We start from the raw sequence: 57671 nt of genomic DNA, 5'->3' as shown, positions 1-57671 counted from the left end.
CAGCCCTGGCGTAACGTTCGCGCGGCCATGGCCAGCGGCCTTCTTCGCGAATGCTTTCCGGATCGATTTCCACAAGGACGAGCGTCCCGGTCGGCTCGCGTTTGATCAACTGAAAGCGCGCGTCCATGAGCGCGTTGTTCATAGGTTCGATCAGGCCGAACCCGGCGAGCGCCAGCAAAACCAGGAAAAGCCCGACGGGCGCAACAAAAGATCCGGCGGCGCGCCGCGGGCGCCGCCAGATCGATTTATCGGTTTTTCCGCCTGTTTTCGGCATTCCGGTCTTGCTGGTTTGCGGTCAGCGGACCGTACCGCAGGAAGCGTTAAGATTTAGAAGGGCAGAAGGCCGCGATCGTTACCCGGGTCTTGTCCCTGGCCGGGATTGGCGTCGAGATCTAGTCCGTCGCCGCCAAGGCCGACGCCCAAGCCGCCGACATTCGCCCCTACATTGACGCCGCCCGCGCCGGCGCCGGCTGTGACGTTCACATCTGCTGCGCCGCCTGCGCCTGCGGTGACGTTGACATCGACGCCGCCATTGCCGCCGCCGGCATTGACCCCCACATCAACACCGCCCGCGCCAGCGTTGACGTCGACATCGGCCCCGCCATTGCCGCCGCCGGCGTTGACGCCGACATTGGCGCCGCCGCCAGCATTGACGTTCACATTCGCGCCACCGCCTGTGTTGCTATTGCCGCCGGTATTGCCGTTGCCATTGCCGACGCCGAGAGCGAGGCCATTGCCATTGCCGTTGCCGTTGCCGTTGCCGACGCCGAGGGCGATGCCATTGCCGTTGCCGCCGGCATTGCCGTTGCCGTTGCCGACGCCGAGGGCGATGCCATTGCCATTGCCGCCGGCATTGCCGTTGCTGTTTCCAAGACCGATGGCGAGGCCATTGCCGGCGCCCGCATTTGCGTTGACGCCGGTATTGGCGCCGGGGCCGCGGGGCCGGTCGCCCGTAATCGCGGCAAGCGCTCTCGGATTGGCGTTGCTGGCCTGGCGGAAATTGCCTGCGTCAAACACCGGCGAATTGCTTTCGCGGGCCATCGCGCCGGGATTTTCCGCTTTGACAAGACCGTCGGTAACGCCGGCGAAGTCGATCGGATCGACGCCAATATTGGTCGGGATCATCAGACCGGCGCGCTTGCCGCCTTCGGCCGGCTCAATTTCGGTCGGCTCAGGTTTGGCGTTGTCGCCGCCGCCGCGCGCCGGCTGCATGAAGGCGTGATCCGCCGTCGAGACACGCACGGTTTCGCCGGCCGGCACCAGAACGCTGTTATTGCTGTCAATCGGCGTCACTTCAACGAGGCCTTCGGCGACATGAACCGCATGGCTGTTCGTGCCGGCGGTGACGGTGAATGTCGTTCCCTTCACGACGGCCGCGATGACCGGCGTTTCCACCCGGAAGTGCTGTTTTTCTCTTTTATCGACCTTGAACATCAGCGTGCCGAGATCCTGAAAGATCCGGGTCATGCCTTTTTCCTCTATGGCGGGCAGGGACATGCGGCTGTTGGGGCCGACGACAATCGTTTGTTCGCCGCGGGCGAGCACGGCGCGTCCGTCAAGTCCGGTCGAAAGGATAGAGCCGCCGCGAAGGGTTTCGCCTGTGGAGACGAGCTGAACGCCAGCCATGGTTTGGGAAATGCGAACAGCGCCGGAGGTTTCCACGACGCGCCAGCCGCCATTGTCGGCGTAAGCCGCCGCAATGAGCATGAAGAGGCTGCCGACAAGGCTTGCAATATATTTGGTCAGTTTCATGACCTACCTCCAAACGGGGGCTTACAGAGACGCCGCCGGGATTAAACTCAAGCGTTTTATAGAAAGCGGGTAATTTAAAACTTATTAAAATTGATTGAGCCTCGGTTAACGGTGCATTCACCATAAATAAAACATTATCTTTATTACGCTATAAAATGACTATAACCGGAGCGACGTTGCCAAGCGGACTGATGATCCGGTCTGCAAGCGTGTTCCTGGAATGGTCGAAGAATGCGTTATTCGTCTCTCTGGCCCGTGGTCGTTGTTTTTTGCGCGTTCCTCGCCTTAGGCGCAGGCGCTGCAACGGCGCAGGCGCCTGAAAATGTCGAAGAGCGTTTGCCGGCGCCCGAACCGGCGGCGCGCGACAAAGAGCCGGCCTATCTCGACAGGCTGCGTCCGGGCCCGCCTGTGCCGGCGGTGGAAGACGACGAGCAGCTCGACCGGTTTGTGCTCACGGCCGTCGCCATCACCGGCGCAAACGCCATTCCGCCTGAAAGATTCGCGCCGCTTTATGACGATCTTCTCGCGCAATATGTGACAATCGACGATGTGGCGGCGCTCGCCGACGCCATCACGGGCCTGTACCGCGAAAAGGGGTATTTCCTCTCCCGCGCGATCGTTCCGGCGCAAAACCCAGCGAGCGGTGTTTTGAAGATTGAGATCGCCGAAGGCTATATCGCCGATGTCGAGTTCGAAGACGGCGCCCCGGCGGCTGTCAGGAAACGTCTCATTGACGTCATGAAGGAGCGTCCGCTTCGTTTGTCGACGTTGGAGCGCAAGCTTGCGCTCATCGGCGACCTTCCGGGCATGACTGTTGCGTCATCTAAAATCGAACCGCAGCTTGACGACTTCGCGCGCCACCGGCTGATCGTCAAAATCAAACAGGATCGTATTGAGGGCAGCATCTACGCCGACAATCGCGGCACGAAAGACGCAGGACCCCATCAGGCCTATGTCAGCCTCTCGGCGAATTCCGCGCTTACGACCGGCGACCAGCTTACGGCCGGTCTTTTTTTCATTCCCGCCTCTCCGGACGAGCTCGCGCTCGTCCGGATTGCTTACGCAACGCCGATTGGCGGCGGCGGCCTCGCCTTGAATACAGAGGCCATGACCTCTTCTTTCAAGGCCGGGGGGCCGCGCGCCGCGGAAGAGGTGGAAAGCCGCACAACGCGCTTGCGGGTTGGATTGAGCTATCCGCTGATCCGCCGCCGCAAGCTTGCCCTTCTGGCGTCGGCCGGCCTGCAAGGACGCAATTTCGAGGAAGAACGCATGGACGCCGTGCGCTTCGAGGACAGGATTCGCTCTGTCTACGCTTCCATGACCTTGCGCAAGGCGCATCTCGACGGCGTGACGTCCGTTTCGGCGGAAGCGACGCGGGGGCTTAACATATTGGGCGCATCCACTACCGGCCTGCTGTCGCGGCCGGACGCAACCGCCGAATTCACGAAATTCAACGCCGAGTTCGGCCGTCTCCAGACTGTCAGTCAGAAGATCAGCGTCTATGCGAGCGTCGCCGGGCAATATGCTCTCGATCCGCTTTTGGCTTCCGAAGAGTTCTCGCTCGGCGGCGCGCGTTACGGGCGCGCCTATGATTACAGCGAATTCAAGGGCGAGGACGGCGTCGCTGCGAATGTGGAGCTGCGTTATGGCGGACCGGCCGTCGCCGAGTTTTTGAAGTCCTATCAGTTTTACGGTTTTTACGATTACGGCGCGGTCTGGAACGACAATGTGCCGCCCCAGTTTGAAAAGCTGGATCTGTCCTCCGCAGGCGGCGGCTTGCGCCTCAATTTCAGCAACGATCTGCATTTCAACGCCGAGCTCGCCAAGCCGCTGGACGGCGCGCCTTTCACCCAAGGCGATCAGAGCTGGCGCGGATTTTTCAACCTGTCGAAATCGTTTTGACGGCGTGGGAGCGCTTAAAGGTCCATCATCAGGACGGCGGCGCCCTCGAACCGGCCGGCTCTTAAATCGTCGAGCGCTTCATTCGCCTTTTCGAGCGGGTAGGGATGCGTCGCGGTTTTCACCTTCGCATCGGGCGCGACTTTCAAAAATTCTACGCCGTCTTGGCGGGTGAGGTTCGCAACCGAGCGGATCTGACGTTCCTCCCATAAATCCGCATAAGGAAAAGACGGGATATCGCTCATGTGAATGCCGGCGCAGATTACCGCGCCGCCCTTGTCGACGGCTTTCAGCGCGGCCGGAACCAGCGCCCCGACCGGCGCGAAAATGATCGCCGCATCGAGACGCTGCGGCGGCGCCTCGTCGCTGCCGCCGGCCCAGACGGCGCCGAGGGCCCGGGCGAAGGCCTGTCCCTTTTCATCGCCCGGCTTGGTGAAGGCGTAAACGTCGCGTTTTTGATGAACCGCGACTTGCGCAATGATGTGCGCCGCCGCGCCGAAGCCGTAAAGGCCGAGGCGTTTGGCCTCGCCCGTCATGCGATAGGAACGATAGCCGATCAGGCCCGCGCACATCAGCGGCGCGGCTTCCTCGTCCGAATACACATCCGGAATGGGAAAGCAGTAGCGCGCGTCCGCTGCTGTATAGTCCGCAAAGCCGCCGTCGCGGGTGTAGCCGGTGAACTGCGCGGCCGCGCACAGATTTTCCTGGCCCTTCAGGCAGTATCTGCATTTTCCGCAGCTATAGCCGAGCCAGGGCACGCCGACGCGGTCTCCTTGCGCAAGGCCTTCCACGCCGGGTCCCAGCGCGTCGACGACGCCGATAATTTCATGACCGGGAACGAGCGGCAGTTTCGGCTTTGTGAGATCGCCGTCGACAATATGCAGATCCGTGCGGCAGACGGCGCAGGCGCGCACGCAGATGCGGATTTCGCCCTCGCCGGGATCCGGCGCAGGCATGTCCCGCAAGGCGAGCGGGGCGCCGGGCTTTTCGAACACCATTGCGCGCATGAGAAGGCTCCGTGAAGTCGCTGGCGCTATGGTTCGCCGGAGCATGCCTCGGCGTCAAGCGGGCCGGATTGCCGTAATGGATGATTCACACATAAGACAGCGGCGCCAATAAGGAATTCAAAAGGCGCGCCGCCATGTGCCCCACGCTGCGGCGGTGGGGAATGGGGCCGGCCTTTATGGACGAGACGAAGGAGGAAATGCGTGGTAATTATCCATAGTCGCCCATAGGAAACTGGCGTGAATTGGATGAAGCAACCGGATTATTATGAAGGCGATGCAGGCTCTGGCATTGTTCTTCTGCATTGGCGACGCCTTCCTGTTTTCCTCGCAGCCTTCTTGTTGCTGCTCTTCGGCGGCTGCAATGAAGCGGAGCTTGAGGCGTCAGCAACAGATCGACAATGCCTGGCGCCGACAGAGCCTGTTTTCATTCAGGGCGGCGACTTTATCATGGGAAGCAACGCAACCTATCCGGAAGAGGGACCGGCCCGGGAAGTGTCCGTCTCGAGCTTCTGGATAACGCCGACGGAAGTGACCGTCGGTCAGTTCGCTGAATTCGTGAGGGATGCCGGATATGTGACCGTCGCGGAACGTCCGGTCGATCCGTCCGCCTATGCCGGAATTGACGTGAAGGATGCGTCTGCCTTGCAGCCCGGCGGCGCTGTGTTCCGGCCGCAGTCTGTTGCGGCGGAGCTCAACTGGTGGCGATATGCGCCGGGGGCTGACTGGCGGCGCCCCCAAGGGCCGGACGCGCCGGCGGCCAAGGCGTCAGAGCCCGTGACGCAAGTCGCTTTCGAAGACGCGGCTGCGTATGCGCAATGGGCGGGAGGACGCCTGCCGACGGAAGCGGAATGGGAGTATGCGGCGCGGGCGGGAGGCGACGCCTCCGTCAACGAAATCAGCACGCCTCCCGGCGGCGCCAACACTTGGCAAGGCCTCTTCCCGGTTCAAAACACCAAAGAGGATGGGTATGAAGGCGTTGCGCCCGTTGGCTGTTTTCCGCCGAATGCATATGGACTTTACGACATGATCGGAAATGTCTGGGAGTGGACCGGCGATTGGTATGCGCCCCGACATGAGACTGCAAAACGAAATCCGTCCGGCCCGGAAAAACAAGAGAGTTACGATCCGGCGAATCCCGGCGTCCCCGCGCGCGTGATCAAGGGCGGAAGCTATTTGTGTGCGGAGAATTATTGCATGCGGTATCGGCCGGCCGCGCGGCATGCGCAGGAAACCGGCCTTGGGACAAATCATATCGGGTTTCGCGTCGTTTATGACGAGCGCTGAAGAGGCGCGGCGTTGAAACAAAGACCGATTCTTCGCCTTTCCCCTGAGGCTTGGTTTTTCCAAGCGGCAAGCCCGTCCCAGCGGCGAGCGGCATCCGGTTTTGAATTGTCTTGCTATTTCACTCCTTATTGCGAGAATGCGGGCCGGTAGGAGCATGCAGTCAAGCTGGAACGATGAACACGAACTGGATCATTGAGACCAAGCTTTGTCCGCCGCAATTGTGGCGCGATCTGATCGTCCGCAGGCGCCTTGACGGCGAATTTTTGCGGTGGAGGCAGTCAAAACTTGGCTTGATTATTGCGCCGGCCGGATATGGCAAGACGTCTCTCCTGGCGGAATGGTGCGAACGGTGGAGCCAGGAAGGGGCGCATGTCGCCTGGCTGTCGCTGGACGACAATGACAGCGAGCTTTTGCGCCTCATGTCTTACCTCATCGCGGCGATTTCGAATGCGGGCGTGCGGCTTGGGCGGCTTGAAATGGCTGCGCGCCAGGGCCTGGCGGATACGTTAACGGACGCCGCCTTCGCCTCACTGATCAATCAGCTTGCCGAATGCAAACAGGATGTCGTGGTGGTGCTTGACGATTATCACCGCGTTCAGTCGGCCGAAGCGGACAAACTGCTGGATGCTTTTATTGCAAGCGCGCCCGATCATGTGCATGTCTTCATCAGTGGAAGAGAGCGCCCGAAAATCATCCATGCAACATACAGGGCGCGCGACCAGCTGATCGAGGTCGGATCTGACGCGCTGAAATTCACCGATACCGAAGCGCGCGACCTTCTAGGACCGGCGATTTCCGCTGCGGTGCTGGACGGTCTGATACATCAAACGGAAGGATGGGCGGTCGCGCTTCAGCTCGCCAAGCTGTGGTGCGAAGATCGCCATGACGCCGCGGCGCCGAAAGCGGCCGACTTGTTATGGTCAGGAAATGTCGCGGACTATTTCGCCGAGCAGATTCTTTTTGAACTGGAGCCGTCGCTTCAGGAGTTTCTGTTGAAAACATCGATTCTCGAACGGTTTAACGCCGACCTGGCGAATTCGATTTGCGGGCGCGGAGATTGCGGCCAGATACTTTCGAGTTTGCATAAGCTGCATGCGCTTATCTTTCCGCTTGACCGCGATCAATGCTGGTTCAGGTGTCATCACCTGTTCAGCGATTTTCTGAAGCGAACGCTTGAGAAGGAGAGGCCGCAAAGCATTCCGACGCTGCATGGGGCGGCGTCTGAGTGGTTTGAAAAAGAAGGCTTTCTTGTCGAAGCGGTCGAACACGCAAAGGCGGCCGGCGACACCGTCCGGGCAGCGGGCGTCGTGCTTTCGGCCGGCGGCTGGCGGCTGATCATCGAATATGGCGTCGGAATTGCGAGCAGTCTGCTCCAGCAATTCACCGCCGAGGAGGTCAGGCGTTTTCCCCGCCTGCAAATCTGTCAGGCCTATCACTGCATGAAGACTGGCGATATTGCGCGCGCGCACCGGCTTCTGGAAGAGCTGGAGCCGCTTCGCGCCCATGGCGGCAGGGAGGCGGATGCGGCGACGCTCCGCGATTACGAGCATGTCAGCGGTCTCTTGCACCGTTACGAAGATCTGCCGATGAACTTCGCCGAACTGGCGCGGACGCGGGAGAAGCTCAAGAGCGCCGATGAAAACGATCCGGGCGATCTTGCAGTGCGGCTCACCGAAGCCTGTCTGCAACCGCTTGTGCTCGGCGATATCGAGCCGGCCCAAGCGGCGAGCAGCGAGGCCATCCGGCGCTTGCAGGCGAGCGGTCAGGTGCTTCCGTTGAATTACTGTTATTTTCATCTTGGTCTTGCGCAATATCATGCGCTCAATCTCAATGAAGCTGAGGCGACGATTAGCGAAGCCCGCGCGCTGGCCGAAGAAAATTATGGGTCTGACAGCGGGCTGAAAAACATCGCAGACGGTCTGCTCGGCGTCATGCGCGCCGAACGGGACGATATGGGCGCGGCTGAAAATTTTCTCTCCAGCTCTTTAAGCTATATTGAACGCCATGATTCCTGGCTTGAGATTTTTGCGCCGGTCTATCAGGCCTCTGCGAGCGTCGCCTATTGCGCCGAAGGTCACGAAGCGGTGCTGGCTGTTCTGGCGCGGGGCGAGATGACGGCGCAACGGCGCAATCTGGATCGCCTGCAAACCCTTATGCTCGCCGAGCGGGGGCGGTGGCTGGCGTATTTTGGCGCGCTTGCTGAGGCAGGCGCCGTGCTGAGCGACGACCGGCTTGCGTTCTCGGTCGGCGCCTGGCGCGAAGATCCGTTTCAGTGGCGGCGCCATCATGCTGTCGGCATGGCGCGTCTTTGCCTGCAGCTCGCCGAGCGCCGCCCGGACGGCGCGCGTGAAATTATCGACGATCTGGAGGCGGCGGCGGAGCGAGGCGGGCGCGCTTACGATGCGGCGCAGGCGAGAATCTTCCGTGCGCTATTCAGCTACGCCGCCAAAGACGAAATTAACGGCGCGGCGCAACTGCTCAAGGTGCTGTCCATCGCCGCGCCCCAGAACGCGCGCCGCCTTTTCCTCGAAATGCCGCTGGAAATCGAGGATTTGCTGCGCGTCTGCCGCCAGCAGAGCAAGCTGCGCGCATCGGGCAGTTTCCTGCGCAGCTTCATTGAAGATTTGCTGGAGGCCGGCCGCCTGCGCCGGATGCGTCTTAAGACCCATAAGCGTCTCGACCTTTTGAGCGCGCGGGAGCGAGAAGTGATGTCGGAACTCAGCAACGGGGCGCGGAACAAGGAAATCGCCCGCGTGCTCGATATGACCGAAAACACGGTGAAGTTTCATCTGAAGAATATTTTCGCCAAGCTTGGCGTCGAAAACCGCGCTGAAGCGGTGGCGGTCGCCCGCGAGCGGTCGCTGACCGCCTGACCCGTCCAGCCCTCTGACAGCCGCATAAACCGAAGTCTCGGTCCGGGCGCCTACCCGTCTGGGTAGGGCGCCCGGCATGCGTCTGACGTCGGCCCACACGGAAAATACCGGAACCTACACGGATCACGCTTTGACCGCGAGTGCAGCTTTCCCGATGCTGAGTCATGGCTGGCGGTCATAAGGGACAGCACCGGAGGCGGGATGCGGATCGGCGTTGATGTCGGGGGGACGAATACGGATGCGGCGCTGATGGACGGCGACAGGGTCGTCGCTACAGCCAAGACCGCGACGACAGGCGATGTCGGCTCCGGCGTTGTCAGCGCCATTTCATCGGTTCTTTCCGAGGCGCGCCAATCTCCAGCCTCTATCGACGTCGTGATGATCGGCACGACGCATTTCACCAACGCCATCGTTGAGCGCAAAGGGCTCGCCCGGGTGGCGGTCATCCGGCTCTGCCTGCCGGCGACGCGCAGCCTGCCGCCGATGATCGACTGGCCGGCGGATCTGGCAGAGATCATCGGCGACGATGTTTACCTCGCCAAAGGCGGTTACGAGTTCGACGGGCGGCTTATCAGCCCGCTCGACCCGGCCGAGATTGCGGACATTGCAGACGATATCGTCCGCAAGGGCGTTAGGAATATTGCGATCTCTTCCGTATTTGCGCCGCTCAACGCCGCCATGGAGCAGGGAGCCGCGGAAATCATCAAAGCGCGCGCGCCGGAAGCGACGATCACCCTGTCCTATGAAATCGGGCGGGTCGGCCTGCTTGAACGGGAAAACGCAACCATCTTCAACGCTGCGCTCACAGACCTCGCCGTCGATGTCGTTGCGGCGTTCCAGAACGCGCTCAAGGAACTCGATATCGCAGCGCCGCTTTATATCAGCCAGAATGACGGCACGCTGATGAGCGCGGAAACCGTGGCGCGGTATCCGGTGCATACATTCGCGTCGGGACCCACGAACTCCATGCGCGGCGCGGCGTTTTTGTGCGACGCGAAGGACGCCATCGTCGTCGATATCGGCGGCACCACGACCGATGTCGGCGTGCTGATCGGCGGTTTTCCGCGGCAGGCTTCCTCGCGCGTGGATATTGGCGGCGTGCGCACCAATTTCAGAATGCCGGACGTTTATTCCATCGGCATTGGCGGCGGCAGCATTGTCTCTACCGACGGCGGCGTAAAGGTCGGCCCAAAATCCGTGGGCTATCGTCTGCCCGAGGAGGCGCGCGTCTTCGGCGGCGATGTTCTGACGGCGACGGACATCGTTGTGGCTTCGGGATGCGCAGAGATCGGCGATGCAGCGCAGGTCAGCGATCTTGAGGGCGACCTAGTCGAGGCCGCCGGGCGGGAAATCAATTTCAAAGTGAATGAAGCGATCGATCGCGTCAAAACCTCGGCGGCCAAGGCGCCGGTCATTCTCGTCGGCGGCGGCGCCGTGCTCGTTACAGACGATTTGCCCGCCGCGTCCGAGGTCATTCGTCCCGATCATGCGGCGGTGGCGAACGCAATCGGGGCTTCCATTGCGCAAGTCGGCGGCGAGATCGACAAGGTCTACGATTTCGATGCGTTGGGGCGGGAGGCCGCGCTCGACAGCGCGCGCGCGGAAGCGCGCGAGCGAGCCATCGAAGCCGGCGCGGATCCGCAATCGATCGAGATTATGCAGGTCGAGGAAATTCCGCTCGCCTATTTGCCGGGGGCCGTGCGCGTGAATGTCAAAGCCGTGGGCGATCTTGCAGCTGCAAAGCCGGCCCGGACCAAGGAGGCGGGGCAATGAGCGACGCGCAGAAGAACGCCGGTTTCGAAGTCAAGGCCGAGCATCTCGAAGATATGGCGCGCGGCGCCGCGTTTCTCGGCGCGGGCGGCGGCGGCGATCCTTATATCGGCGCCATGACCGCGCTGCATGCCGTGCGCACCTATGGCGCGCCGCGCTGCATATCCGGTGAAGAGCTTGGCGATGACGATCCGGTTTTTATCGCCGCGATGATGGGCGCGCCCAGCGTCATGGTCGAAAAGCTCACCGGGATTGAAGAAGTCGAGACGGCGATCAGCGCGTTGGAGCGACAAACCGGCAGGAAGGCCAAAGCGATTATGCCTGCGGAAATCGGCGGGCTGAATGCGCTGACGCCGGTGGCGATCGCCGCCAAACGCGGGCTGCCGCTGCTTGACGCCGACGGCATGGGGCGCGCGTTTCCAGAGCTTCAGATGGTCACCTTCGCCGTCCATGGCGTTTCCACGAGCCCGCTCGCGGTCGGTAATGAGCATGGCGAATACCAGGTCATCAATGCGCGCGACAACAAGGCGTCTGAAAATTCAGCGCGCCGCCTCGTCATCGAGATGGGCGCGTCGGTTGGAATTTCCTGTTATCCCATGCTGGGGTCGGATGCAAAGCGGTCCGCCGTTCGCGGCACGCTCTCTCTAGCCCGGGGCATCGGTGAGGCGATCGCCCGGGGGCGGCGCGAGGGGGATCCTTTCGAGACGCTGATGAGCTATCTGCGGTCTACGGATTATTACAATCAGTGCGGCGTTCTGTTCAGCGGGAAGGTTGTCGATCTGGAGCGCAAGACAGAAGGCGGCTTTACGCTTGGCGCTTGCAAGATCATTTCAAATGAGGACGACGGGCGCGAGCTGGAAGTGATTTTCCAGAACGAATATCTGCGCGCCCGGTGCGGGGATGAAACGCTGGCGATCGTGCCGGACCTGACCTGCATTCTCGATGCGGAATCGGCCGAGCCGATCACAACGGAAACGCTGCGCTACGGCCAGCGGGTCAAAGTCATGGGCGTCAGTTGCGCGCCGGTGATGAGATCGAAAGCCGCTCTTGAACTGTTTGGCCCGCAGGCGTTCGGGCTCGACGAGCCGTTTAAACCGATAGAAGAACTGATCGCCGTCGGGTGATGCGCGACCAAGCTGACGAATTGAGGGGATTTGAGGGGAATTGAGAGGAGTTAAGGCCATGAGACAGATTAAATCGACTTTAATGGCGGGGACGGCGATTGCATTGTTTGCAACGGCGGCGCCGGGGGCGGCGGTCGCGCAAGGGGGAGAAAATGCTGCGCCGCTCGATACGATCGTAGTGACGGCGCGTAAACGCGAAGAAAACATTCAAAAGACGCCAATCGCGCTCACTGCGTTCTCGCAAGCGACTCTGGAAGACCGGCAAATCTTCAACGTCAATGAGATCGCGCAATATGTGCCGAACCTGCAGGCGTCTTACGCCGCCGGCGGGTCGACGGCGGGCTCGAGTTTCTCCATTCGCGGCATCGGACAGGCGGATTTTATCACCACGACGGATCCGGGCGTCGGCACGTATCTCGATGGGGTTTATCTGGCGCGCGTGATGGGGGCGGCGCTTGAACTGGCCGATATTGAACGCATCGAGGTCTTGCGCGGGCCGCAGGGAACGCTGTTCGGACGCAACACCATTGGCGGCGCGGTGAGCGTCGTGACGGCGAAACCGTCCGGCGAATTCGGCCTCAAGGGCGAGCTGACAGCGGGCAATCATGGGCGGTTTCAGGGGCGGGCGATCCTGGATGCGCCGCTTGTCGAGGATGTGCTGGCGGCGAAGATCGCCGTCTATGGCAAGACCAGCAACGGTTATGGCGAGGATGTCGAACCCCTTGGCGGCGCCGGTCATCTCGGCGCCGACGATGACATCGCCGGCCGCATTCAACTCCGCTTTACGCCCCGCGACGGGGTTGAGTTCAACCTTTCCGGCGATTATTCGCGCCGGCGCGGAACGCAAGCGCCGCAAGGTCGCGTCTTTTACGATCCCACGACCGCGGTTGGCATGTTGTTTGACGATGGCGGCGCCAATGACGTTATCGGCGTCAATGGCGATGTGAACAGCGACGATCTCAATATGATCGCCGTCGACACGCCGATGATCGACGATCTCGATGTTTATGGCGTGTCGCTGACGTCCGACTTCGATCTCGGTGCGGCGGCGCTCAAACTGGTCACCTCTTATCGCGGTCTCGACAGTCAGAGCGGACAGGACTTCGATGGCGGGAACGACCCCATCCTCAACCAGTTCATTGACAGCGAACAATGGCAGTTCAGCCAGGAAATGCAGCTCACCGGCGCCGCCCTTGACGGCGATCTCGAGTGGCTTCTCGGCGGTTACTTCTTCACCGAAGACGGCCGCTTCGATACGGATGCGACCATCACGGGCACGCAGGTGCTGGTGCTCACAAACAACAAGACAGACTCCTATGCCGGCTTTGCGCAAGGAACGTATCATCTGACGGATCGTTTCGCGGTCACGGGCGGTCTGCGCTATACGTCGGAAACCAAGAAAATCGATATCGACACGACGTTTGGCGGCTTCCCGCTGGTCACGGACGGGATCGACCAGAAGACTTTCGACGCCCTGACGGCGAAGGGCAGCCTTGAGTTTCAGGCGACGGACGATCTGTTGCTTTACGCGTCGATTTCGCAAGGCTTCCGCAGCGGCGGTTATAATGGCCGCCCGTTCTCGCCCACCGACCTTGCCCCCTTCGACGCCGAACGTTCGCTTTCCTATGAGGGCGGCGTCAAATCCGACCTCGCCGACGGCCGGCTGCGCCTCAACCTCGCGGGGTTCTTCAACAAATATGACGATGTCCAACTGACGGCGACAACGATGGACAGCATGGGTAATTTCATCGTCATCACCGACAATGCCGGGAAGATCAATCTCTACGGTTTTGAGGCGGAAATGCAGGCCGCGCCGACGGATGCGCTGCGCCTCTTCGCCCAGCTCGGCTATACGGATACGGACAACCTGAAGCCTAAAACCGGCTTTATCATCGGCGCCAATACGCTGCCCCTGGCTTCGGAATGGACCGCGGGCGGCGGGCTGGAATATACGGTTCCGCTCGGCGGCGCCTATGAAGCGACATTCGGCGCGGACGCCTCTTACCGGAGCAGTTTTTATCCGCAGTTCAACAATTCGCCGATTGCGCAGGAAGACGGCTATACGCTGTTCAATGCGCGGCTGGCGCTCCGGCCGACCGGCGGGAACTGGTCGCTGACCTTCTGGGGCAAAAATCTGACGGATGAGGTTTATCGCTCCTTCGGGCAGGACGGCCAGGGCGGCGGCACGCCGGCGGTTGTCGCTATCTTCGCCCCGACGCGCGAATATGGCGTGACGCTGGGCTTTGATTTCTAGAGACTGACGGCTTGTTGCAGCGGCTTTGCATCGCAGACATGAGAAGGAAGACGACATGGCTATTGTTCACTTGGTGACGCCGATTATCACCGAAGGGATTCGCTGTCTTGATGATGTGAAGCCGCTCGAGAAGTTCGGGATTGAAATTCGCCATTCCATTCTGGACGCCGGCCCGGCCTCAATCGAATGCGAATACGATGAAGCGCTCGCCGTGCCGGACACAATCAACAAATGCATAGAGGCCGAAAAGGGCGGGGCCGATGCGATCGTTATCGATTGCATGGGCGATCCCGGCGTGCGTCCCTCGCGCGAGGTCGTGTCGATTCCCGTTCTCGGCCCGATGGAGACCAGCATGCGCCTTGCGGCGACGCTTGGGTCGCGCATGGCGGTCGTCACCGTCGTCGACGGCGTCGTGCCGATGATTGAAAATCTGGCGCGGATTTACGGCGTTACGGAACGGTTCGCCCCGGTTCAGGTGATCGATTTGCCGGTGCTCGAAATCGAAAAGGACCTCGAACGCACGAAAGCGCTGTTGTGCGAGGCGTCGCAACAGGCTGTCGAGAAAGACCGCGCTGACGTCATTATTTTCGGTTGTACCGGATTTCTCGGCTGCACTGACGCCATCCAGAAACATCTCGCGGAACGTGACCTCAGCGTGCCGGTGCTCGATCCGGTGCCGGTGACGATGATGCATGCGGCGGCGATCGCCAATCTCGGCCTATCGCACAGCAAGCGCTGCTACGCGCCGCCGAGGCCGAAAGAGATAAAAGGATATCCGGTCGGTTCTGTCGCCTGACCATCATGAGAGTTTGTCCGGCGGCAGGGCTACAGGAAGGCGTTTTGCCCCTACGGGCGATTCAACAGCCGAAAATTCACTGATTATAATAAATGGTGGTCAATCAAGGTTGATAGCCGGGAAGCGGCGTCCTCCGCGCTTTTTGCGCTGGCGGTGACGGCGGTAATGATCGCTTCGATCAGCGCCATCGCAGGCACGCCGGATCCGGAATGGAGGTCGCGGCGCGGCGGCGCGAAAAGGACCGCGTCGCTATTATGGGCCAGCGGCCCTGACAGCGAACTTGTGATTGCGATGATATGGCAACCGGTCTCTTTCGCCGTGGTGACGAAATCGATCGTCAGGCTTGAGAAGCGCGGAAAGGCGATGGCGATCATGAGATCTTTATCGGTTATTTGGAGCGCGCGCCTTGCGGCGCCTTCAACGCCGCTCTGATCGCCAAACTCCTGGGCGTCGATTCCCAAGCCGAGCAAATTAAAAGCGAGATACCCGGCAAGATAAGCGCTGCTGCCATTGCCGAGCACGAAAACGCGCCTCGCTGATAAAATGCGCGCCACCGTGTCTTCGAATGCGGCGGCGTCAATGCCGTCGGACAAGCCGTCAATTAAACGGCTGTCTTCTTTCAGCGAGATATTTAATATCTCTGTGCTGCCTCCCTGACGAACCATGCCTTTCAGGAGCGTCAGCGATGTTTTTTCCGAGATCTCGTCACGAAGCGTGCGGCGGTATTCATGGTAGCCGTCATAGCCGAGATTGCGCGCATATCTGTTTATCGTCGTATTGGAAACGCCGCAGGCGCCGGCGAGTTCGCCGATGCTGAGCATGGCGGCCTCCCGGTAATTGGCTAGCGTGTAATCCGCGATCTTGCGTTCAAGATCTGATAACGCATTCAAATGGTTCGCGATGGCTTCCCTAACATTCGCCTTGTCCGGGCTTTTTTGAATCGGTTTGGGCATGAGTGCTGCTCTTTTGTATCTCGCCTGAGGCTGGAAAATTATTATCCGATTTTGGCTATTCTTCCAAATATGCATTTGCCGGAAGAGCTGGGCAGTTTCGGGTCTGATTTATTTTTATATTAATAACAATAGATTGCAAAATAATAGCGACTGACGTCTTTGTCGCGCTTGACGGAAAATTTTTTCTACATATCGTCGCGCAACCGTAAAAGAGCAGGGGGGAGTATGTCAAAAACGGGTCTTGGGCGTCTTTTAAGGTCAGTGATCGGGCTCTCATTGGCGTCCTGTTGCGTGTCGGCCGGTGTTGCGGCGGCGGATCGTGATCCGCTTTCAAGCGACCGCGACCTTCTCGCCCCCTGGCACGGCGTTTGGCGCGGGGTGCTGGAGGACGCGCCCGTGCCGCTCGACCCGTCGCCGAATGTGCAGTTTACGGTTGATCCGGGAGCAGATGATAGGGACGGGTGCCTGGTTTGGCGCTCCGAATATATTCTGAACGGCGTCATCGAGAATGTGAAGGATTACGAGCTTTGCCGCGAAAGCGATCATTTTTTTCGGCTTGAGGAGGGCGGGGGCGTATTTCTCAATATTTCGGTTTTTGGCGATGACATGTATTCGGCGTTCGCCCTGACCGACGCCGAAATCGCTCTTTTTACGCATACTCATCGGGAGGGCGACGTCATCGTTCAGGATATTTACTCGACGAAAGGGGCGGACGAACCGGTTTCCGGATTGTCAGCTTTTATCGGCGTTAAGCGCCAGCGCCTCATTCTGAAGCGGGATGGCGAGTTTTAGACCTCGCATTCTTGGCGAAAATAATTTTCAATCGACACTGGCGAGGCCGCGAATTCACGGCGTGCAGGCCAGGCCGGCGCGGTGAGGACATTTATTTCTGCTATACAAGAATTTTTCTATTCTGTCTTATGAAGGGCCGCTTCTCCCTGTTTTCTTATGACTTAACATACTGAAAAAGCACTAAAAAAATTATTTCCGTGTTGATAGATTGACGGAAATAAATTTCTACTGCTAAACATTCAACCGAGATTACGGCATTCGATTATGAGGGGCAGACGACATGAAGCGGCGGAAATTTATTTCTCAGAATGGGTTCGCGCTGATGACGACAAGTGCGGCGGCGATTATGGCGGCATGGTCAGGCGCGGCGCTCGCACAGGATGAGCCGGACGATCAGATCGTTGTTACGGGGTCAAGGATTTCGACGCTCGCTATTGACGCGCCGGCGCCGGTGGCGGTGTTCGATACAGAGCTTCTTGTGCAGAATACAGGCAGCATTTCGGTTGGCGATGAACTCGCCGACCTCCCGCAATTTTCCGCCACGGGGAATCAGGCCGCGTCCGCCGGCATCGAGTCGAACAGTCAGGTCGGGTTGAACCTGCTTGATCTGCGCGGGTTGGGGCCTTCGCGCACGCTGGTGCTCGTTAATGGCCGCCGTCATGTTTCTTCCAGTCAGGAGACGGCGCAACCGGACACAAATACGATACCCGCTGGTTTGCTTGAACGTGTTGAAGTGCTGACTGGCGGCGCATCGGCTGTTTACGGCGCCGATGCGGTGGCGGGCGTTGTCAATTTCGTGCTGGACGATGATTTTGAAGGCGTAAAAGGCGTGGTGCGCGGCGGCGTCAGCGATGAAAAAGACGCAGAGAGCTTTACCGCCAATCTGACGCTAGGCAAGAACTTCGCCGACGGGCGCGGCAATATTGCCGCGGACCTTGAATATTCGCGCAACGCCTCGCTCTACTATACGGACCGGGCTTTCTCTGCGGTGCAGACAAGCTTTGCTCCGGATTTTTCGGCCAATCCTCCTTATACCTATCGCCTGGTTGAGGATCTGCGTTTGCTTTCCACATCGACGGGCGGCACGCTTATCGACGCCATGCAGGATGTATATCGCTTTGCGCCGGATGGCAGTCTCAATCCGGCGGATTTCGGGAAGGGCAGCCTGATTCCCTTCGGCCCTATCATTTCCGAGGGCGGCGACGGGCTCAATTCTGTTGAGGATCAAACACTGCTGCCGAGCCTTGAGCGGATGGGGCTCAATCTTCTCGCGCATTATGAGCTTACCGATAAGGCGCGGCTGTTTTTTGAAGGCAAGGTCGTCAACATCGAGTCTTCTGCAACGTCCCAGCCAGTTAATGCAGGCTTTGTCGTTTCTGTCGACAATCCCTATCTGACGCAGCAGGCGCGCGATCTGTTGACTGGGTCAATCCTGCCGATGGGGACGGACAGTTTCTCAATATCGCGAATGAACCGCGATTTCGGCACGCCGCAGGTGAATAATGAACGTTTGACCATGCGGGGGCTCGTCGGCGTCGAAGGGGAGTTCGCCGACCGGTTCAACTATGAGTTCTCATACGGCTACGGCCGGACGGAAACCGATTCGGTTTTCACCAACAATGTCGTCCTTGCGCGTCTGCAATATGCTGCTGATGCCGTGGTCGATGGCGCCGGCGTGCTTGGCTCTCCTGGCGCCATCGTGTGTAACGCGACGCTTATGGCGGGCTCGACGTCTACCGGCGATGCGGCGATCGACGAGTGCCAGCCCGCCAATATTTTTGGCGAAGGCGCTGTCAGCGACGCGGCGCGCGATTACGTTACGTTTACTTCCCGAGCCGACGGGCTGCTGACCCAGCATGTCTTGGGCGGTTACGTATCAGGCGATACGGCGGGTCTGATCGATTTGCCGGGCGGGCCTATTCAAATGGTTGTCGGCGGCGAGTTCCGCCGCGAGGAAACCAGCTTCAATCCGGATCCGAGGGATTTGGCCGGCGGCACGTCGCGTGCGGGGATCCAGCCGGTCAATGGATCGTTCAATGTTGTTGAGGGATATGCCGAGGCTTCTGCTCCGCTGCTTGCCGATCAGCCGCTGGCGGAGCTTCTGGAGATCAATGGCGCGGTGCGCGTCGCCCATTATAATCTCGAAGGCGTCGGCGCGAATATTTCATGGGGCGTGGGCGGCGTCTATTCGCCGGTTCCCGATATTCGTTTCCGCGGCGCCTATCAGCGGGCGGTGCGCGCGCCGAATCTGGCCGAACTTTATGCGCCGATTACGCCGGTCCAGTTCAGCGTGTTCGATCCCTGCGATGCGTCGGCGATCAATGACGGTCCGGCACAGCGCGCTGCGAACTGCGCCGCCCTTGGCGCGCCTGCCGGTTTTACAGCCTCCACCATTGGCGGCCTGGTGCCGGGCACGACTGGCGGCAATCCGAATCTCGATGTGGAGCATGGAACGACATGGACGGTCGGGGCGGTGTTTACGCCTTCCATTGCGCCGGGTTTTGTTCTTTCGGTCGACTATTACGACATCAAGCTCGATGACGCGATCGCCACCACAAACGCAAGCACGATCCTGCGCCTTTGCGTCGACTCCGCATCCGTCAACAATGCTTTTTGCGATCTCGTCACGCGCGACGCCGCCAGCTTCGATGTCACTTTCATCACGGAGGGGGCGACCAATATCAACAGCCTGACCGCGCGCGGAATCGATTTCGATGCGCGGTACGGCTTTGCCTTGCCGGTGGGCGAATTGAACCTGAGGGCCGTGGCGAGCTATGTGCTGGAGCGCAACAATTTTCTCGACCCGTTCGCTCCCTCAGTGGCGACAGAGATTCTGCGCGATGTGGGAACGCCGAAAACACGCGTTAATTTGAGCACAAGTTATGATGTGAACAAATTTCGCTTCAGCTACAATATGCGCTATTTTTCTGGCGCGATCCGCAGCTTCGCGGGCGGCCGGTTGCAGGAGGGCGCCTTGCCGCCGGACATCCTTTATACAGGCGGGACCTTTATTCACGATATTTCCGCGCGTTATGAAGCCAGCGAACAGGCGACGGTCTTTTTCGGGGTCGACAACCTGTTTGAGGCGGATTTGCCGCCCGGCGTTTACGGCGCAGGCTTCGGCGGCGCGAACTATGACGCTATCGGGAGGTATTTCTATGGCGGCGTCAGTTTTGCGTTCTGAGGCGAGGGACGAACCGGCGGCGAGACATCGCCGTTGGACGCTATAAGCGAAGAGGCATGGCGAACATGTTCCGGATATTCTGGTTTGCCCTAATCCTGATGGCGCCGCTGTCCGGAAGCGGACATGCCGAGGGGAAGGACGGCCCGGCTGCTCAGGCGCCCGGGCCCGTCCGCATTCTGTTTATTGGCAACAGCCTCACTCATTTCAATGATTTGCCGACCGTGCTTGAGCAGGTCGCCAATCATGATGGAGCCATTCGCGCGCAAACAGCGATGATTGCGCGCGATGGAGCAACCCTGGAACAGCACTGGCGGGAAGGTAAGGCGGGGAAGGCGATCGGGGAGGCGCGGTGGGACTATGTCGTCCTTCAGGAGCAAAGCCAGCTTGGCGCGCGCATCGTCGACGGCGTGCGGAAAATGAACGCGCCGGACGCCTTTTACGAAACTGCGCGCGCTTTCGACCGCGAAATCCACGAATCGGGCGCGCAGACCGTGTTCTTGCTGACATGGTCTCACAAAGACAAGCCGGAAGAACAGGCGTTGCTGGACGAAGCCTATGAGACCATTGCAGACGAGCTTGACGCCGTGCTTGCGCCCGCCGGCGCCGCGTGGCGGCTTATGCGCGAAAGCGAATCCGGCATAGAGCTTTATTACGATAATGTTCATCCGAATTTTAACGGCGCTTATCTTTCGGCATTGGTGACAGGCATGACTCTCATTCCGGACTTTCCGAAAGACGGCGGCGGTGTTTTGACATTTGTCATAGCAGCGGAAGAACCGCCCGCTTCCGTCTTCGAGACGGTGGAAATCGCGCCGGACACGGCTGAACAGCTTCAGGAAGCGGCCCAAACAGTAATGCAGAACCGGCCATAGGCGTATTGCCAGCCGGTTAAGATGAACCAGGAGCGAATAGCAGAAATGGCGAAGAGCATGATAGACGGGCGCGGCGTCGCCGTCGCGATATGCGCGACCTTTGTTCTCCTTGTTCCCGGCGCCGCCATGTCCCAGCAGGAGCCCTGCAGCCTTGCCGTTACCGGGGTGACGATCATTGACGGCAATGGCGGCCGCGCGCTCAGGAACGGCGCCGTCAAGATTGGCGGCGAGCGCATTCTGGAGATCGGGAAGACGGGCGATCTTGACGTCCGAGCATGCGCCGAAAAAATCAATGGGCGCGGGAAATATCTGACGCCCGGCTTTGTCGACACGAATGTGCATGTGAGCATGCTCAGCCGCCAGATCGACTATGCTCGTTATTTTGACCGGTTGAAGGAGATCGCGATCGAAGGCGCGCAGATCCACCTGAAATACGGCGTAACGACGATTCGCGACAGCTATGGCGTGCTAGAACCTTTGCGCGAGGCTCGCGACGCCATTAAGAGCGGTGAGGCGGTTGGCGCAGATATTGTTTTCGCCGGCAATATTGTCGGCTGGGGCGGGCATTTTTCGGAGACCTTCCGCAGCCGGAAGCCGGAATCCTATTTTGAAGAATGGGTCAACGATCAGATCACCCATGGAACGGGCCACGATCTCGGATGGAAATCGCCTGAGGAGCTGCGCCAGGCGATGAACGACTATATGGATCTCGGCGTTAACTTTGTGAAGGTCGGTCTTTCCGACCATGACCACAATATGCCGCGCCTTACTTTCTCATTGCGTCAGCTCGAGGCGATTGTCGAAACCGTGCATGCGCGCGGCCTGCCGGTCGAAGTGCACGCCACCAGCCCTGAAAGCATGATGATGGCGATGCAGGCGGGCGTGGATCTTATTCAGCACCCCGAAGTCATGGGCGTTCCGATTACCGATGAAGTTCTCCAGGAGCTGGACAAGGGCGAAACCATTTGTTCGCTTCACGGGAACAACTATACAGGCAAAGCATGGGAAATGGTGAAGTCTGAAACCCCGGAAAAAGGGGATGACGACGAAAAAGGCAAGGCGGAAAAAAAGAAAAAAGCAGACCCTTATTCTCGCGATGCGGTTTTGCGCGACTGGCCGGTTCCTGAACCGACAACCGCCGCCAGGCAAAAAGAACTTAAAGAAAAGAATCCCTTCACGATCAGGGAGAACGCGGAAAAGATCGTGGAGACGAACTGCATCATTACGACAGCAACCGACAATGCGCCCGGCATGTCGCCGGAATTTTCCCGCACGCCCAATAAATGGCGGGCCCGCCAGCTGGGGCTGGGGACAATCGCGTCAATCGAAGCATTAGTGGAGCTCGGTTTGACGCCGGACCAGGCGATCGTCGCGGCGACAAAGAATGGGGCGATTGCTTTACGCCGGATTGACGAACTCGGCACTATTGAGGCCGGAAAGCAGGCCGATATGGTTATGTTCGATAAAAACCCGCTGAAAGACATCTCGAACATTCGCAGGGTTAACGCCGTGATCAAAAAGGGCAAGATCGTAGATAGGGAAGCTTTGCCTGATAATCCTGTTTATTTTGGCCCTAAAAACTAGCGGCTTCGTTCGGCGCATCAAGCGCAGCCAACCTCCCGAACAAAAGTAGTGAAATCTGTGAGCCGCGCTTGCATTTGAATGCGAGAAGGCGGGGAGGGTCGTAAAGTCAAACTGAATCTTAGCTTTCAGCTTGCTCTAGATAATTGTAGATTGTGTGTCTGGTCGTTCCGAGCCGTTTGGCCACGAGCTCGACTGAGCCGCGAATGAGAAACAAGCCGCGGGTTTTCATTTTCACGACGGCCGACATTTTCTCGTCCTTGGTCATTCGTTTCGGCGATGAGCTGTATTCGGACAAGGAGGTGTCTATGATCTCGTTGATCAACTCCTCCATAGTCAGTTCGCTGTCGTCATGCCCGTTTCTTGAGACTTCGTCCGGGGCGGTTTCCGATGACGTGAGGGGGAGCATAGACTCTTCGAATTGACGAAAGGTTTTGCGAAGTTTGTCCCGGTCGACATTGATGCAAAACGCCGTCGCCGGCTTGCCGTCTGCGTCGTTGACGATGACAGACGTCGAATAGAGCCTGCGGCCGTCGCGCGTTCCTGTCTGGTAGTCCTTGATGGTGGTTATGCCATAAGGAGTGGCCGGCACTTCGCTCGATACGAAAGTCTCAAATCCCTTGTCGTTGGACAAAACCGTAAGGATGGATTGCCCCTCCTTTCGGCCGCTGACGTCGCCATTGACGATGTTGTTGATGGAGTTTTCCGGGCGAAGCAGGTCATGCACGACAAGTTCCGTATGGGAATTCACCACATCGGCCAGGGCGTCGGCGATGCCCGCCATGATGTCGACAAGCTGGCGGTCTTCGCCGCCTCCAACCGTTTTTTGCGGGCTTTTGGCGGGCGGGTTTTCGGCTTTCGCCTTTTGCCGTTTTGGCGCTTTGTTGCTGCTCACAGACAGGGGCCCCGTTTCGTCATCTTGACACATTATACAAAATGTTGTCAGTCTTCACAAATTGTAGATGCCCGCCCGGTCAAAATCGGCAGACTAACTCCATAACACTGAGTTTATTGAGTATTCTGCGCAAAGCCAAGGCGGCGTAAATGTAGGAGGGGCTCAGTGAAAGGCACCAAGCTAGCATTTCTCTGCTCGACCGTTTTGGCGAGCGCGCCGGCCGCGGCGATGGCGCAAGGCGGCGATACGATTGTCGTGACGGCGCAAAAACGCGAACAGCGGCTTTTGGATGTTCCGATTCCGGTGACGGCGGTTTCCGCTGAAGATTTGGCGGAACAAAACCTGGTCCAGCTCAAGGATGTTTATAACCGAATTCCGGGCTTCCAGTATGGCGGTCCGCGCGCGGCGGACCTGTCGCTTCGCGGCATCACGACCGGCGGGCAGACGAATCCGACGCTGGCGATCCTTATTGACGACATTCCCTTTGGCGGCACGACGAATGCGTCGCAGCCGGTGATCCCCGATTTCGACCCCGGCACGATTGAGCGCATCGAAGTCCTGCGCGGACCGCAGGGCACGCTTTACGGCGCAGCCAGCCTTGGCGGTCTTATCAAATATGTGACCCGCACGCCGAGCACGAGCGAATTCTATGGGCGCATGGAAGTCGGCGCCAATAAGGTCAAGGACGGCGAAATGGGCTATTCCGCCCGCGGCTCCGTCAATGTGCCGCTGCTTGAGGATTTTGCAGCGCTTTCCGTCAGCGGTTTTTACCGGGCGGATCCTGCTTATCTTGACAATATTCGCCCCGGTTTCGAGGAAGAAGACGTCAATGAGCGCGAGTCTTGGGGCGGGCGCGCTTCCTTGCTGCTGACGCCGACCGACAATCTGAAGATCACCCTGTCCGCCTTGCGTCAGGAAGTTTCGACGGATTTCAGCGATCTCAGCTATTCAAGCGGCGCGATTGAACTTCAGGATATCGCCGATTACTCGCCGGCTTTTACTGACAGGACGACAATCGATACGCTTCCTTCGGTTGGCGATCAGACTTTTGCGCTTTATTCCGGCCGCATCGATCTCGATCTCGAATGGGCGGAGCTGACGTCCATCACGTCATGGGGCAAGGTCGATAATCTTCTCTCCAATGATGTGACGTCGGTTTTCAGTTTCCTTGGCGGCGCCTATTCGGCCCCGTCCGACTTCGCCGTGACAATCGCCAATGGCGGCAGCTCCGATAAATGGACGCAGGAATTGCGTCTTGGGGGGCAGAGCGAAAAATTCGACTGGCTGGTTGGGTTCTTCTATCAGGACGAAAACGCCACGCTGGAGCAGACGCTTTTCCTTCTTGACGGCTCAGGCAGTCTGCTGGCGACGCCTTATATCGGCGCGGGTCCGCAAAGCTATAAGGAATACGCCGGCTTTGCGTCCGTGACGTATCATGCAACGGATAAGCTCGACATTCAGGTTGGCGGACGGTTCGCCAAGAACAAGCAGTCCTATGATGAAAACACGATCATCGACGGGCCGGCGCAAATGTTCTTCGGGCCGAGCACGTCCGTAACGACGCCGTCCAAGGATGACGCCTTCACCTGGATGGTGTCGCCGAGCTATCATTTTACGCCTGACATCATGGGTTACGCCCGCATCGCCAGCGGCTATCGCCCGGGCGGTCCGAATACGGCGGTTGCGCCGCAATCGTCTTTCGGGTCCGATTCTGTCATCAACTATGAACTTGGCCTTAAAGGTGAGGTGGTTCCCGGTCAGTTGACGGTCGACATGTCGGTCTTCCAGATCAACTGGACGGATATCCAGCTGCAAAATACGAACTCCGCCAACCAGTTTACCTATTTGACGAATGGCGGAGAGGCGCGCAGCCGGGGCGTGGAATTCGCCAGCGTGTGGACGCCGTTTGACGGTTTCGAGCTTTCCGGCAATTTCACCTATACGGACGCCGAGCTGACCGAAGACCTTCCGACGTTTGCCGGAGTCGACACGCTTGCTGGTTTTGACGGCGACCGTCTTCCGTTTTCATCGAAATGGGCGGGAACGGTCTCGGCGCGGAAATCTGTCGAGCTTACGCCTGATGTGTTAGGGTATGTTGGATTGAGTTATACCTATGTAGGCGATCGGAGAAGCGCCTTTCAGAATACGGCGGCCAATCCGGGCACTTACCGCTTTGACCTGCCGTCCTATAATCTGTTGGACCTGCAGGCAGGCCTGGAGTTCAATGAGGTCTGGAACTTCAACCTATATGTCCGCAATCTGACGAATGAAGAAGGCGTGATCGCGGCCACGACCCGAAACGGCACCAATACGCCTCGGGCCGTGTTCACACAGCCGCGCACGATCGGTTTCACACTGTCTCGTGAATTCTAAGTAGCCCTCTGGTGAGCCGGCGTTTCCTAACGGGGCGTCGGCTCACCTTTTTTCGGGATTCACAATTCACGGAACGCATTCCACTTATGGTTTATCGTTTTGTTTCGATGTTGCTCGTTGCGGTCTTTGCGTTCGCGACGAGCGTTCAGGCTGGCGACGCGGCGCCGCGCGTTTTTGCAAGCGACCAGGAGGCGGTGATCGAAGGCGCGCAGGTCGCCTATCGGGTCGAAATGCGGGAATTCAAAATTGAAGACGGCGCCGGGCGCGACGCGCTGAGCCTGTTTTCAACGTCTTATGTACGCACGGATGTGGAGGACAGCGCCGACCGCCCGGTCATGTTCGTCTTTAACGGCGGCCCTATTGCGGCGGCGTTCGGGCTTCATATGGAATGGGGCCCGAAACAGCCTTCCGACAGCGCACGGGCCCGGTTTGAAGAGGGCGGCGAGCGCGCATTTGCCTTTGTCGATAATGACAAGAGCCTGCTGGATGTCGCCGATCTTGTTTTCTTCGACCCGGCGGAAACCGGGTTCAGCCGGGTCGCGCGCGAGGAAAGCCTTGATTATTTTTACTCCGTCGATGGCGATGCTGAGACGCTTGTTCAACTGATCGAAGCGTGGACGCGGCTTCATAATCGCGAGCGTTCGCCGTTGTTTCTGCTGGGGGAGAGTTATGGTTCAATACGGCAGGTGGTGGCCGGCGCTAAGTTGCGTGAAAAAAGCGTGCGTCTCAACGGCCATATCATCTTCGGCGATTCCATTTTTTTGATGGAAACCTCGCGAAGGTCGCACAATATTATCAGCAAGGCCGTAAGCCTTCCGGTTCTTGCGCTGGCGGCGGCGTATCACGGCAAGGCCGAAACCCACAGCCAAGATGTCTGGGATTACCTTGACGAGGTCTATGATTTTGCGATGGGCGATTATCTGCTCGCGCTCGCGAAGGGGCATTCCGCGCCAGAAGAAGACAGGAAGAAAATCGCCAGGCGCCTGGAGCGTTATACAGGCGTCTCCGCCGGGTATTTTCTCGACAATGACCTGGCGATCGCCAAGCATGTCTTCAACAAAACGCTCATTCCCGGAAAAAAATTGAACGCGAATGACGTGCGGGTTGTGGAAACGCCTGTCGAGGGGCAGGACCATTTGCGCGCCGACGTCTACGCTTTTGAAGAACTGGCGTTGCAGCGCTATATGCGCGAAGTTTTGGGCGTCCGCCTGGATAAGACGGAGTATCGATTATTCGCGCCCGACTCCTTCAGCAAATGGGAATGGGGGCAAGGATGCAGCGATTTTCTTGTGCCCGCTGGCCTGTGCAACGAGGAATGGGGCAAGCGCACGCCTTTCGTCGATTATGACTGGCCTGACCAGTTAAGGGCGGCGTTTTCAGACCCCGCTCTCCAGGTCATGATCGTGTCTGGCGTTTATGACGGTCTCTCCAGCGCAGGCACGCATCGTTACCTGAAAGCGCAGCTTGGTTTTCCGGAGGATCGTTTTGACCTCTACGAATATGAAGCCGGACACGCGGCGGCGGCGGACAGAAATGTGCGTCCGAAGATAAAAGAAGATATTCGTGCGTTTTTGGATCGCGCGCTTGAAGCGCAATAAAACGCAGATGCAAGAACCGGCGGAGCTTTTGCTGCGTCTTTAGGCGGCCGTGACGGAAGGAGTATTCCAGCATGCAAGGACGGGGTTTTAAAGGGGCGCGGGTTTTCCTTGTGCTCATCCTGGCCATCGGCGCCTGTAGCGGAACGGCGTTCGCCGCTGAGGTTAAAAACTTCACCGTTATCGCCGCAGGAGAAAAGGTTGGATCGCTGAGCGCGACAATAGACGGGAACGTCACGGAAATTGACTATATTGTGCGCAACAATGGCCGCGGCCCGAAAATTAGCGAGCGCATCGTCACGGACAAGAAAGGCCGCGTCCTTGATTGGTCGATAGAAGGCGAAGCGCTTTTCGGCGGCGAAATCACTGAGACCTATGCGTGGGAAAATGGCCGCGCGCAGTGGCGGAGCGAAGCCGACAGCGGCGTCACGGATGCCGAAGTACCCGGCATCTATATCGCGAATGACGCAAGTCCGTGGGAAAACGGGGTCTACGCCAAGGCTCTGGTGAAGGCGGGACTTGATGAAGCGCCGGTTTTGCCGGGCGGCGCCATTCGCCTTCAGCGGCTGGGCGAGGACCGGTTGGGTGAAGGCCGGGATTCTCTTCCCGTCGTGATTTACGCCATCAGCAGCCTCGATCTGCACCCCAATTTTTTCATGCTGGATCGTGACGGGGATTTTGCGGCGGAAATATCCGGCGGCGCTATTGCGATCCGCGAAGGATATGAAGATGAAGCGCCGCGTCTGGCGGAATTGGCGAGGAAGCTGAACAGGGACGTCGTCGAAGGTCTCGAAGAACAGCTCGCTCACAAATACGATGCGCCTGTCCATTATCAGAACGTCCGGATTTTCGATCCGAAAAACGGCGTGACGACTGCGCCTGCGCAAGTCACGGTGTTTCAGGGCAGGATCGCTGCGATCGACTATGACAATCCGGCGGCTGCGCCGCGTGACGGCGAAGTTGTGATCGACGGCGAGGGCGGCGTTCTGGTTCCCGGCCTGCATGACATGCATACGCATTCGACCATTTGGTCGGGGCTTTATTATCTTGCGGCGGGCGTGACGTCCACGCGCGACCAGGGCAATAATCCGCAAGACATCATCAAGCTGGCCGCCGATATAAACGCCGGCGTTTTGCCCGGCCCGCGCATCGTCCGGAACGGGTTTATCGAGGGGCGCAGCCCGTATTCTTCACGCACCGCTTTTATCGCCGACACGCTCGATCAGGCGCTTTCCTATGTGCGCTGGTATGCCGATCACGGTTTTTTCCAGATCAAGCTCTACAACTCCGCCAAGCCGGAATGGGTCAAGCCGCTGGCTGCGGAGGCGCACCGGCTTGGCCTGAAAGTCAGCGGCCATGTTCCGGCCTTCATGTCCCCCGATGACGCTATTCGCGCCGGCTATGACGACATCGCGCATATGAACCAGCTTGTCCTCGGCTGGCTCTTGGAAGAAGGGGAAGACACGCGAACGACGCTCAGGCTGACGGCGTTGACCCGCGCCGCCTATTTGGACCTCGACGAAGAGAAGGTGCGGGACACGATTGCGTTGATGAAAGAACACAATGTGGCTCTCGACACCACTAACGTCATCATCGAGCGCATCATGTTAAGCCGCGCCGGCGAAGTGGCGGACGGGGACAAGCCTTATCTTTCACATGCGCCCATTGGCTATCAACGATATCGAAAGCGCAGCTATGTGTCGCTTGAGGATCCCGAAACCGATCGCGAATATCGCGACTCCATGAAAAAGATGATCAAACTGACGGGAATCTTGCACCGCAACGGCGTGACATTGCTTCCCGGCACTGACGACACCACCGGTTTTACCGTTCACCGGGAGCTGGAGCTTTATGCGAAGGCGGGGATTCCCAATGCGGAGGTGCTGCGTATCGCGACTCTTGGCAGCGAAGCCTATCTGAACAACGATCAGGACGCCGGTTCAATCGAGACCGGCAAAGTGGCGGATTTTTTTCTCATCCCTCATGATCCTGTGAAAGACATCAGCAATGTGCGCGATGTCCGCCTCGTCTCCCGCGGAGACCGAATTTATTATCCGAGTGAGATATACGACGCGCTTTCTTTCAGACCGTTCGCGAAGCCGCCGGAAGTTGAGGTTCGCTGAATGTATCTCATCGATAGTAAATTCGTTTACGAAAACCTTGCTTACAAAGACTGCATGGAAGCGGTGCGTGAAGCGATGATCGCCTTTTCCGCGGGCAGAACGCGCCAGCATTTGCGCTCGATTCTGGATCTGGGCGACGGGGCTTTGTTCGGCATTATGCCGGGCGGCATGGATGAGGCCGGCGTTTTCGGCGCTAAGCTGGTCAGCGTGTTTCCGGGTAATTTCGAACTTGGCAAGTCGTCGCATCAGGGCGTTGTGGTCCTCTTTGAATCAGAGGGCGGGGCGCCCGTCTGCGTCGTCGATGCGGGGGCCGTCACGGCGATCAGGACCGCCGCCGCCAGCGCGGCGGCGACGGATGTGCTGGCGCGGCCCGAGGCCTCGACGCTGGCGCTGATGGGATATGGCGAACAGGCTTATACGCACGCGCGGGCAATGTGCGAAGTGCGCGATCTGAAGGAAGTGCGGATATGGGGGCGCTCGGCGGACCGCGCGGCTGCGCTTGCCAGACGGCTCGAGGCGGAGTTGAACCTCAAAGCTCATGCGGTTTCCAGCGCCGAGGCCGCAGCCGCCGGCGCCGACATCATCTGTACGGTGACTTCCGCGCAGGATCCGGTCCTGGAGCGGCGTTGGGTGAGCCCCGGAACCCATGTCAACGCGGTCGGCTCAAGCTTCGCCGGCCCGGCGGAAATCGACAATGAGCTGGTGAAGGACGCCAGATTCATCGCCGATTCACGCGAAGGCGTGGCGTCTCAGGGCGGCGAGTTTTTGCGGGCGAAAGCGGCCGGTTTGGTCGATGATTCCCATATCGCCGCTGAAATCGGCGATGTATTTTCGGGCGAAGCGGAAGGCCGTCGTTCTGCGGAGGAAATAACGGTCTATAAGTCTCTCGGCCATATCGTGCAGGATCTCATCGCGGCCGCGCTGTTGATGAAGTCAATGGACAAGGCTGGAACTGATGAGAAACGCGCTGTCGCCGGCACTGTCTAGGTTATTTCGCGGCGGCGCCAATTTTCGGGTTTTGATGTGACATTTGACATAGAGATCAACAAAAACGTCAGCGCCGTCGGCGAAACTTACGCCAGCGTCATGCGCAAGATGCTCAAAAAAATGGCGAGCGACGAAAAAGCCATTTCGTTGTTGAGCAGTTCCGTCGCCGAGCCCCGCGATCTCTTGAAGAAGCTTGTTTCGCGGTGCTTCGAGGATGCCATCACAACGCGCTATCAGAGCGTTATGACAGGCAATAATCCGTATCTGGAGCAAGCGCTTGCGAAGCGTTATGGCGTCTCGGAGCGAAATATTCTTTGCAATGCGGGCGTTACGAGCGGTCTTGCCTTTCTTTACCAGACGCTGGTCAGCCCGGGGGGGACAGTTCTGGCCGAGCGGCCTGGCTTTGATATTTTTTGGGATTTCGCGCGGGCGCAGGGCGTTCAAGTCGACTATTTCTCGCGCAAGGCGCCGGCTTTCGAAATCGACGTGGAAGCGGTGCTGTCCGCGATTACGCCCAAGACGCGGCTGATCGTGCTTTCGAACCTGCATAATCCAAGCGGGAAATTGGTTTCGGAAGAAATCCTGTTGCGTCTTGCGGAAGGCGCGAAAGAGCGCGGCGTGATTGTTGTGGTTGACGAAGTCTATCGCGACTACGCCGGCGTTCCCGACAATGCCACATGGTCGCCTGGCAAAACGCCGAATGTCATCCGGCTCGGCAGCCTGACGAAAATATACGGGCTTAGCGGGCTGCGTTGCGGCTGGATTATCGCTGACGACGCTGTCATGGACGCAATTGTTCCCGTTTTTATGAAACTTGATTTTAACGCCTCGAAGCTTGGGCACGCCGTGGCTGCGGCTTTGCTGGAAGAGCCGTCGGAATTCGATGCGTTTGTAGACGATGAGATCAGCCGTTCCCGGCCTGGCGCTCTTGAAGAGTTGGCCCGGCTGAAAGCAGATGGAATCATCGATCTCGAAACGCCGGACTATGGCTGTATATGTTTTCCCAAGATTATCGGCGTGGAAGACACCAGAGCGCTCGCGCAATGGCTCGTTGAAAAGCATAACGTCTATACGGTCGCTGGCGAGTTTTTCGGCGCGCCGGGCTATTTGCGGCTTGGCTTCGCCATCGACCCCGAAAAACTGAAATCAGGAATGCAAAGACTGACCGAAGGCGTTGAGGTGTTTCGCCAAAAGGGCGTCGCCGCCGGTTAACCCTATTTACACGGCTTGCGGGGCGGGGCGCGGCGTTTTCACGCCGCCTATGGCCGGAAGCGTGATCAGGTAAGCGAAGGAAGCAATGGAGACACATAACGCCGGCTTGAAAAAAGGCGTCAGCCTTTTGGATATCGTTTCTATCGGGCTGGGAACGGCGGTGGGCGTGTCGATTTTTTCGGTGGTCGCGCCGACAGCCGCTCTGGCAGGGCCGGGCATGATGATCGCCATGGCGGCGTCGACCGGGCCGATGATCGTTGTCGCCATTGTCTATGCTTTCCTGGGCTCGGCGGCGCCGGTGTCCGGCGCTTCTTATGAATGGTCACGGCGGTTTATCCACCCCTTTGTCGGGTTTTTCATCAGCTGGCTGCGCATTGCGGGCAGTACGGCGGCGATGGTCGTCCTGACAATGGTGCTCGTTTCCTATCTCGCCATGGTCTTTCCCGTTCCGCTCAAGCCCGCCATGTTTGTGATTTTCACGATTGTGTTCATCGCAAACCTGCTGGGCGTTTCCGTTGCGGCGAAGGGGCAAAGCGCGATGCTGATCGTATTGCTGCTGACCTGTGCGGTTTTTGTGGTGATTTGCGCGCCCGACGTTGATTTCGACAATTACACGCCGGTGCTGAGCAAGGGATGGCCGGGCGTTATCGCCGCTTTGCCGCTAATGATTACGCTGTTTCTCGGCATTGAATCCGCAACCGAAGTCGGCGGCGAAATCCGCAATCCGGGCCGTAATATTCCTTTGGGCATTTTGATCTGCGTCGTCCTGACTGCGATTGTCTATTTCGCCGTTGCGGCGACTGCGCTTGGCGTGCTTGGTGAGGAGCGCCTGGCCGCATCCTCTGCGCCTTTGCTCGACGCCGCCGTTGCGGCGGCCGGCGGCATTGGGAAACCGCTTATTATCGCCAGCGCTTTTGTTGCGATCGGCAGTTCGATAAACGCCACCTTCATGGTGTTTACGCGTTTTCTTTACGCCATGGGCAGGACAGGCGTTTTGCCGAGAGCCTTTGGCTCCGTTCACAAGCGGTTTCACACGCCCCATGTCGGATGTTTCGTAGCCTACGCCATGTGCTGTGCGGGGCTGTTGTTGCCGTCGAACCTGGTTTTCCTGTTCCTTGCTGTGAATATACCGACTTTGTTGAAATATGGGGCGACGTCGCTTGCGGCGATCTTCATGTTGAAAAAAGAGCCGGCGCTTTATGAACAGGCTTCGTTTCGCCCGGGGCGAAAGTTGATTGTCGCTCTGGCGATAATCGGCATCATATCTGCCTTTGGCATAATCTGGATGGGTCTGTCGGCGGACTGGCGCCCCTATACGGTGATTGCCGGATGGGCGGTCCTGGGCGTCGTTTATTATGTCGTCCGAAAAAGAAAACGCGAAACGAAACCCGCATGAGCGCCGCCTGTTTTAAGGAGATCGACATGAAATTTTTTCTGGGCATTGTGTTTGCATTGTTTGCGCCGCCGGCGATGGCGGCGCCGGCGCTTACGATTGTTCTCGCCCCCCAAGGCGATGCCGGTCAGGTCAAAACGGTTGATGTGACGCTTGAACTGGAAGGAATTTCAGCGACTGCGGATGGCGCGCTTCTCGAAATGCCGCTTATTTCAAGCAATGTGGACAGCGTCGCGACCGTGCTTTCACATCTTGAGGCGAATGACGATCTTGGTCCTCTGGCGCTTTCCGCCAGGGATGAAAAACTGCCCGTGCGCGCGGCGCGCGATGCGGAGATCGGCGGAGTCTCCCGCATATGGTCTGCGGCCCGTGACATTTCCGGGACGCTGACCGTTCATTACACCGTGCCGGCGGACGCGACCTTGCCTGCGCGCGGGGGCGCGCCGCCCTTCGCCTTCAGCAATGACGGAAACGCCACATCCGCCGCCGGGCATGTCTTCCTCATGCTGCCGCCGAACGATGCAGCCTATGAGACAAGCGTGCGCTGGGACCTCTCCGGCCTGCCTGAGGGGGCGAAGGGCGTCAGCTCTTTCGGGTCGGGCGCGGCGAAATCTCCGGAGCCGTTGGACGCCAGCCAGTTGAGGATGACGTTCTTTATGGCGGGCGACATCGGCGTCTGGCCGTATCCGACCCCGGAGTCCGGTTTCTTTTCCGCCTGGCAGGGCGATCCCCCGTTTGAGCCGCGTGCGCTGATGGAGTGGACGCGCGATCTTTACGGTGAATATGCACAGTTTTTTGGACAGGATGCGCCGCCGCCTTATGGTGTTTTCCTGCGTTACAACCCGGTGAACGCCGGCGGCGGCGTCGGGCTTTATCATTCCTTCGTCACGACTTTCGGCAAAGCGGGCGGGCAGGGATCGGATATCGCCGAGCTGAAGATGACGCTGGCGCACGAGATGTTCCACACCTTTTCGCCATATATAGAACAGCCGGCTGGGCTGGAATCGTCTTGGTTCGGCGAAGGGTTGGCGACGCTTTACATGCGCAAGCTGCCTTTTCGGTTCGGTCTTTTGACGGCGGACGAATTCCTTGAGAATCTCAATTTTCACGCCGGCCGGTATTACACCAATATCCTCGCGACCGCGCCGAACAGCGAAGTGCCGAAACGCTTTTGGGAAGACACGCGCATCCGCACCCTGCCTTACGACCGGGGGATGCTCTATTTCGCCGATCTCGACGACAAGATACGCAAACGCTCGGACGGCGAACGGTCTCTCGACGATCTCGTGCTGGCGATGCTCGATAAAGAAAAAGCCGGAAAAACTCTGGCCAACGAAGACTGGATTGCGGTGCTTCGGGCCGAACTCGGGGCCGGGGCGGTCAAGGACTTCAAGGCTTTTCTCATGGGCGAGGAGCCTCTGCCTGTATCCGACGCCTTCGGTCCGTGTTTTCGCCGGACAACCAAGCCGTTGCGCCGCTACGAACTTGGCTTTGATCCGGGCGTGCTGAGGGAAACCCGCCGGGTCGTGAGCGGGCTGGAGCCGGGATCGGCGGCGGCGAAGGCCGGCCTGCGCAACGGAGATGAAATCGTGTTTCCCGTCCCGCAGGACAAGATTCAGGGCGATCAGGATCTCGAGCTCAAGCTCAGGATCAGGCGGGACGGCGAGGAATTCGACCTTTCCTATTTGCCGCGGGGCGAAACGGTCGAGGCCTATCAATGGGAAATGGCGCCGGACGCCGAACCGGACGCCTGCCGGTTTTAGCGGGACCGCTTTGAAATTGCGAGGGCGGGCGTTTCCAGCGCTTCCCGGTATTCCGTTTTCAGCTTGGCTATGATTTCTGATGCAGGTTGCGCGGCCCGGACTTCGCCGACGCCATGACCCGCCGACCAGACGTCGCGCCAGGCTTTGATCTGCATTTGTGAATCGGACAGGTCAACAGAGGCCTTCTTGCCGGGATTGTCCGGATCAAGCCCCATCTTAATCAGGCTCGCGCGCAGATAGTTTGCATACGCGCCGGTAAGCGCGTTGCTGAGCACGAGGTCTTCGAAATTCGCTTCAACCAGCATTCGGCGATATTCGTCGGAGGCGAGGCTTTCGGCGGCCGCAATGAAGCTCGTGCCCATATAGGAAAGATCGGCGCCGAGAATCTCCGCCGCCCGGATTGCGCGGCCATTGCCGATCCCGCCCGCCAGAACGACAAGCCCGTCGAAAAATTCGCGCACCGCCGAAACGAAGGAGAACCCGGCCATCGAGCCGGTGTGTCCGCCGGCGCCGCTGGAGACGAGAGCGAGCCCGTCCGCGCCTTTCTCTGCGGCTTTGCGCGCATAGGCGAGGGAATTGACGTCGGCGATTACGACGCCGCCATAAGCATGCACGGTGTCGAGAACGGGATCGGGTCCCCCGAGCGCCGTGATGACGATCTTCGGCCTGTGATTGGCGATCAGCGCAATCTCATCCTGCAGGCGGTCATAGGTGCGATGGGTGGTGAGATTGACCGCATAGGGCGCTGCGTTGGGATCGTTGCTTACACGGCGGGAAAGATCGTCAAGCCAGGCGTCCAGCGTTTCGATTTTGCGCGCGTTCGGAAACGGAAACGCGCCGATGACGCCCTCTTTACATACGGCCGTCACAAGATCCGGTCCCGAGACGAGAAACATGGGTGCGCATATCACCGGCAGCGAAAGATTGCCGGCGATATCCGCCATCGATTTTTCCCGCTCTGCGGCACTTGCATCTTGCGTCACTGGTGTCGTCAGCCCCTTCTTTCACCCCCGACGGGCCCTAATGGGCCGCGGCGGCGATCTCTTCATGGGTCGCCCAGGTCGCGTGCGTGCCGCTCGAGATGCGATGGGGCAGGATGACGCGTGCAACGGGCCCCGCGGCGATGTCTTTGGCGTCAATGATGACGCATTCGGAGCGATCTTCCTTCATATCGATGATGAAAGAAACGATATATCCGTCGTCTTCATCTTTCGCGCCGACGCGCGGCGCAAAGGGGGCTTCGCTGCCATAGCGTTCGTCGCCGAATTCGAGGGACCAGGAATCGCCGGTTTCAAGGTCGTGTTTGACGAGCCCGGTGAAGAGAAACCAGCCGGGTTTTGTCGTCGTGCTGTACGCATAGCGTGACTTAACCCCAGCGAACTTCTGATTGAAGGTGCCGAATTCGAGCAGGCGCTCGTCCAAGCGCTCTTCAATGGTCTCGCCTGTGCGCATGTTGAAGCGCCAGCGATGCAGCTTCGGTTTGAAGGAATTTTCGTCAATATTGGCGAGAAGCTTGCCGAACCGCTTGTCCACCCCTGGAATATCGAGCGGCGCGGGATCAGGATCCTCCTGAAAATAACCGTCAAGGATGATTTCATCGCCTTCCTCCCACGCGTTCATCCAGTGAAGGACGTAGGTCGGCGCCGCCTCGAACCAGCGAATATCATTGACCGATCCGTAGCGCGGCACGATCGCGAAACGTGTCGGCAGATTCTGGTGGAAACGATTTGAGTGAATGCCGGCTTTTAAGAGCTCCTCGTCCCAGAACAGCGGCAGGTCTGCGAAGATGGAGTAATTTTTCGTGAACGCCATGTCGTGCGGCAGGCGCGGGCCCGGCAGCGGGATCGGCGTGAAGTGTTTCAGCTTCCTGTCGGGCCCGACAACGCCGTAATGCATGTAAGGCGCTTTTTTCGAGTAGTTGAAAAACAGCATTTCGCCGGTCTCGAGATCGATCTTCGGGTGAGCGGAAATGCCTTCTTCCGGAACCCAGCCGGCCGTGCCGTGGTCTTCGAGCGTATAGGGATCGAGAAGATAGCCCTCGCCGCACATGTAAAATGTGGAGACGATCTCGCCCGCATGCACGACTACGTCAGTAGACGACGCGTCCTTCATGCGGCCCCGGGCCCCCCAGCCGGGGCGTTCGGCTTTCGCCGGGTTCGCTGCAATCCCCGCCCACAATGAGTGGCCGGCCTTTTGTTCTTCCAGGAAGCCTTTGGTGCGCACGAAGCGGTTTCGATATTGCGCCTTGCCGTCACGAAAGGAAATCGCGTGTATCATGCCGTCGCCGTCAAACGGATGATACGTCCCGATGGCTTCAAAAAGCGGATTTTCAGAATTGCGCACGTAAACGCCGCTCAGGTCTTGAGGAATTTCGCCTATGACCTCCATCTCGTCGGCGTCCATTTCCCGCGTCACGGGCGTCCACGCGCCGTTGAGGTAAGGGTGGTCGTTCGGCGGGATGCGCGACTCAAATTCGTTTATGACGGCGACAGACATGGGCGGCTCCTGCGTAAAAAAACGGATCAATTTTCCGCGGACAGACGGGCCGCCATGGCGGCGGCAAGACCAGCGGGGTCGCGCGCAAGCGCAGCGCGAACGCTGATGGCGTGCGGGTCCGTGTCATGTTCGTTTATTTCGTTCTTGATGGCGTGAATGCCGGATTTGGCGATGTCGGCGGGGTCGGATTGTTTAACGCCCCGAACATGCGCGGCCATCCGGGTCTTGACTGACCCGACGATGAGGGCGGTGACATGAACGCCGCGCGGCGCGAGTTCGGCGCGCATGCAGTCGGATGCGGCGCGGGCGGCGAATTTCGACGGGCTGTATCCGCCCATGCTTGGGACGGCGACGATTCCGCCCGCCGAAAGGACATTGGCGATGGCGCCGCCGCCATTGGCTTCTATAATGGGCGCAAAGGCGCGGCACATAGAGACGAGACCGATATAGTTGGTTTCGATTTCGGTTCGGAGTGCGGATGTGTCCGGCGCGCCCAGCAATGTTTCCATGCTGAAAGCGCCGGCGTTGTTGACGAGCAGGTTGACGTCGCCGCAGGTTTTCGCCGCAGCGTCGATCTCTTCAGGTTTTGACACGTCGAGTTTGACGATCTCGAGACGTTCCGGATCAACCGATGCAAGGTCTTCGGCTTCCGACGGCGTGCGCGCGCCAATATAGACTTTGGCTGCGCCTTCGCTGAGCAACTCGCGCACAAAGCCTTCGCCAATGCCGCGATTGCCGCCAGTAACGATTGCTCGACAGCCTTCGATTTGCATTGGGACCTCCTTGTCGCGCGGGCGGAACCGGCCGTTTGGCGGGGCTTGGAAATACAGCGCAGCGCATCTTCGTTTTTTCTTCTCGTAGCATTGTAGGTATTGTTATGCAATTGTATATTGCAGCGAAGCGACGCCGCTGTGCGTTATTGCCGCGACGCCGGGAAACGGCGCGCGATTATGATTTGTGGGAGGTGCAATCTTGACCATGCCGGCCAAACAGAAAGCGCCTTTCCGCGACGTCGCGTTTCCGCCTGTCGACCTTGATGTTCAAACGCATCCTGACGGCGTGATGGTCGTCACCCCGCGCGCGCCGCTGGACGTGGAATCGCCGCTCGTAGCGATCAGCTTTGAAAGGGCCGCGAAACAGTTCGCCGAACGCACGGCGTTTGCCGAGCGGGATGCCAACGGAGCCTGGTCGCGCAAGAGTTTTCGCGAATTTTATGCGGACGTTTACGCCGCCGCGCAATGGCTGCTTGACCAGGGCGCAGGGCCGGAGACGCCGGTCATGTTCGTTTCAGGCAATTCGCTCGCCCATGCGACGCTGCGGTTTGCGGCCTTGCTTGTCGGCGCGCCGATCGCCCCGGTCAGCGAGAACTATGCAAAACTCGGCGCGAAGAGCGGGTTTGAGCGGCTCAACCACGCGATCGGCCTCATCAAGCCGCGTTTCATTTTCGCCGAAACCGCTGTCTTTTCAGACGCAATGGCGCATTGCGCCGGCGATGCGGACGTCATTACGCGCGCTGCGGACGAGATGCCCGGCGCCTTCAGTTACGATGACATCGTGCGAATGCAGCCGACGGAAGCAGTCTCGCGCGCTTCGCAAAATTTAGATCCTGACCGGCCGGCCGCCTATATGCTGACCTCGGGGTCAACCGGCAAGCCGAAAGCGGTCATCCAGACCAATCGCATGATGACGGCCTGCATTGCGCAAAGCCTGTGGGCGATGAACGCCAGCGGCGCATGGGAGGGGGATTTGCTCGAATGGCTCCCATGGAGCCATGTTTCCGGCCTTTACGTGTCCATCGCGACCGTTTTTGTGGGCGGATCTTATTATATCGACGGGGGCCGGCCGCTGGCGGGCATGTTTGATGAAACCATCCGCAATATCCGCGATTTGCAGCTGAACTATTATACCAGCGTTCCTTCCGGATACGCCATGCTCGCCGACGCCATGGAAAAAGACGCACAGCTGCGCGAGGCGTTTTTCCTCAATATGCGGCTCATGCTTTTTGGCGGCGCCGCCTTGCCACAGCCGCTCTTTGACCGTCTGCAGGACCTCGCCGTCGCGTCGACGGGGCGGCGCGTTCCCATCATTTCCGGCTATGGCGCGACGGAAACCACCTCTGGCTGCATGTCGGTTTATTTCCATACGGAAATGTCGGGTATTGGCCTTCCCATGCCCGGCCTGGAGCTGAAAATGCTTCCAAGGGGCGATCGCTACGAATTGCGCATGCGCGGGCCCATGGTCACGCCCGGCTATCTTGGACGCGAAGAGCTGGCGGCTGAAATTTTCGACGAGGATGGTTTTTACAAGTCAGGCGATACGGCGGAGCTTGTCGAGCCGGAAAGGCTTGAATCAGGCTTGCGGTTTTCGGGCCGCTTGTCGGATGAGTTCAAGCTCGACACCGGAACCTGGGTGGCCGGCGGCGCCTTGCGGCTGGATCTTCTAAAAGCGTTGGCCCCTGACATCGCGGAAGTTCTGATCTGCGGCGAGAACCGCGACCGTATCGGACTTCTCGCCTGGGCTTCGCCGGCCGCACAGGGCGATGTGCTGACAGGAGTGCGATCGAAGATCGAACGGTTCAACAAGGACAATTCTTCTTCAAGCCGAAAGATCAGGCGTTTCGCTTTGCTTTCCACGCCGCCCGACCCGGAACGCGGCGAGCTTTCCGAAAAGGGAAGCGTCAATCAATCGCTTGCAATTAGCCGCCGGGAGGTTGATGTCGCCAGACTGTACGCCGATCCGCCGCCGGAGGACGTTTTGAGTTTCGATTAGGCGGACTTTCGCGGCGGGCGCGGGAAAAAGCCGCTGACGCGCGCTTTATAGTGCGCATAGTCCGGATAGCGTTTGGACATGGAGCGTTCCAGCAGCGCCTTGCCGGAGGCTGCATAAAGGAAATAGACCATCAGGATCGGACTTAAGATCGTCCAGACGCCGAAAGCGCTTTCAAGCGCAATCAGCGTCAGGCCCGTCCAGACTGCGGCGTCGCCGAAATAATTCGGATGGCGCGTCCAGGCCCACAGTCCCCGGTCCATGAGCTTGCCTTTGTTCGCCGGGTCTTTCTTGAACGCGCGGAGTTGATAGTCGCCGACAGCCTCGAAGATAAGACCGACTGCGTATATCGCAACGCCGATAATCGCGAGTAGTCCAAGACCGCCCGAGCCGATCTTGAAAACGCCGGAGCTTCCAAACTGTCCGACCTGCGTAGGAAGAGAGACAAAGAACGAGATCAGGCACTGGAGAAGGAACACTTTAAAGAGGCTGGAGCGCGCAAAGGCGGCGTTGCTGGGCGCTTTCCTGCGCATCGCCGCATAGCGGTAATCTTCGCCGTGACCGATATTGCGGATGGCGAGATAGCTGGCCAGCCGCAGCCCCCATGCGGCCACGAGAACGGTCAACAAGAAGGCCCGGGGCTCCGACCCATCGGCGCGCAGCCACGTCAACGTCGCCGGCAGCGCGCAAGCAACGCCCCACATGATGTCCACGATGCTTGCGTTTTTCAATTTCACGCTGACCGCCCATAGCGCGACGAACAAAACGAGCATGATGGCGAAGTTGGTCAAAAGAAGCGCAAGAATCGGTCATTCTCCCTTGGCGTGCTGGCGATGCTAGCCAATTCATAAACTTTTACAATCATACTTTGTAGGAAATTTCACCATCCGGCCTGCGAATACCGCTGGCGTTGCGCCCAATATCGCGGTGGAATTTCAGGCGCCTGTCTCGACAAGAATGTTATGGAGGCTTTATTAAGGGGATTAGATGGTTGGAAATTGCAAGTTAATAGCCATCGCCCGCGCTTGCCGGCCGAGGGCGGGCGCCGGCAGGCGTAAGACAAGAGCGGAAAGCCTGATGCATCATGGCTGAGGCGTTTATTTTCGATGCCGTGCGGACGCCGCGAGGGAAAGGCCGCGCGGCGACGGATGCGAAGCCGGGAGGCGCGCTATGCCGGATAGCGCCGCACGAGCTTGTCCGCCAGCTTGTCGTCGCGCTTGGCGAACGAACGGGGCCGGATGTGCTGGACAGCGTTGCACGGTTGATCCTTGGCTGTGTGGGCCAGGTTGGGGTGCAAGGCGGGCATATCGCGCTCGTTTCGCGGCTATGGGCGGCAAAGCACGGCGCTGGCCTATCCGATGACGTTCACGTCAAAACGCTGAACAATTACTGCGTATCCGGACTCACGGCGATTAATGAAAGCGCATTATGGGCGCGCGCCGGCGAGAGCGGGTTGTGCCTTGCCGGCGGTGTTGAAATGCTTTCGCAGGCGCCGTTTCTTGCAGATAACGCCGCCTATTATACTGACGAGCGGCTTTCTCGCGATCTTGCGTGGCTTCCCCCGATCATGGGCGCGGAACTGGTGGCGACGCTTGAAGGATTGCAAAAAACAGATCTCGATGAAATCACGCTGGCCTCGCACCGGCGCGCCGCCGCCGCATGGAAGGAAGGCCGCTATGACAGCAGCGTCATTCCGGTCCTTGATGAAAAAGGCGTTGTGGCGCTCGCCAGCGACGAATGGGTTCGCCCCGGTCTGACGATGGAGGCGCTGGAAGCGATGCCGCCTGCATTCGCCGCTCAGGGAGAGGAAGGCGCGGATGACGTCATGCTGCGCCATTATCCGCAGCTCGACAAAATTTCACATCTTCATTCGGTCGCGAACACGCCCGGTCTTTCAGATGGGGCGGCGCTGGCGTTGACCGGCTCCCGGGAAGCGGGCGCGTCGGCGGGACTGCGTCCGCGTGCACGTATCCTTGCGATGGCGGAAACCGCGGGCGACCCAATTCTCCAGTTTGGCGCAGGGTTTGACGCAATGGAGCAGGCGCTCAAGAAAGCCGGCGTTTCCTTGCATCAGCTCGACCGGATTGAGTTTATGGAGGCGTTCGCCGCGCCGCCGGTGAAATTTCTGAGACGCTATCAGCCGGACCCGGAGCGCGTGAACGTCAATGGGGGCCACCTCGCGATGGGGCATCCGATGGGCGCGACTGGCGCTATTCTGACAGCGACGCTGCTGCACGAATTGGAGAGATCAGGCGGCGCGCTCGGGCTCGTTGTCGCGCTCGCGGCCAACGGGATCGGATCGGCGCTCGTGATGGAGCGGGTCTGAAAAGGACTGTTTTCGGACAAGACCGAATTCCAAGGAGGCTGGAATGGCGAACAATATGGACAGGGTGGTGATCGTTACCGGCGCCGGGAAGGGTCTGGGGTGCGCGTTTGCGCTGCGGATCGCGGAGGATGGCGCTGCGGTTGTCGTAAACAACCGCATTCGCGACGGTCAGCCGGACAGTGCTTCGGCTGTGGTCGAGGAGGCAAAGGCGGCAGGTGCGCGCGCAACCGCAAATCGCCTTGACGTGCGCGATCCGCAGGCAAGCAAGGCCCTTGTCGATCAGGCGCTCGCCGAATTCGGCAGGCTCGATGCAGTGGTGTTCAATGCGGGCGTTAACGGAGACGCCGTGCGTTTCGCCGATATGCGTCCGGATGCATTCGACGAAGTGATGGCGACAAATTTCTTTGCGCCGATGAGGCTTGCGCACGCCGCATGGCCGCATCTGGCCAAGTCCGACGCGGGACGCATGCTTTTTGTTTCATCGACCGCGGGACTGTACGGCGTTCGGGGACGCTCGCCTTACGCGTCGTCAAAAGGGGCTTTGTGCGCGTTCGCCGCCACGCTCGCCCATGAAGGGCGCAGAGACGGAATCGGGGTCAACATCTTGATGCCTTATGCGGCGACCCAGATGACCGGGGGCGATGACGCTCTTGACGGCATGCTCCCCGCAGACAGTGTTGCGCCGCTTGCAAGCTGGCTGGTCTCTCCTGAATGCGAAACGGCGGGCGACACATGGATCGCCGGCGCGGGCTACGCCTGCAAGGCGCAAGTCCTTGAAACTGAAGGAGACTTTCTTGAGGAAGACATCGGGGCGGTGCTCGCCAGACGGGGCGTCTCGCTCGGGGATTTTGCGCCCCCTTTGGGCTCTCTTGGGGCGGAGAAAGCTTTTGAGGCGTTCATGGCCCGGGCGGCGGGGCGGCGAAACGCCGGTTGAGGCCGACTCTATTCCGGCTTATGCAAGTGAGCGCCGTGGTTTGCTGCGGTGGCTGAAACTCGTGATCGACAGCGGAAGGAACAAAGTTGGCGAAGACGGCGCGCAAATCGGACAAGCGAATGATTCGCACTTGCTCGATCTGGCGATCCTTGGAGGTCGTCGGGGATACGCCGATATTGCTCATTCTTGAGGCTATCTGGTGGGGCGAGCGCCGTTTCGACAAGATCCATGCGCGCTCGGGCCTGCAAAAAGCGTTGATTTCAGACCGCCTCAAGAAACTGATCGAAGCCGGGATTATTGAAAAACGGCCCTATACGGACCGTCCGCCACGCTATGAATATTTGCTGACGGAGAAGGGGCAGGATCTTTACTGGACTTCACTGATGCTCCTGCGCTGGGAGCGGAAATGGTCGAGCCAGCGCAATCGCCTTAAAATCGAACTTACCCATACCCCTTGCGGCTCTGTGACCGACCCCCAGCCTTTGTGCGGCCATTGCCGCGAAGTTATCCACCCGGCGGATGTGAGCTGGGAGGAGGGGCCAGGGGTCGGCTTGATGTCGCCGGTCTATAGCCGGCGCCGGCAACGCCGGGGCGCAGGCGAGGATCTCGTCGAGCGCGCCTCTGTGTTCACGGAAGTCGCCGAGCTGATGGGCGACCGCTGGGCCAGCCTTATTCTGCGTTCTATCTTTACGCATTTGCGCAAGTTCGACGAGATCCTGAAAGATACCGCCATAGCGTCGAACATTCTTTCAGAACGTCTCGCCTGGCTCACGGAAATTGGCGTTGTCACGGCGGTGCTCTATCAGAACAACCCCGAGCGTTTTGAATACTGGCTGACGAAGAAGGGACTGGATTATTATCCGGTGCTCGTGATGCTTCAGCAATGGGGCGATAAATATTACGCCTCGCCGGAGGGTCCGCCCTTGCTGTTGTTCCATAAAACCTGCGGGCGCCCGCTGGAGCCTTATGTCGGCTGTTCAAATTGTCTGGAGCCAATCCTGCCGGGCGACGTCACATTCCGCGTCAGCGAAGGCCGCGGCTCAAAAACCCGGCGCAGATAGACTTTCATAATAATACTAAGTAGGCTTCTCCTAAAAAGCGCCGCCGGGGCGGTCGCTTGAGCGCTATGAGCTTGGAGGAGCCATGACGTCAACGCAGCCGCACCGCATCATTCAATGGGCGACGGGAGCCATGGGAAAAAGCTGTCTGCGGGCGGTGATCGACCGGCCGGACATGGAGCTGGCGGGGCTCTATGTTTATGGCGCAGACAAGGTCGGCAAGGATGCGGGAGACATCACCAGGCGTGATAAAACGGGCGTTCTGGCGACAAACCGGATGGAGGATATTCTCGCGCTCGACGCTGATGTTGTTATCCACGCCGCGCGGCTCGGCGCCGATCACGCGGCCCATGACGACGACATTGCGCGGCTTCTGGCGTCCGGAAAAAACGTCATCAGCATCAACGGCAACACCTTTCCGCCGCATTGGCCCCAGAAACGGCGCGACAAGCTGGCTGCGGCCTGCGCCGCAGGCGGCGTCAGCTTTCAGGGCGCCGGGCTTAATCCCGGTTTCGCCGTCGAGAAACTGCTGTCGACGGCGACCGGCATATGCATTTCCGTCGACAGCGTCTCGCTTGAGGAGGTTGTTCTGACGGATCAAATCGCCAATCCGGAGTACGCTTTCAAGTTGCTCGGTTTTGGCGGCGAGCCGGACAACGACTTTGTCAACAGCGATGAATGCGCGCCGGCCATGACTCTTAACGGCATGTTCGAAGACGTCGTTGCAGCAGCGGCCGGCAGTCTTGGATGGGCCCTTGACGACATCAGGCGCGAGCATCGGATGTTGCCGTCATCGAAGGAACTGACGGTGAAGGCCGGAACGATACCCGAAGGCGGCGCCTGCCACATTGATTGGCGGTGGCGCGGCGTCGTCGGCGGGCGCGACAGGATCTTTTTGTCGATCGCCTGGGCGATGAGCGGCGAATACTTGTCTGACGCGCAAAAGCCGCTTTGGGCCTTGCGGATCAAGGGGACGCCTGATGTCGAGATCGATTTCGATGTCGGACGTCCTGAGGGATTGCCCGGCAAAACATCGGCGGAGCAGCTCGCTGTCGCAGGGGCGGTGATGAACGCGATCCCAAGACTTATCAAGGCTGCACCAGGACTCCTGCCGGCCATTGCGCCGACGCCGTTCTTTCAAACCTGGTGAGGCGTTGGCGCGCGGCTGCAAGTTCAGGCGGCGCTTGCTTTCGTCAAGAATGGGTTGCATAATAATACCATCATGCGCAGGGCGCGAATACGGAGACGGCATGCAGATATCGCCGCAATCCCGGGTCGACGACTACAGGCGCCGCGGCTGGTGGCGCGATCTCGGCGTGGATCAGCTGTTTCGAGCGGCGGTCGCCGATCGGGGAGACGAGGAAGCGCTTGTCGACCCGCCTAACCGGGCCACGCTTATCGGCGACGCTCCGCAAAGGCTTACCTTTAATGAGGTTGATAACCGGGTCGACCGGATGGCGCGCGCCTTCGTCAAGCTTGGCGTCTCGCGCGGTTCTGTCGTCGCCTCGCAACTGCCGAATATCGTCGAGGGCGTTATCGCCTTTCTCGCCTGCGCGCGTCTTGGCGCAATTCTTAGCCCGATGGCGACGGCGTTTCGTGAAAACGAGTTGCGCCAGATCTTGCCGAGCCTCGAACCACGCGTGTTGTTGACGGTTGAAACATTTCACGGCTGCAATCATGCGACGATGATGAAGGCGCTCGCCGAGGAAGGCGTTCCTGTCGGCCAGGTTTTGACCGTAGGCGGAGAGGGTGGCGAAAACACACTGCTCGATGCAGAACGCGAAGCCGCCGAAGACCCGCTTCCGGCCGTCGATGTCGATCTCGCGGAAGCGCTGACGATTTGCTGGACCTCCGGCACGGAGGCTGCGCCAAAAGGCGTGCCGCGCCATCACCATCATTGGATCGTCAACGGAGAAAGCCTTTATGAGGCGATAGGTCTTGAGGCGGGAGATACGCTGCTCAGCCCGTTTCCGTTGATTAACATCGCATCGATAGGCGGCATGGTGATGCCGTGGCTGCTTTGTCGCGGACGCTTTGTGCAACATCATCCGTTCGATCTCTCGGTTTTTCTGGAACAGTTTCAGAAAGAAGAGATCGCCTATACTGTCGCGCCGCCAGCGGTTTTAACCATGCTGCTCAAGCACGAGGACATGCTTGCCGGGATCGATTTTTCAGGCGTGAAATGCATCGCTTCCGGATCTGCGCCGCTGCCGCCCTTCATGGTCGCCCAATGGCAGGAGAAATACGGCGTGCCGATTATGAACGTCTTTGGCTCCAATGAAGGGTGTTCTCTATTTTCCTCGGCGAAAGAAGTTCCCGATCCGCAAATGCGGGCTAAATATTTTCCTCGATTTGGCGCGCCGGGCGTCGACTGGAAGTCGGAATTTTCCAAAAAAATAAAAACCCGGATTGTCGACGTCGAAACCGAAGAGGAAATTACGGAGCCGGGGCGCCCGGGCGAGCTCAGGATCGACGGCGCCATGACGTTTGACGGCTACTGGAAGGCGCCGGAGTTGAACGAAAGGGCGTTCGATTCCGAAGGCTATTTCAAGACGGGCGATCTTTTCGAGATTGCGCCGGTGCAAAACGGGCGCTTCTATGAATTTGTCGGCCGCACCAAGGAAATTATCATCCGCGGCGGCGTAAATATTTCGCCGGCGGAAATAGATTCGTTGATCGAAAGCCATCCCGATGTGAAAGAAGCAGCTTGCGCCGCTTATCCGGATGGAAAGCTGGGGGAGCGGGTGTGCGCGTTTATTGTTCTAAAACCCGGCGCGGATATGTCGCTTGAAGAGCTTGCGCGTTTTTTAACGGCCAAGAATATTTCCGTTTACAAACTTCCTGAACGGTTAAAGCTTGTCGACGCCTTGCCGCGAAATGCGATGGGCAAGGTTATGCGCCGAGAACTGTCCGAACTGGCGGGATAGATTGTTCAATTCCAGCCGGCAGCCTAGTCGCAGCCCATGACTTTCGCGCAAGCTGTCCGGCGCCGCCGCTTAATTAGTATTATCATGCAAGTATGTAATCGCATTTCATGTTGCAAAAACAGCCCAATATAAAAGGAAAAATTTTTCGCATTGCACAATCATAGTAACTTGCATTGACAAACTAACTAAGACGGCCATACGGTTCCCGCCAATAAAAAAGATGCCCCATCCATGGCTGAGGCGGCCGCTGCAGCTCCGGTTGAGGGATGAATTGCGGGAGGAATATCCGATGAAACTGAAGCAATTGCTTGTCTCAACCAGTCTTGTAACCGCCTTGACCGCCCTTGCAGCGCCTGCAATAGCGCAGGACGCCGCCGGCGCGGATGACGGAAAACGGCGCCTCGATACGATCACCGTCACTGCGCAGCGGCGCGAGTCGACAGTTCAGGATTCTGCGATTGCCGTCACCGGCGTCACCGGCGATAATCTCGAAAAGGATCGTATTCTGAATTATTCCGATCTGGCGCGAAGCATCAGCTCGCTCAGCTATACGGAAAATTCGCCGCTCGATCAGGAATTCAATATTCGCGGCATCACCAATACGCGCCTCGACGCGCCGTCATCCGACCAGTCGGTCGGCATCTTTATTGACGATGTTTATATTGGCCGCTCGGGTCTTCTCAACGCTGACTTCTTCGATGTCGACCGGGTTGAGGTTATTCGCGGTCCGCAAGGCGTGCTTTTGGGACGAAATGTTGTCGGCGGCGCCATCAGCATCTACACGGCCGAGCCGGAGTTCGATTTCGGCGGCGCTTTCAATGCGGAATTTGGTAATTACGACGCGCGCCTGTTTAACGGGCACTTGACCGGGGAAATCGCACCGGGCCTGGCGGCGCGGATTTCCTTTCAGTCGCGCACGCGCGACGGGTACAACCGCGACGTTCAAGACCGGCGGGACCTCGACGATCTCGACTCGATCCAGTTTCGAGGGCAGTTGTTGTGGGAGCCGTCGTCAATTCAGGATTTCCGCACCAAGCTTTCCTTCGATTACATGGACGACAGCAGCAACGGCATCCATCGCGTCGCTATTCCGACCGATCCCGCCGCGCCCGGCCCGTGGAGTGCTGCGCGCGCTCTGGTCGACGCCGCCCTGCCGGGCGGCCTCGGGGTTCGCGACAGCCTGCCTGGCACGTTCCGTTTCGTCGGGGAGAGTTTCGATCGTGGGCAGGAGCTCACCCGGGAGGCTTTCGGCGTCACCCTTGATATTGAAAAGGGGCTTGGCGAGGTTGCGACCTTTAAAAGCATCACCGCATACCGGGCAGGCGAGGCGTATAGCCTATATAATCAGCCCGGATTTGGACCGAGCAATCCGATCGTCGGCTCAGCGGTTCCGCTCGCCTTCGCGTCGGTGGTGAATGAAGACGAAGAGATCCGTCAGTTTACGCAGGAAGTTCGCCTTGTCTCCAATGAGAACGGCGGACCGTTTGATTGGATCATCGGCGCCTACCTTCAGGAAGATGATATCGATAAGGTCGACCGCTTCCTCTACGAAATCGATTCTCCCGTGCCGGCGTTCGGCGCTCTTTCCGGAGAGTCCAACTGGACTAATAATGGCGAAAACAGCAACCGGGCGGTCTTCGGCCAGCTCGGTTTCCAGTTGAGCGATACGATCCATTTGTCGGCGGGCGTGCGTTGGTCGCGCGACAAGAAGAGCGGCGTTGCTTCCGGCCGCGCGGCAGCGACCGGCGACCGCTATAATCCGTCCGATCCGACTCCTGCAGCGCCGTTAATCTCTGATTTCACGGATGTGCCCTACAGCACGAAGTCATCTGAACTTACGCCGCAGGCGACAATCGAGTGGAAGCCGCAGGACGGTCTGCTTGCCTATTTCACCTATTCCAAGGGCTATAAGGGCGGCGGTTTTGAAGATACGCCGGCTAACGCAACGGCGGCGACGATCGCCTATGATCCCGAGACGGCGCAAAATTTCGAACTTGGCTTGAAACTCGAATTGTTCGACGGGCGCGGCCGCATCAATACGGCGGGCTTCCTGATCGATTACAAGGATCTTCAGGTCACGCAAACCGATGACGGCTGTCTGTGCAATATTACCGACAACGCCGCTGACGCGCGCATCCTCGGGGTTGAGACGGAAATGCAGTTTGTCGTTACAAACAATCTCTTCCTGTTCGGCGCGGCGACACTGCTCGATACGGAATATAAGGACTTCGTGGACTCCAACGGCCTGGTCAATACAGGAAACCGCCTTCAGCGCACGCCGGGTTATCAGTTCAATGTCGGGGCGGAAGTGACGACCGATTTTCTCGGTCATCCCGACGCGCTCACCTTGCGGGGGTCATATGCGCGGCAAGGCAAGCTCTACTGGCTTCCGGACAACTTCCAGCATGAAAACCCCTATGGCCTGCTCGATGCGCGGCTGACATATGCGCCGGAGGACCAGAATTACAGCCTTTCGCTTTGGGGCAAAAATCTGACGGACAAACTTTACAGGACGAATATCGTTGCTTTCTTCGGCGATGAAGTGTCAACGCTGGGCGCGCCGCGCACATGGGGCATTTCGCTTGGTTATTCGTTCTGATTAACAATAGCCAGCGGCGTCTTCGACGCCGCTGGCGCAGTTTGCGATCATAGCGGCTGGCCTTTTAACGGCTGGCGCCTTTCAGCCAAGCGAGGCTTTATGAGATTTCATGCAATTCGGAAAAGCATCCGCAGCGCTCCGTTCATTTTGGCGCTTGCATTTGCCGCATGTGCGGACCCGGACACGGAAAAGGAAGCGAACATGTCTTCATCGTCGCTCGATGTCGCCAATGAAATGGTGACGGCCTGGAATGATCTGGATACGGACCGGATTGTCGCGCTTTTCGCAGAGGACGGTTCCCTCCATTCGATGATGAAAGAGCCGATCATCGGCCGGGAAAAACTGAGAGACCATATCGGCGCGCTGTTGAACGGCGCGACGCACCTCGAACTCAATCTCAGGACCGTCGCCGTTAAGGGAAATACGGTTTTTTTGGAGCGCGTTGACGAATTCACGGTCAACGGCAAGCCTGGTTCCGTGCCGGTCGTGGGCGTCCTTGATATCAAAAACGGCCATGTCGTCGAGTGGCGGGAATATTACGACCGTAATCAGCTTTTGAGCGAAATGGGCGTTTCGGCGCCGGAGCCGGCGAACAGCGATGACGCGGCTTCGAACGTTGCGATCTATCAGTCGGTAATCGACGCCTGGCGCAAAGGCGATGTCGATGCGGTGACGACCTATTTTACTGACGATATTGAATTTCACTCGCTGGCCGGGAAGGCGCCGGTGCAAGGACGCGAGGAGGTCGGCGCGTTTTTGAGGCAGCTGAGGGATTCAATGACGGAGAACAATATGCGCGTTGTCCGGTCCGAAGAAAGCGGCGACGATTTGCTTGTCGAGGGGGTCGAGGACTTTATTGACGCCGACGGGCACCATATCCAGATTCCGTATATGGGGGCTTATCGCTTTGAAAACGGCAAAATCAGCCGCTGGCGCGATTATTTCGATCCGACGATTGCCGAACGTATCCGCAGCGGCGAAACGATGCCGCAGTCTTTCAAGGAGCTTGTCAGCGACGGCGAGTAGCATGACTGGCGACGGGCGAAGAATGGCAAAGCATGTCGAACTACAGGCAGGTTGAAGGGATCATCGATGCGTGGCGCCGCAAGGATATAGACGCCGTGCTCAATCATGTGGATGAGGACGTCGAGTATCATTATCTTGTTGGCGTGCAACCCCTTCGCGGCAAGGATGAAATGCGCGCCCTTCTTGAAAAGTTCGGCGCCGGTCAATCGGAAATCCGCTGGCGCATCGTGAACGCCGTTGAGAATGGCGATATGGTTATGGTCGAGGGCGTTGACGATTATGTGGACGCCAGGGGACGGCGCATTCAAACGCCCTATATGGGCGTGTTTGAGTTCGAGAACGGCAAGGTTCGCCGTTGGCGCGATTATCTGGATCCTGCCTTGGTCAAAAAAGACAAGGCCGGAGAAGCGCAGGCCGAATGGGTGAAAGCTTTGATAGGGCGCGCCTGACGCTTGGATGTGCAATGAGGAAGATCAAATGAAGACGCTTGAACTGGCGCGCCACTTTATCGATTGTATTGAGCGGGGAGATCTGGACGCCGCGCGCGCCTGCTTCCACGAAGACGCCGGAATTTGGCATAATTACGACGGGGTCACGCAGACAGTCGATCAGAATATGCGCGTGGCGGCGAATATTGTCGACAAAACCAGGTCGCGGAAATATGACTATAAGCGCCTGCTTGAAATCGATGGCGGGTATTTGCAGCAGCACACGCTTCGCATTGTCGCGCAGGACGGAAAAGAACTGGCGGCGGAGGCGATCGCCGTTGTCCTGGTCGAAGATGGCAAGATAAAGCGGATCGAAGAGTATCTCGATCCGACGCCGCTCGCGCCGCTTCGCGGTTAGCGCTAAAGTAATATGCGGCATTTGGGCTATGTCCTGAAAACGGCGCCCGCATATCAGGACTGGAGCCAATGGCTAGGGAGATGCGCCATGTCGAAGCCTGTATTCATTCTCGGAGGCTTTCAAACCGATTTTTCGAAAAACTGGACGCGTGACAACAAAACACTGTTCGACCTTTTTTCGGAAACGGTGCTGAACGCGCTGGATGCCTGTGCGCTTGAGCCCGATGAAATAGAGGTCGGGCATGTCGGCAATTTCGTTGCGGAGCTCTTCACGGGGCAGGGGATGCTTGGCGGTTATTTCGGTCACGTTCACGAGGGTTTTTCCGGCATGCCGGCGTCGCGTCATGAGGGCGCCTGTGCATCCGGTTCGCTCGCGGCGCTCGCGGCGATGGCGGATATCGAAAGCGGCCGGTATGATCTTGCCTGTGTCTCAGGACTTGAACTGATGCGCAACGTGCCGGGCGATATTGCTGCGGATCATCTGGGCGCTGCAGCTTGGCGGGGCCGGGAGGCCGTTGACGCGAAATATGTCTGGCCCGCGATGTTTTCGAATTTGGCGGAAGAGTATGAGCGCCGTTACGGCCTCGATTACGATCACCTGATGGGCATATCGAAAATCAATTTCGAAAATGGCCGCCGCAACCCGAATTCACAGGCGCGAAACTGGTCGTTCACGGAAAAGAGCTTTACCGCCGACGATGAGGCGAATCCGGTCGTTGAGGGCATGATGCGCCGTCAGGATTGCGGCCAGGTTACTGACGGGGCGGCTGTCATTTTCCTCGCTTCGGAAGAAAAGGCGGCGGAATACGCAAAGCGGCGCGGTCTCGCGCTCGACGAGATCGCCCGGATCAAGGGTTGGGGACATACAACGGCGCCGATGCTGCTGGAAACCAAGCTGAAGGAAAGCGCCGATCAGGACTACATATTCCCGTGGGTGCGAAAGTCTATCGCCGACGCCTATGCGCGCGCCGGCGTCAGTGGTCCCGAAGAGATTGACGCAATTGAAACGCATGACTGTTTTTCCATCACGGAATACATGGCCATAGAGCATTTCGGGATCACTGCGCCGGGTGAAGCCTGGAAAGCCGTCGAGGACGGCCGCATCGCTTTTGACGGAGATATCCCCGTCAATCCGTCCGGCGGCCTTATCGGGATGGGCCATCCTGTCGGCGCGACCGGCGTGCGCATGCTGCTTGATGCGGAAAAACAAACGACTGGCAAAGCCGGCGATTATCAGGTCGATGGCGCGAAGAACGTCGCCACTTATAATGTCGGCGGATCTGGCACGACCAACTGTTCATTCGTGGTCGGCGTCTGACGAACACGATAAGCTCCGGTCCGGCGATAGCGGTTTTTTTTGCGGGCGCGAAATCAGCAATATTGTCGAGGGCCGCATATGCGACGATGCGCCCCGGGCAAAACTTTGGCCGTCAGGGGCGTTATTGTCTTCCTCCAATACGAAAAACGCTGGAAGGCCGAGGCTGGCGCTTTTGCGCTGAGCGTTGGGAAGTCAGCGCGCGTCTTCAGCGGATAACAGCGATTTCCGCCATGTTTGCCGCGCCGCAGGAATAGCCCGCATGGGTTATAGGCCGGCGAGAGAAAGGCTCTCCCCGGCCTCTATACCGCCGCGATCTCTAACAAACGTTCCGGGCCGTGGCCTGGAACGCCGCCGCGATGGGCGCCGCAATCGATATCGATGAGGACATTGAACGTTTGTCCCAGAGCCTTCGCTTTCGCGGCGAGGCCCTGCGCCGTTTCAGGAGTGTCGAGAATAAGCGTGACGGGCCGCGCCCATTGACTGCAAGGCGGCGATGCGCTCGAGCTTGTCCGCCTCGATTTATGTGCGCGGGACAACCCTCGCCGTCGACGGGGGATGGTTGGCGCGCTAAAGCTTCAGCCTTACGCGGTATTTGGAGAAAGCCTTATGGCGGATTATTTGACGTTCGGCGAAATCATGCTCCGATTGAAATCGCCCGGGCATGAGCGTTTCTTTCAATCCCCTCAATTCGAAGCGACTTTTGGCGGCGGCGAAGCGAATGTCGCTGTGGCGCTGTGCAATTACGGGCTCGACGCCGGGTTCGTCTCTGCGCTTCCCGATAACGATATCGGCGAATGTGCGGTCCGCGAACTTAGAAGCTTCGGCGTCGATACAAGCCATATCCGGCGCAGCGGCGACCGGGTCGGCGTCTATTTTCTTGAGGCCGGCGCCAACCAGCGGCCGTCGAAAGTCATTTATGACCGCGCCAATTCCTCCATCGCCGAGTGCAAACCCGGCGATTTCGACTGGCCGGCAATATTCAAGGGCGCGAAATGGCTCCATATCACAGGGATCACGCCGGCGCTGACGCAAGGCGCCGCGGAGTTGAGTCTTGAATGCGTCAAGGCGGCGAAGGAAGCCGGCGTCTCGGTGTCCTGCGATTTCAATTACCGGGGCAAGCTTTGGAAATATGGAAAGTCGGCCCCCGAAGTGATGACCGAACTCGTCAAATTCGTCGATGTGGGCGTCGCCAATGAAGAGGACTGCCAGAAATCGCTCGGCATTTCGGTCGATGTCGAGGTTGAAAGCGGCGAACTGGATACGAAGAAATACGAGGCCCTGTCCGCAAAGGTGCTGGAGCTTTTTCCGAATATGGAAGCGATCGCCATTACGCTGCGTGAAAGCAAAAGCGCCGATCATAACGGATGGTCGGCCTGTTTCCGGGACAAGGACGGCTTCAAGCTCAGCCGCCGCTATGAAATGACCGACATTGTCGACCGGGTCGGCGGCGGCGACAGTTTTGCGTCCGCCTTGATCTACGGGCTCAACGCTTACGCCGACCGTCAGCAATCGCTGGAATTCGCCGTCGCAGCGAGCTGTCTGAAGCATTCGGTCCTTGGCGATTTCAACCGCGTCAGTGTGGCGGAGGTCGAAAAGCTGATGTCGGGCGATGCGTCCGGGCGGGTTCAACGTTAAGATGCGGCGAAGCAACAAGGATGCGAAGTTGATATGCTGGCGGACCAATTAAAAGAAGCTCCCATCGTTCCCCTCGTGCAGGCGGACGACCCGGATGTCGCGCTGAAAACGGTTCAGGCGTTGCAGGCGGGCGGACTCAATATCATCGAAGTCGTCTTGCGGACGGACGCCGCGATGGAGTGTCTTGAGGCGATTGTAAAAGCCGATACCGGCGCGGTCGTTGGCGCCGGCACAGTGCTTTCGCCGGAACAGGCGGAAGAAGTCGTCAGGCGCGGCGCCGAGTTCATCGTCTCGCCAGGGCTTAATGACGATATTGTCCGCTACTGCCAATCGAAGAAACTGGAGGTCTTTCCCGGCGTCAACACGCCGACCGAAGTTCAGCGCGCTTGGAATTTTGGGCTTCGCGCCGTGAAATTTTTTCCGGCGGGACTGGCCGGCGGCGCGCCGATGTTAAAAGCGCTATCATCCGTGTTTCGCGACATGCGCTTCATGCCAACCGGCGGCGTCAGCGCTTCCAATCTGAATGAGTATCTATCCCTGCCGTCCGTCATCGCCTGCGGCGGCAGCTGGCTGACGTCGCAAAAAGCAATCGACGAAGGCGACTATGCGGCGGTGACGGCGCTTGCGAAAGAAGCGCTGGCGATTGCGAAAGGCTGACGCGCAAAGACGATCGAGCGCGAGAGGCGGGCGGAGGGAGAGGATGGCGATGAACTACCGTCTGAGTCGCCGCGCGCTTGTTCTAAGCAGCCTCGCTGCCGCTTCGGTGCCCGCATGGTCCCTTGCGGCGCAATCGTCGGATCATCCTGTCGCCCTTACGAGCTTCGGTCCGGTGCGCGACTTTGCGCACATGTGCATAGATCTGCGCAAAAGTCGTCTTTGCCTTGATGTCTGAAGGGGAAAATGGAGGGGAAGAAAACGCATAAACTCTGTCTCGCCCTCGACCATATCGCAAAGAAGTTCGTCATCTTCCGTAGCGAGCGCTTGCTTGCATTTTGACTGTCGGCTCAACTATTTCTGAGTTTTAAGGGGCGTTCCAGCGCGTTTGCGTCCTCAGATATGGGGTCGGATATGCAAGAAGAATTCCGCCCGACGCTTCGCCGTTAACCGACGATTTCCGATTCTCACAACCTAAGATATTAAACCAAGCCTTCTTTCTTAACCCAAAAGGCGTTAAGTTGCTGATCTCGCGGCGGCGTAACGCGAGACGGTTTTACTGCGCAGAGGCGATATGGAAGACAGCACAGCAATCGCATCCCGTGATGAAGCCGGCCCAGCGTCCCATTCCGGTCCGGGGCATCGGTTGATCACTGTCGAGGATTACGAGCCTTTAATCGGTGCGGAAGCGGTGGAGCGCATACAAAAGAAAGCGCAGCAGATCAGCGACGTTCATATCGTCAATGTCAATTCAACCTATTATGGCGGCGGCGTAGCCGAGATTCTCTCTTCACTGACATTGCTGATGAACGCCGCAGGCGTCCAAACCGGATGGCGCGTCATCGAGGGGCGCCCTGACTATTTTAGCGTTACAAAAAAAATGCACAACGCGCTGCAAGGAGAGGACATCAATCTTAGCGAGTTAAAACAAGATATATATGAGGAAGTCGTTTTCGAAAATGCGATGCGCATGCATCTCGATCATGACATTGTGATCGTTCACGATCCACAGCCTTTGCCTCTTATCCGGCATTTTCGCAAAAAAGCGCCGTGGATATGGCGTTGTCATGTTGATATGACAAGACCTAATCAGGAGCTTTGGTCATATCTCGCGCCGTTCATCGAGAAATATGATGCGGTTGTTTTTTCTCTGCCTGAATATGCGCAAAAACTGACGACGCCTCAGCGATTTATCATGCCGGCGATCAATCCCTTTTCCACGACAAATAAACAATTGAGCGAGGACGAAATCGCGGACCGGTTTGCGCATTACGGCATTCCGACGGACCTGCCGCTTGTTGTTCAGGTGTCCCGCTTCGACAAATGGAAAGATCCTCAGGGCGTAATCGATGCTTTTAAAATCGCCCGGAAAGAAGTTGACGCGACGTTGGTTCTGATCGGCAACGTGGCGACCGACGATCCGGAGGGGCAAGAGGTCTTTGAGTCCTTATGTCACTGCGCTGAGGAGCGCATCATAATTCTGTCGGTTCCGGATTCCGCGCTTGTGAATGCGCTCCAACAGCGCGCTGCGGTGGTGTTGCAGAAATCCTTGCGGGAAGGGTTCGGCTTAACGGTGACGGAGGCGATGTGGAAAGGCGTTCCGGTCATCGGCGGAGACGTTGGCGGCATTCGCCGTCAGATAGAAGACGGCGTCAACGGATTTCTTGTTGAAAGCGTTGAAGAGGCGGCCGAGAGGATTGTTCGTCTTTTGAAAGACAAAAAACTGCGGGAACGCATCGGCGCGAATGCGAAACAGTCCGTGCGTTCACGGTTCCTGCTTACGCGGCTGGCGGAAGACTGGCTGGATCTCGTTGGGGCGTTTGAACCGCATTTTCGCTTGAGGGGAGACGCCGGCGTTTGACCTTTGCGCTCGACGAATATGCGGCGGCCGGGATCTGGGCGGGCGCTTTCCGAAAGAGGGCGGCGCGGCGCGGGGTCCCTTGTGTGAGGCGCTACGAGTGAGTGAATACCGACGGGATAGAACCACAGGCGAATGGGTTCTTGTCGCGCCTGAAAGGAAGCGGCGGCCTCATGTGCGGTTTTCCGGGCACGCCTCGACAGGCGACGGCCGGGCATTAGATCCGGAATGTCCGTTTTGTCCGGGCAATGAGAATATGCTGACGGATATCCTTCTGGAAAGCCCGCTGGACGGTTCTTTGGGATGGCGGACGCGCGTTGTCGCGAATAAGTATCCCATGGTTTCTTCTGGCGCTAGCAAGGCGCCGGCGTTCGAGGGAGCGCCGGACAGAATAGCGGGCGGCGGTTATCACGAAGTCATTATCGAAACCGCGCGGCATAACGCCGATCTGTCTGCATTGGCGGTTGAAGAGGTTGAAGATGTTATTCGGACCTATTTGCGGCGATATGCCGATCTGATGAAGCGGCCAAACGTCAAAGCGGTTATTGTTTTTCGAAATCACGGGCGCCGGGCCGGCGCATCGCTCGGCCACCCTCATTCGCAGATCGTCGCGACCGGTATGGTCCCGCCGCGTCTTTCGGCGTCAGCGGCATGGGCGCGCCGCCACTATGAAAACCACCGTCAATGTGTCGTTTGCGAAGAAGTGCAGCGTGAATTGGAAAGCGGTCTGAGAGTGGTGGAGGAGAC

The 57671-nt window shown here is 58.7% G+C and carries 43 protein-coding genes (2 of these 43 only partly in view); 33 read left to right on the top strand and 10 right to left on the bottom strand.

The window, feature by feature from the left end; translation table 11 throughout:
• A protein-coding gene (locus tag CW354_RS16660) for a CHASE2 domain-containing protein (protein WP_104831225.1) crosses the window boundary here: on the bottom strand, positions 1–274 show its 5' portion. The gene continues 2033 nt to the left of window position 1, outside the view; 274 of the gene's 2307 nt are visible here — the first part of the coding sequence; it begins with the start codon at positions 272–274; its stop codon lies off the left edge, out of view.
• A 53-nt stretch (positions 275–327) separates the two neighbouring features.
• A complete protein-coding gene (locus tag CW354_RS16655) occupies positions 328–1752 on the bottom strand; it encodes a FecR domain-containing protein (protein WP_104831224.1) in 1425 nt (474 codons plus the stop codon).
• Between the two features lie 231 nt (positions 1753–1983).
• Here CW354_RS16655 and CW354_RS16650 point away from each other — a divergent pair, with 231 nt between their 5' ends.
• Positions 1984–3654: a ShlB/FhaC/HecB family hemolysin secretion/activation protein gene (locus CW354_RS16650; RefSeq protein WP_104831223.1), complete on the top strand. Its 1671-nt coding sequence runs from the start codon at positions 1984–1986 to the stop codon at positions 3652–3654.
• Between the two features lie 14 nt (positions 3655–3668).
• On the opposite strand, the gene CW354_RS16645 is transcribed toward CW354_RS16650, so the two are convergent.
• Positions 3669–4658 carry a zinc-dependent alcohol dehydrogenase family protein gene (locus CW354_RS16645; RefSeq protein ID WP_104831222.1) on the bottom strand — a complete coding sequence of 330 codons (990 nt, stop codon included), beginning with the start codon at positions 4656–4658 and terminating at the stop codon, positions 3669–3671.
• Positions 4659–4904: 246 nt separating this feature from the next.
• Here CW354_RS16645 and CW354_RS16640 point away from each other — a divergent pair, with 246 nt between their 5' ends.
• The 6 genes from CW354_RS16640 (at position 4905) to CW354_RS16615 (ending at position 14759) form a co-directional block, all read left to right on the top strand.
• On the top strand, positions 4905–5942 hold the full coding sequence (locus CW354_RS16640) for a formylglycine-generating enzyme family protein (RefSeq protein ID WP_104831221.1): 1038 nt from the start codon (positions 4905–4907) through the stop codon (positions 5940–5942).
• A 173-nt stretch (positions 5943–6115) separates the two neighbouring features.
• Entirely contained in the window at positions 6116–8815 is a 2700-nt protein-coding gene (locus CW354_RS16635; RefSeq protein WP_104831220.1) for a winged helix-turn-helix domain-containing protein, read from the top strand.
• 201 nt (positions 8816–9016) lie between these two features.
• Complete coding sequence (locus tag CW354_RS16630) at positions 9017–10588, top strand: hydantoinase/oxoprolinase N-terminal domain-containing protein (protein ID WP_104831219.1); 1572 nt, start codon at positions 9017–9019, stop codon at positions 10586–10588.
• Positions 10585–11709 (top strand): S-methyl thiohydantoin desulfurase family protein, encoded by a 1125-nt coding sequence (locus CW354_RS16625; protein ID WP_104831218.1) that lies wholly within the window; start codon positions 10585–10587, stop codon positions 11707–11709. The genes CW354_RS16630 and CW354_RS16625 overlap by 4 nt, the downstream gene beginning before the upstream one ends.
• Positions 11710–11767: 58 nt before the next feature.
• Positions 11768–13963 carry a TonB-dependent receptor gene (locus tag CW354_RS16620; RefSeq protein WP_104831217.1) on the top strand — a complete coding sequence of 732 codons (2196 nt, stop codon included), beginning with the start codon at positions 11768–11770 and terminating at the stop codon, positions 13961–13963.
• Positions 13964–14018: 55 nt separating this feature from the next.
• Positions 14019–14759 (top strand): aspartate/glutamate racemase family protein, encoded by a 741-nt coding sequence (locus CW354_RS16615; RefSeq protein ID WP_104831216.1) that lies wholly within the window; start codon positions 14019–14021, stop codon positions 14757–14759.
• An 83-nt stretch (positions 14760–14842) separates the two neighbouring features.
• Here CW354_RS16615 and CW354_RS16610 read toward each other — a convergent pair whose 3' ends face one another.
• A complete protein-coding gene (locus CW354_RS16610) occupies positions 14843–15712 on the bottom strand; it encodes a MurR/RpiR family transcriptional regulator (RefSeq protein WP_165793787.1) in 870 nt (289 codons plus the stop codon).
• Between the two features lie 225 nt (positions 15713–15937).
• On the opposite strand from CW354_RS16610, the gene CW354_RS16605 reads away from it, so the two are divergent.
• From CW354_RS16605 to CW354_RS16590, 4 genes are all read left to right on the top strand, one after another.
• Entirely contained in the window at positions 15938–16504 is a 567-nt protein-coding gene (locus tag CW354_RS16605; protein WP_133162349.1) for a hypothetical protein, read from the top strand.
• Positions 16505–16826: 322 nt separating this feature from the next.
• Positions 16827–19688 carry a TonB-dependent receptor domain-containing protein gene (locus CW354_RS16600; protein WP_165793786.1) on the top strand — a complete coding sequence of 954 codons (2862 nt, stop codon included), beginning with the start codon at positions 16827–16829 and terminating at the stop codon, positions 19686–19688.
• A 56-nt stretch (positions 19689–19744) separates the two neighbouring features.
• Positions 19745–20560 carry an SGNH/GDSL hydrolase family protein gene (locus tag CW354_RS16595; protein ID WP_104831212.1) on the top strand — a complete coding sequence of 272 codons (816 nt, stop codon included), beginning with the start codon at positions 19745–19747 and terminating at the stop codon, positions 20558–20560.
• 45 nt (positions 20561–20605) lie between these two features.
• The gene (locus CW354_RS16590) at positions 20606–22144 is read left to right on the top strand and encodes an amidohydrolase family protein (RefSeq protein ID WP_165793785.1); all 1539 of its coding nucleotides are present in this window, start codon (positions 20606–20608) and stop codon (positions 22142–22144) included.
• 118 nt (positions 22145–22262) lie between these two features.
• Here the strand turns inward: CW354_RS16590 and CW354_RS16585 are convergent, their stop codons facing one another.
• On the bottom strand, positions 22263–23036 hold the full coding sequence (locus tag CW354_RS16585) for a helix-turn-helix transcriptional regulator (protein WP_165793784.1): 774 nt from the start codon (positions 23034–23036) through the stop codon (positions 22263–22265).
• Between the two features lie 165 nt (positions 23037–23201).
• On the opposite strand from CW354_RS16585, the gene CW354_RS16580 reads away from it, so the two are divergent.
• From CW354_RS16580 to CW354_RS16550, 7 genes are all read left to right on the top strand, one after another.
• Complete coding sequence (locus CW354_RS16580; RefSeq protein ID WP_207764868.1) at positions 23202–25409, top strand: TonB-dependent receptor; 2208 nt, start codon at positions 23202–23204, stop codon at positions 25407–25409.
• Positions 25410–25495: 86 nt separating this feature from the next.
• Positions 25496–27007, top strand: a complete 1512-nt coding sequence (locus CW354_RS16575) for a S10 family serine carboxypeptidase-like protein (RefSeq protein WP_104831209.1) — start codon at positions 25496–25498, stop codon at positions 27005–27007.
• 71 nt (positions 27008–27078) lie between these two features.
• Positions 27079–29127: an amidohydrolase family protein gene (locus tag CW354_RS16570; protein WP_104831208.1), complete on the top strand. Its 2049-nt coding sequence runs from the start codon at positions 27079–27081 to the stop codon at positions 29125–29127.
• Positions 29128–30114, top strand: coding sequence for an ornithine cyclodeaminase family protein (locus CW354_RS16565; RefSeq protein ID WP_104831207.1), 987 nt, complete (start codon positions 29128–29130; stop codon positions 30112–30114). It begins immediately after the preceding gene.
• Between the two features lie 36 nt (positions 30115–30150).
• Positions 30151–31326, top strand: coding sequence for a pyridoxal phosphate-dependent aminotransferase (locus CW354_RS16560; protein WP_104831206.1), 1176 nt, complete (start codon positions 30151–30153; stop codon positions 31324–31326).
• 85 nt (positions 31327–31411) lie between these two features.
• Complete coding sequence (locus CW354_RS16555) at positions 31412–32722, top strand: APC family permease (RefSeq protein ID WP_104831205.1); 1311 nt, start codon at positions 31412–31414, stop codon at positions 32720–32722.
• Positions 32723–32748: 26 nt separating this feature from the next.
• A complete protein-coding gene (locus CW354_RS16550; RefSeq protein WP_207764867.1) occupies positions 32749–34482 on the top strand; it encodes a hypothetical protein in 1734 nt (577 codons plus the stop codon).
• Here CW354_RS16550 and CW354_RS16545 read toward each other — a convergent pair.
• The 3 genes from CW354_RS16545 to CW354_RS16535 form a co-directional block, all read right to left on the bottom strand.
• Complete coding sequence (locus tag CW354_RS16545; RefSeq protein ID WP_104831204.1) at positions 34479–35426, bottom strand: NAD(P)H-dependent flavin oxidoreductase; 948 nt, start codon at positions 35424–35426, stop codon at positions 34479–34481. The two genes, CW354_RS16550 and CW354_RS16545, sit on opposite strands and share 4 nt — an antisense overlap.
• A 76-nt stretch (positions 35427–35502) precedes the next feature.
• Entirely contained in the window at positions 35503–36978 is a 1476-nt protein-coding gene (locus CW354_RS16540) for a carotenoid oxygenase family protein (RefSeq protein WP_104831786.1), read from the bottom strand.
• A 26-nt stretch (positions 36979–37004) separates the two neighbouring features.
• Entirely contained in the window at positions 37005–37751 is a 747-nt protein-coding gene (locus CW354_RS16535; RefSeq protein WP_104831203.1) for an SDR family oxidoreductase, read from the bottom strand.
• A 205-nt stretch (positions 37752–37956) separates the two neighbouring features.
• Here CW354_RS16535 and CW354_RS16530 point away from each other — a divergent pair, with 205 nt between their 5' ends.
• Complete coding sequence (locus CW354_RS16530; RefSeq protein ID WP_133162348.1) at positions 37957–39747, top strand: AMP-binding protein; 1791 nt, start codon at positions 37957–37959, stop codon at positions 39745–39747.
• Here CW354_RS16530 and CW354_RS16525 read toward each other — a convergent pair.
• Positions 39744–40535, bottom strand: coding sequence for a DUF1295 domain-containing protein (locus CW354_RS16525; protein WP_104831201.1), 792 nt, complete (start codon positions 40533–40535; stop codon positions 39744–39746). The two genes, CW354_RS16530 and CW354_RS16525, sit on opposite strands and share 4 nt — an antisense overlap.
• A 293-nt stretch (positions 40536–40828) precedes the next feature.
• On the opposite strand from CW354_RS16525, the gene CW354_RS16520 reads away from it, so the two are divergent.
• The 10 genes from CW354_RS16520 (at position 40829) to CW354_RS16475 (ending at position 52777) form a co-directional block, all read left to right on the top strand.
• Entirely contained in the window at positions 40829–42070 is a 1242-nt protein-coding gene (locus tag CW354_RS16520; RefSeq protein WP_104831200.1) for an acetyl-CoA C-acyltransferase, read from the top strand.
• 43 nt (positions 42071–42113) lie between these two features.
• Positions 42114–43004 carry an SDR family NAD(P)-dependent oxidoreductase gene (locus CW354_RS16515; RefSeq protein WP_104831199.1) on the top strand — a complete coding sequence of 297 codons (891 nt, stop codon included), beginning with the start codon at positions 42114–42116 and terminating at the stop codon, positions 43002–43004.
• A gap of 119 nt (positions 43005–43123) precedes the next feature.
• Positions 43124–44065, top strand: coding sequence for a winged helix-turn-helix transcriptional regulator (locus CW354_RS16510; protein WP_104831785.1), 942 nt, complete (start codon positions 43124–43126; stop codon positions 44063–44065).
• Positions 44066–44147: 82 nt separating this feature from the next.
• Positions 44148–45212 (top strand): NAD(P)H-dependent amine dehydrogenase family protein, encoded by a 1065-nt coding sequence (locus CW354_RS16505; RefSeq protein ID WP_104831198.1) that lies wholly within the window; start codon positions 44148–44150, stop codon positions 45210–45212.
• A gap of 100 nt (positions 45213–45312) precedes the next feature.
• On the top strand, positions 45313–46989 hold the full coding sequence (locus tag CW354_RS16500; RefSeq protein ID WP_104831197.1) for a class I adenylate-forming enzyme family protein: 1677 nt from the start codon (positions 45313–45315) through the stop codon (positions 46987–46989).
• 289 nt (positions 46990–47278) lie between these two features.
• Positions 47279–49588, top strand: coding sequence for a TonB-dependent receptor (locus CW354_RS16495; protein ID WP_165793783.1), 2310 nt, complete (start codon positions 47279–47281; stop codon positions 49586–49588).
• Between the two features lie 201 nt (positions 49589–49789).
• Entirely contained in the window at positions 49790–50614 is an 825-nt protein-coding gene (locus CW354_RS16490; RefSeq protein WP_165793782.1) for a nuclear transport factor 2 family protein, read from the top strand.
• 32 nt (positions 50615–50646) lie between these two features.
• Positions 50647–51063 (top strand): nuclear transport factor 2 family protein, encoded by a 417-nt coding sequence (locus tag CW354_RS16485; protein ID WP_104831194.1) that lies wholly within the window; start codon positions 50647–50649, stop codon positions 51061–51063.
• A gap of 28 nt (positions 51064–51091) precedes the next feature.
• Positions 51092–51460 (top strand): nuclear transport factor 2 family protein, encoded by a 369-nt coding sequence (locus CW354_RS16480; protein WP_165793781.1) that lies wholly within the window; start codon positions 51092–51094, stop codon positions 51458–51460.
• Positions 51461–51547: 87 nt separating this feature from the next.
• Entirely contained in the window at positions 51548–52777 is a 1230-nt protein-coding gene (locus CW354_RS16475; protein ID WP_104831784.1) for an acetyl-CoA acetyltransferase, read from the top strand.
• Positions 52778–53076: 299 nt separating this feature from the next.
• Here CW354_RS16475 and CW354_RS24130 read toward each other — a convergent pair whose 3' ends face one another.
• The gene (locus CW354_RS24130; RefSeq protein ID WP_165793780.1) at positions 53077–53313 is read right to left on the bottom strand and encodes an alanine racemase; all 237 of its coding nucleotides are present in this window, start codon (positions 53311–53313) and stop codon (positions 53077–53079) included.
• Positions 53314–53383: 70 nt separating this feature from the next.
• Between CW354_RS24130 and CW354_RS16470 the strand changes: the two genes are divergently transcribed.
• The 4 genes from CW354_RS16470 to galT all read left to right on the top strand — a co-directional run.
• A complete protein-coding gene (locus tag CW354_RS16470) occupies positions 53384–54412 on the top strand; it encodes a sugar kinase (RefSeq protein WP_104831192.1) in 1029 nt (342 codons plus the stop codon).
• Between the two features lie 33 nt (positions 54413–54445).
• Entirely contained in the window at positions 54446–55069 is a 624-nt protein-coding gene (locus CW354_RS16465; protein ID WP_207764866.1) for a bifunctional 4-hydroxy-2-oxoglutarate aldolase/2-dehydro-3-deoxy-phosphogluconate aldolase, read from the top strand.
• A 643-nt stretch (positions 55070–55712) separates the two neighbouring features.
• Complete coding sequence (locus tag CW354_RS16460) at positions 55713–56927, top strand: glycosyltransferase (RefSeq protein WP_207764865.1); 1215 nt, start codon at positions 55713–55715, stop codon at positions 56925–56927.
• A 97-nt stretch (positions 56928–57024) separates the two neighbouring features.
• On the top strand, positions 57025–57671 hold the 5' portion of the coding sequence (gene galT / locus CW354_RS16455) for a galactose-1-phosphate uridylyltransferase (protein ID WP_165793779.1). Its footprint extends 355 nt past the window's final position; the window shows 647 of its 1002 coding nt (coding positions 1–647); its start codon is at positions 57025–57027; the stop codon falls past the right edge of the window.

This window comes from Hyphococcus luteus, assembly GCF_002943565.1.
GTDB classification, from domain to species: domain Bacteria; phylum Pseudomonadota; class Alphaproteobacteria; order Caulobacterales; family Parvularculaceae; genus Hyphococcus; species Hyphococcus luteus.
Note: the sequence above shows the minus strand (reverse complement) of the source record. Positions and strands in the feature narration are given on the sequence as shown.

Bases quoted from the DNA above. Each gene is read 5' to 3' on its own strand.
- CW354_RS16655 (WP_104831224.1), bottom strand. From the start codon at position 1,752: ATGAAACTGACCAAATATATTGCAAGCCTTGTCGGCAGCCTCTTCATG.
- CW354_RS16650 (WP_104831223.1), top strand. From the start codon at position 1,984: ATGCGTTATTCGTCTCTCTGGCCCGTGGTCGTTGTTTTTTGCGCGTTC.
- CW354_RS16645 (WP_104831222.1), bottom strand. From the start codon at position 4,658: ATGCGCGCAATGGTGTTCGAAAAGCCCGGCGCCCCGCTCGCCTTGCGG.
- CW354_RS16640 (WP_104831221.1), top strand. From the start codon at position 4,905: ATGAAGCAACCGGATTATTATGAAGGCGATGCAGGCTCTGGCATTGTT.
- CW354_RS16635 (WP_104831220.1), top strand. From the start codon at position 6,116: ATGAACACGAACTGGATCATTGAGACCAAGCTTTGTCCGCCGCAATTG.
- CW354_RS16630 (WP_104831219.1), top strand. From the start codon at position 9,017: ATGCGGATCGGCGTTGATGTCGGGGGGACGAATACGGATGCGGCGCTG.
- CW354_RS16625 (WP_104831218.1), top strand. From the start codon at position 10,585: ATGAGCGACGCGCAGAAGAACGCCGGTTTCGAAGTCAAGGCCGAGCAT.
- CW354_RS16620 (WP_104831217.1), top strand. From the start codon at position 11,768: ATGAGACAGATTAAATCGACTTTAATGGCGGGGACGGCGATTGCATTG.
- CW354_RS16615 (WP_104831216.1), top strand. From the start codon at position 14,019: ATGGCTATTGTTCACTTGGTGACGCCGATTATCACCGAAGGGATTCGC.
- CW354_RS16610 (WP_165793787.1), bottom strand. From the start codon at position 15,712: ATGCCCAAACCGATTCAAAAAAGCCCGGACAAGGCGAATGTTAGGGAA.
- CW354_RS16605 (WP_133162349.1), top strand. From the start codon at position 15,938: ATGTCAAAAACGGGTCTTGGGCGTCTTTTAAGGTCAGTGATCGGGCTC.
- CW354_RS16600 (WP_165793786.1), top strand. From the start codon at position 16,827: ATGACGACAAGTGCGGCGGCGATTATGGCGGCATGGTCAGGCGCGGCG.
- CW354_RS16595 (WP_104831212.1), top strand. From the start codon at position 19,745: ATGGCGAACATGTTCCGGATATTCTGGTTTGCCCTAATCCTGATGGCG.
- CW354_RS16590 (WP_165793785.1), top strand. From the start codon at position 20,606: ATGGCGAAGAGCATGATAGACGGGCGCGGCGTCGCCGTCGCGATATGC.
- CW354_RS16575 (WP_104831209.1), top strand. From the start codon at position 25,496: ATGGTTTATCGTTTTGTTTCGATGTTGCTCGTTGCGGTCTTTGCGTTC.
- CW354_RS16570 (WP_104831208.1), top strand. From the start codon at position 27,079: ATGCAAGGACGGGGTTTTAAAGGGGCGCGGGTTTTCCTTGTGCTCATC.
- CW354_RS16565 (WP_104831207.1), top strand. From the start codon at position 29,128: ATGTATCTCATCGATAGTAAATTCGTTTACGAAAACCTTGCTTACAAA.
- CW354_RS16555 (WP_104831205.1), top strand. From the start codon at position 31,412: ATGGAGACACATAACGCCGGCTTGAAAAAAGGCGTCAGCCTTTTGGAT.
- CW354_RS16550 (WP_207764867.1), top strand. From the start codon at position 32,749: ATGAAATTTTTTCTGGGCATTGTGTTTGCATTGTTTGCGCCGCCGGCG.
- CW354_RS16545 (WP_104831204.1), bottom strand. From the start codon at position 35,426: ATGGCGGATATCGCCGGCAATCTTTCGCTGCCGGTGATATGCGCACCC.
- CW354_RS16540 (WP_104831786.1), bottom strand. From the start codon at position 36,978: ATGTCTGTCGCCGTCATAAACGAATTTGAGTCGCGCATCCCGCCGAAC.
- CW354_RS16535 (WP_104831203.1), bottom strand. From the start codon at position 37,751: ATGCAAATCGAAGGCTGTCGAGCAATCGTTACTGGCGGCAATCGCGGC.
- CW354_RS16530 (WP_133162348.1), top strand. From the start codon at position 37,957: ATGCCGGCCAAACAGAAAGCGCCTTTCCGCGACGTCGCGTTTCCGCCT.
- CW354_RS16520 (WP_104831200.1), top strand. From the start codon at position 40,829: ATGGCTGAGGCGTTTATTTTCGATGCCGTGCGGACGCCGCGAGGGAAA.
- CW354_RS16515 (WP_104831199.1), top strand. From the start codon at position 42,114: ATGGCGAACAATATGGACAGGGTGGTGATCGTTACCGGCGCCGGGAAG.
- CW354_RS16510 (WP_104831785.1), top strand. From the start codon at position 43,124: ATGATTCGCACTTGCTCGATCTGGCGATCCTTGGAGGTCGTCGGGGAT.
- CW354_RS16505 (WP_104831198.1), top strand. From the start codon at position 44,148: ATGACGTCAACGCAGCCGCACCGCATCATTCAATGGGCGACGGGAGCC.
- CW354_RS16500 (WP_104831197.1), top strand. From the start codon at position 45,313: ATGCAGATATCGCCGCAATCCCGGGTCGACGACTACAGGCGCCGCGGC.
- CW354_RS16495 (WP_165793783.1), top strand. From the start codon at position 47,279: ATGAAACTGAAGCAATTGCTTGTCTCAACCAGTCTTGTAACCGCCTTG.
- CW354_RS16490 (WP_165793782.1), top strand. From the start codon at position 49,790: ATGTCTTCATCGTCGCTCGATGTCGCCAATGAAATGGTGACGGCCTGG.
- CW354_RS16485 (WP_104831194.1), top strand. From the start codon at position 50,647: ATGTCGAACTACAGGCAGGTTGAAGGGATCATCGATGCGTGGCGCCGC.
- CW354_RS16480 (WP_165793781.1), top strand. From the start codon at position 51,092: ATGAAGACGCTTGAACTGGCGCGCCACTTTATCGATTGTATTGAGCGG.
- CW354_RS16475 (WP_104831784.1), top strand. From the start codon at position 51,548: ATGTCGAAGCCTGTATTCATTCTCGGAGGCTTTCAAACCGATTTTTCG.
- CW354_RS16470 (WP_104831192.1), top strand. From the start codon at position 53,384: ATGGCGGATTATTTGACGTTCGGCGAAATCATGCTCCGATTGAAATCG.
- CW354_RS16465 (WP_207764866.1), top strand. From the start codon at position 54,446: ATGCTGGCGGACCAATTAAAAGAAGCTCCCATCGTTCCCCTCGTGCAG.